The following is a 57671-nucleotide window of genomic DNA, read 5'->3' as shown; positions in this document are numbered from 1 at the left end:
AATTTATTGCTAAAGGAAATATAACTGGGAAACATTTTATGGCCCTCTTTCTTGTATTCCACAACGGTTCGATAAAGTAATCTGTCTTCAATCCTCTTACTGGTCTTACTTATTTTCCTAGTTCCCAGCAAGGCGTCATAAGTGGCGTATTCCAATTTAACGATTTCAAAATTATCCTTGGAAATATAAATCTTGCCACGTACCATTATCCTTCTATTGTGTTTATAAATATCTATTACATACAATGATACCCCATCCAATGAGGTATCGTCCTCAATTGTAAAATCATGGTTCTTAACAAAATCAGTATCCAAGTGATCTACGTATGAATAAGAGAAGGTGTTATAATTCCTAATGGCATCCATGATGCGCAATATTACAAATTCATTGCCCCCGTAACTATTCAAATAAGCCTTGGGGATGGTCTTGGTCTTATATTCGCCATAATCATATAGCCTTTCACTCAAGGAATCTATTGGAAAGTTCGTATTTCTCGAGTACTCGTATATCCTTGTATTGGAATCCTCATAATCCAATGTCCCGAAACCTTGATCAAAAACCTCAACAATGGCCTCATTTAAATTGGTATAGCCTCCGGATTTCCATTGGTAATCCCTGTAATACCCAACGTAGGACTGTGGATTAAAGGGATAATTTAGCGGGATTTTTTCTATGGCCTTGGCAATAATGTCTTCGGCCGTTACGGGCTTATCTTTGTCATTTCCCGCATTTCTGTCTCTTTTACTTTTCTTGGATGCACTTAGGGTAACCTCCTCCAATTGGACCAGCATAGGATTTAAGTATAGTTGATTTATTTCCTTGGGCCTTAAACTGCTAATCACTATTTCCCTGGAGTCATATCCCATGGAGGAAATATGCAAGGTGTCGTTCAACTCCCTAAATTTGAGAGGAACCCTAAAACTGCCATCATTGTTGGAAATAACACCCACTGCCCTATTCTTGACCCTAATACTGGCAAAAGATATGGGTTCCAAGGTTTCGGAATCGAGAAGAACGCCGCTTATATATTGATTTTCCTGACCATGTACCTTGGCCAATGCCATAATAAAGAAAGCAAAAATAAAATGACGAAACCTTCCCATAATCTAATTATATCAACTTCTTTAGCTTATTGTTAAATATACAAATAGCACGTAAACCGCTAGAAGGATTACTCCGTCCCTCCATCCCAACCTAAGCCCTTTCGGTAAAAACACTAGTGGAAGGATTAAAAAGGATGTACCCAACATCCAAAAAATATCGTTGGTCAGCAAGCCCTGGTCCAACACTTTAATAGGTGTAATCATTGATGTTATACCCAAAACAGCCAAAAGATTAAAAATATTCGACCCGATTAGATTTCCCAGTGAAATGGCCTTTTCCTTCTTAATTACGGCAATGACCGAGGCGGCCAATTCCGGAATACTAGTCCCAATTGATACAACGGTTACTGCAATTACCCGCTCACTAACACCATAAAAAGTAGCTAGCCCTACGGCACCCTTAATCAATAGCTCCGATCCTCCCCAAAGGGCAAGCCCTCCCAGCCCCAAAAATAGCACCGTCTTATATATAGGCAGCGGCACATCATCTTCAGGCAATTCATCAACAACGGCAGTTTTCTGAAAACGCAATAAATATACTAGGAAAATAAAGAGTACGACCACCATGACAAAGCCCTCGTATCTTTGCAATTCGCCATCAAAATAAATAAAAATGAAGAATAACAAGGAGGCCAACATCATAACCGGCCAATCCGTAGTATAAAAACTCTTTCTAACCTCAATGCTGCCCAAAATTATGGTTATTGCCAGCACCAAACCTAAATTGGCAATATTGGACCCCACAACATTGCCCAATGCCAAATCGGGAAATCCTTCCAAGGCAGCATTTACACTAACAATCAACTCGGGTGCGGAAGTTGCAAAGGAAACCACCGTCATACCTATAACAATTTTTGGGATATTAAGTTTTAACGACAAGGCCACTGCCGCCTTCAAAAGCCAATTCCCCCCCGCAATCAACAATACCAGTCCTAAGACAATAAGAAATATATCCAGCATCAAAATGTTTTCCCACAAATATAACCAAGAATCCGACTTCTTTTCAACATGGCAAGAAACCCCTAACTTTGATCAGCTATTGCCTAAGGCCTAAAATTTTACAAGTTATTATTTTGCGTAAATACCCGGCAATTCTTGAATGCACTTATGATATCACACATTCAATTCCCACCTCCCCATACCTCATTTGGCAGCTTTATTTTAATACATTCCATCACGGTATATGTCCAATTTAAAATTAGATTTTTCAAACAATGCCATATATTATTAAATTGTATCTTTGCGCGCATGAATTTAGAGATTATAAAGGCAATTAAGGGCTTATTGGACATCCCTCAGAAAATTGTAATTATACCGCACAAAAATCCGGACGGGGATGCTATTGGTTCTACTTTGGGGCTATGGCACTTTCTGAAGGGCAAAGATCAGGATGCTACCATCATTGTTCCCAATGATTTTCCCAAATTTTTAAAATGGATGCCGGGAAGTGAGGAGATAGTCAATTTTGAAAAAGACCCTTCAGTAGCCAAATCCCTGATTAATAATGCTTCCGTAATATTTACTTTAGACTTCAATCACTTGGGAAGGATAGGGCAACTGCAACCACTTTTGGAAAGTTCTTCAGCCGCATTTGTAATGATAGACCACCATCAGGAACCTGATGATTATGCCAAAATTATGTACTCAGACGTTGGTATGAGTTCTACATGTGAAATGGTTTTTAATGTAATTGAAGGTTTAGGCGAATTGGAAAGCATTACCCCAGACCTTGCAATTTCCTTATACACCGGAATTATGACCGATACCGGTTCCTTTAAATATTCTTCCACTACCAGCAGGACACATTTGGTTGTTGCCAAATTAATAGAGAAAGGTGCCAAAAATACGGAAGCACATAACAAGGTATATGATACCAACACCCCAAGTAGATTGCATCTTTTGGGTTGTGCTTTAAAAAACATGGTTATCCTAGAGGAATATCATACGGCATTCATCACTTTGTCACAAGACGAATTGGATACCTACAATTATAAAAAGGGAGATACGGAAGGTTTTGTAAATTACGGTCTAACCTTGGAAGGAATTGTTTTTGCCGTTATTTTCATTGAAAACCGGGAGGAAGGAATTATCAAGATCTCCTTTAGATCTGAAGGTGATTTTTCCGTAAATGAATTCGCTAGAGCCCATTTTAATGGAGGCGGACATACAAATGCGGCAGGTGGACGAAGCGATGTTTCCATAGAAGAAACCATAAGCCTATTCAAGTCCTTATTACCACAATATAAAGATGATCTAAACGCATGAAAAACCTAATATTTCTTTTGCTTATTGTCGCCGTTTTTAGCTGCAATGGACCTGAACCGCGAAAGCCGGTCAAAGTTAAAACCGGAAGCATTTTACAAAAATCGGTGGAAAGGAATAAGGACCTATTGGCAAAGGAAGAAAAACATATCATGGAAATCATTAAAAATGACTCCTTGAACACCTATTTCTCCAGCGGAATCGGCTCATGGTACCATTATATTCACAAGAGCGAACAAACCGATTACTACCCTAAAACAGATGACCTGGTTACATTGCAGTACAATGTCATGACTTTCAACAATGACACCATATACTCCAAAGAGGATATAGGCACCATAACCTATAAGGTAGATAAGCAAGACCTTTTCCCCGGTCTAAGAAATAGTGTAAAGCTTTTAAAAGAGAAGGAAAGCGCAACATTTTTGTTCCCCTCCTCCCTATCTTACGGATATCACGGGGACAATAATAAAATTGGGGTAAACGTCCCCATTAAATCCACCATTACCATTTTAAATATTGATAAACAAAAAGAAAACAATTAAAATTAATTACAATGAAGAACATTTATTTATTATTGGCAGTAGTATCCATAGCATTTTCCAGCTGTAAGTCCAGTAAGCATGCTGATTTGGGAGATGGTATTTTTGCGGATATTACCACCTCCAAAGGTGAAATCCTCCTTAAATTGGAGTACCAAAAAACCCCTTTGACCGTTGCCAATTTTATATCCCTAGCCGAAGGAAACAATCCTTTTGTTACCGACAGCCTAAAGGGCAAAAAATATTATGATGGCATCATCTTTCATAGAATTATAAAAGACTTTATGATTCAAGGTGGAGATCCGACAGGAACGGGCATGGGAAATCCTGGATATAAATTCAAGGATGAATTTAACGATTCCCTTACCCACAATAAGGCCGGTATTCTATCCATGGCCAATTCCGGACCTACTACCAACGGAAGTCAGTTTTTCATCACCCATAAGGAAACCCCCTTTTTAAACGGCAGACATACTGTTTTTGGCGAGGTTGTTAAAGGTATGGACATTGTTGATTCTATTGCCAATGTTAAAACTTCGGAAGGCGACAGACCGGTTACGGATGTGGTTATGAACACCGTTGAAATTATTAGAAACGGTAAGGAAGCCAAAAAATTTGACGCCGTAAAAGTAATGAGCGATTACTTTGCCGAGGAAGAGGAAAGACTCAAGGCGATGGAGAAAATGAAAACCGACTTCGTGATCCAAATTAATAACGAGGAAAGTAAGGCTGAAGAGCTTCCATCCGGGCTTAAAATACTTACCCTAGCAGAGGGTGATGGAGAAAAACCCAAAGTAGGACAAAAGGTTAATGTGTTGTACGCAGGATATTTATCGGACGGATCACTTTTTGACAGTAACTACGAAGAGATCGCTAAAAAATATGGCGTATATCAGGAGGCCAGAAAACAAGGTAGAGGTTATGAGGCCATTCCAATGGACTACAGCCCTGAAGCCAGGATAATTCCAGGCTTTAAGGAAGGTCTCATGCAAATGAAGGTTGGGGATAAGGTTCGTTTATTTATACCATCCCATTTAGGATATGGTGAAGCTGGCTATGGTCCAATTCCCCCGAATGCCAAATTAATTTTTGATCTGGAAATTACTGGAATAGCCCAATAATAATATTTCCAAAAGTTAAAAAATCCTAGTTGGTATCTAAATCGGAGATCAACTAGGATTTTTTTATCACTCATTTCGTTGTACGAATACTATAACCCTACAAATCGAACTAAGCAGCATTTTTCATTGGGATCAAAACTAGGCGAACATTCTATTACCAGTTTTGCGATTTAAGTTTTAAGGTAGCCTTTAAAATATCTTTCTGGGAAATTTGCCCCACCAACTTTCCATTTTCCACAATTGGAAAACGTCTGCGCTTTTGGTTCAAAAATTTGTTGGCCGCATCAAAAATATTCATATTGCCATCAATGGTTTCCACATTTTTTATCATATGCCCCTCCACGGTCAGATTGGAACTTGGCAGGTTGTGATATCTATTTTCACTTATGTGCTTAATACAATCCCCTTCAGAAATCATCCCTACCAATTCATTCCTATCATTCACCACCGGACCACCAGAAATTTTATACTTCAATAAGGCCACGATTACTTCTTCTACAGATTGTTCTGGTTTAAAAGTAATCAGTTTTCTGGTCATATAATCACATACCCTTAGTGGCGCTTCTTCACTGGGTTGTTGAACTCTAGGCCCCTGAAAACTTTTAATTCCCATTATCGATATCTTTTTCTTTCGATTCCTTTAAATATAAGAAATTTAATCATGAAATCCTAAAAAAAATCCTCCATCTTTTCTTGATGGAGGATTTTTATAACAAGCTATATAATTGTTTTACAGACCTGTACATCTTGTAACCTATGCAGCTTTCAAGCCATAGGCCAATTACTTTCTTGGAATTTCAACAAGTATTTCCAAAATGTATTTCCAAAATTTTTGCAGGGAGGATATGCTGGCTCGTTCATCGGGAGAATGGGCACCTTTTATAGTGGGCCCAAAACTTATCATATCTACTTCAGGATAATTCTTTCCCAAAATTCCACATTCCAAACCTGCGTGACAGGCAACCACTCTGGGCTGCTCCTTAAAAAGCTCCTTATATTTTTTACGTAACAGTTTCAGGATAGCCGAATTAGGATTGGGATTCCAACCAGGATATTCCCCACTTAAAACTACTTCATACCCAGCCATTTCAAAATTGCTCTGTAGGTTTTTGGCCAATTCCATTTTACCGGCCTCCACGGATGACCTGGTTAGGCATGCAATCTTTACCTGGCCATCACCGACCTCCACCCTTGCAATATTGTTGGATGTCTCCACCAAGTCTTTCATAGATTTGCTCATGGCGTAGACCCCGTTATGGGCATTCTTAAGAGCTTCCGTTAGTGCCAACTGGTCCTTGGCTTCCATAACCATTTTTGGAAGAGGGGCAGGTTCGCAAGCAATCAAAAGATTAGGCTCGGTCGCGGCAAACTCCTTATTTAAATTACTGGCCCAATCTTTAAACAAAGTTTCCAATTCCTTGGAGTCCGATACTTTTATTGCAACCAAAGCAGTGCTTTCCCTAGGAATTGCATTTCGCAGACCTCCACCATCAATTTTAGAAATCCTTAAACCAAGTTGCTTCTGCCCCAATATCAATAAAGAATTCATGATTTTATTGGCATTGCCCAGTCCTAAATGGATATCCATTCCACTATGGCCCCCAGAGAGACCTTTCACCACCATTTTATAACCAGCGTAACCCGCGTTTATAGGAACCTCCCCATATATTCCTTTGGCAGTAATATCTATACCCCCTGCGCAACCAATATCTATTTCATCGTCATCCTCTGTATCCAGATTCAACAAAATATCCCCATTCAAAAGTCCCCCTTGTAATCCCTTGGCTCCTGTCATTCCAGTTTCTTCATCGATCGTAAATAAGGCTTCCAAAGGAGGGTGGGGAATATTCTTGCTCTCCAACAGGGCCATTATAGTGGCTACCCCCAAGCCGTTATCGGCTCCCAAGGTGGTACCTTTTGCCCTTACCCAATCACCGTCTACATACATCTCTATGCCCTGGGTGTTAAAGTCGAAAACCGTATCAGCATTTTTTTGGTGTACCATGTCCAAATGTGACTGCAGAATAACGGTCTTCCTATCTTCCATACCCACTGATGCAGGCTTCTTAATGATTACATTCCCCACGTGGTCCTTGATGGTTTCAAGGCCAAGCGACTTGCCAAAGTCCATCATAAATTCTATTACCCGCTCCTCATGTTTGGATGGTCTTGGAACGGCATTTAAATCGGCAAATTTATTCCAGACACTTTTAGGCTCTAAAACTCTTATTTTCTTATTCATATTAATAAATTGTGAAGTCAAAAATACAGATAGAAAAACAACCTTGCTAGATTATTGGCTATTTTTGAACCGATGAATACTAAAATAAAAAATCTCATTGCCATTCTATTGGTACCTCAGATAATCTTGGTAAAATGGCTTGGCAGATACCCTGAATTTATAGAAACCTATTACAGTAAAGGTTTATACCCATATATTTCCGGATTTTGGCGCATCTTAATGGGATGGATCCCATTTTCCGTAGGTGACATTCTTTATGCACTTCTTATTATTTTGGGCGTGCGTTATATCATCCTGAATAGAATGTCCATAAAAATCAAATTATGGGGGTTTATACGGAATATAGCCATGGTTCTTTCCGTTGCTTACTTTACATTTCATATCTCATGGGGATTAAATTATTACCGGCAACCCCTTTCGCAATCCCTTCAACTTGGCGCAAAACACAGCCAAGAAGACCTAGTGGATTTTGTGGACCAACTGGTGCTTAAAACCAATGAAATCCAATTCAGGATAACCGCTGACACCAGTAAAATAGTTCAAGTCCCCTATACTAAAAAAGAAATTATGGGCCGCACCCTGGAAGGCTATCAATCCCTAAAAAACAAAATTCCCCTTTTTACCTACCACCATCCAAGCTTAAAAAAATCAATATTCAGCATCCCTTTGAGCTATATGGGTTATGGTGGTTATTTAAACCCTTTCACCAATGAAGCCCAGGCAAATAGTGAACTCCCCAATTTTAGATTTCCTGTTATATGTGGCCACGAGATAGGCCACCAATTGGGGTTTTCCGCTGAAAATGAAACCAATTTTATTGGTTATTTGGCAACCGTTAGCAATGAGGATATCTACTTTAAATATTCCGCATATGCCTACGCCCTAAGCTATTGCCTTAATGATCTTGCGAATCAGGACCAAGAGGAGTTTAAACGTCAGTACAACAAACTGAATCCAGGTGTAAAAAAGAATTATAAAGAAATTGCCGAATTCTGGGTGGCTCATGAAAATCCCACGGAGCCTATTTTTAAATCTATATTCAATACTTTTTTAAAGGCCAACAATCAGAAGGAAGGAATAAAAAGCTACAATGCTGTGGTGACCCTATTGGTTAATTATTATCAACAAAATCCCTTATAACAGAAAAGCATTATTTGCCAATACCCATTAGATTATAGAACAAAACCCAATAAGCAACAAACTAAACCCATTAATGAACATCAAACACTATTATTACCGATCCTTTTAGCCCGTATTTCCCGGATCGGCAACACCCAGTTTTTTTTACTCCTGTACCTTTCCTTCAACATATGTCCCGTTCTGGGGCTTCCCATAGAAGCTTAACGGTTTGGCATCTTCACTAAACTCAATTCCCTCATAAACCACCGGTTTTCGAGGCTCCTTAATCGTGCGCCCCTCCGAACTGTACCAAGTCAATACTTTGGGTACTTTAAGTCCGTTTACATCCGCCCAATCATGATACCCTATCCAACTTACTTTATCGGAGCGTTCTCCACTTCTGTAGCTGACCGTATAACCAAGCCATGCCATTTTAAAAGTTTTGGGGTCATAGTGTAAAAAGTATTCATCCTTATAGGAGGTGCCGACTCCTGATTTGAAACTTACGGCAATACCGGGATAATTGATCCCTTCAAATACCAAATCCTCCGTTTCGGCATAAACAATTCCATTATCGCCCAATACAAAAGGCATATTGAAAAAATAAGACATAAGGTTATGATAAAATACAGGATCTCCTTTAAACATCTTTTCTTCGTTCAACAGCCATACCATTTTGCCATCAAAACCAAGGGAATAAGCTGCTGCATCCACCCTATCCATTCTAGTTTGAAGATCCATGGTATGCAGCTCCTCTCCCAATTTGAAAACCAAAGTCCTCTTATCTTTCCAATCCTCCAAACCCCCATGGGCCTCAAAGACTTTTACTAATGTTTCCGGATAGCGTTGCAGCTCTACCCTTTTTTCTGTCATAGGCTTGCCCGATTCCACTACAACCTCCTTTGTTTTGTTTTCCATTTTACAGGAAAGTGCACTAGCCAATAGCACAACTACACTTACATATTTCATGTTACCTATTTTAGTTGCCCCATTGGTCGTAAAACCATAATTAAGTTAACAGAATATATTATTTTTGCACCAATGAGCCATATAAAAGAGATTAGCAGTATCCACAACCCTTTGGTAAGGAGTACAATATCTTTAAAGGAAAAATCAAGGGAACGAAAAAAAAATGGGCTTTTTGTTATTGAAGGCATCAAAGAGCTGCAACTCGCCATTAAGGGACTGTACACCTTAAAGACCATTCTTTTCTACCCAGAACTAGTGGCTGGCGATACTATTTTGGAATTAATACAGAATATTTCCCCTGCCCCCGAAGTAATTGCCATATCAAAGGATATCTTTCAGAAATTGGCACATAGGGACACCACAGAGGGCATAATGGCCATAGCTGTAGCTCGGGAGCATTCACTGGATTCCTTAAAATTCAAAAACGACAATCCCCTTATTTTAGTGGCGGAAGCCCCTGAAAAACCAGGCAATATTGGCGCCCTACTCCGTACTGCCGATGCTGCCGACCTGGACGCCGTAATCATTGCCAATCCCAAAAGCGACCTATACAACCCAAATATAATCCGTTCCAGTGTAGGATGCGTTTTCACTACCAACATAGCCATGGGGACCACACCCGAAATAATCCAATTCTTAATTGGCCATAATATTGCTATTAACTGTGCGGCATTAAGTGCCTCCAAACCATATACCAAAGTAGATTTCACCAAAGGCTCGGCAATTGTAGTGGGAACGGAGGCTACAGGTCTATCCGAGGAATGGTTGAACAAGGCAACCCAAAATATTATTATTCCCATGCATGGAGAAATAGACTCCATGAATGTTTCGGTATCCGCAGCAATACTTATCTTTGAGGCGAGGAGACAACGGGGATTTTAAGGAAGAACCGACATCCGCAAAACTGCGACTTATAATAATATTGAAATCGATTATCTTTTTAAATGAATAGTAATACCCTATTTTATTTTATAATTGCCATTTTATTGATTCAATTTTTAATTGAAGCTTTACTGGAATATTTGAACGCCCAACGCTATACGAATGTTGTTCCCAATGAGCTGAACGACGTTTTCGACAAGGAGGAATACAGAAAATCGCAGGAGTATAAAAAAACCAACTATCGCTTTGGATTGGCAAGCTCTGTCTTCTCCCTGTGCCTTACCTTAATATTTCTGATTTTCGGGGGATTTGAATGGATAGATACCATTGCCAGGAGCTACAGTGATAACCCTATTCTGATTGCTCTTATTTTTTTCGGTATAATTATGATAGGCAATGATATTGTTACAACCCCCTTTTCCTATTACCACACCTTTGTTATTGAGGAGAAATTCGGCTTTAACAAGAGTACCAAAAAGTTATTTTGGACCGATAAGATTAAAGGTTGGATTATGATGATAATTCTTGGGGGAGGAATACTTGCTTTGATTATCTGGTTTTTTCAATGGGCCGGTACCAGTTTTTGGATTTATGCCTGGGCTCTCGTAGCCTTATTTTCACTTTTCATGAACCTTTTTTACAGCAAGCTGATAGTTCCGCTTTTTAACAAACAGACCCCTTTGGAAGAAGGTAGTCTAAAAAGTAAAATTGAAGCCTATGCCAAAAAGGTCGGATTTGAATTAAAAAATATTTTTGTGATAGATGGATCAAAAAGGTCTACCAAGGCCAATGCTTATTTTTCCGGATTTGGCAAGGAAAAGAGAATAACCCTGTACGATACCCTGATCAATGACCTTGAAGAAGACGAAATTGTAGCGGTACTGGCTCATGAAGTGGGACATTACAAAAGAAAACATATCATCTTCAATTTATCGGCCTCCATTTTACTGACTGGCTTCACACTTTTTATCCTATCCATTTTTATAAACAATCCGGAGGTTTCCTTGGCTATTGGTGTTTCGCAACCCAGTTTTCACGCAGCGCTTATAGGTTTTGGAATACTATATAGCCCAATCTCCGAAATTACAGGATTGATCATGAACGCCATGTCCAGAAAATTTGAATATCAGGCAGATGATTTTGCCAAGGAAACCTTTTCCTCCAAGCCCCTGATTAGCTCCTTGAAAAAATTATCCAAGAATAGCCTAAGCAATCTTACTCCTCATCCTGCCTATGTTTTTATGCACTATTCGCACCCAACCCTAATGTCCAGAATTGAAAACTTAAAGGCATAATTTTTGTTGTCTACTATCATAGTTTGTGCTATTTTTAATTTATGATGACCGAAGCTGCAATAGAGAAAGAAAACAAGGAAATTGCGAAGCAATATAAGGAACTGCTCCGCATAAGCTATCAAAGTCTTACCGATGAGGATAAGAAATTGATACGCTCGGCCTTTGATATTGCCGTAGATGCCCACAAAAACCAAAGAAGAAAATCGGGAGAGGCATACGTATTCCATCCCATAGCGGTAGCTAAAATTGTGGCTTCCGAAATTGGTCTGGACGCAGTTTCCATAGCTTCCGCCCTACTCCATGATGTTGTTGAGGACACCGAATATACGCTAGCGGATATAGAACGCTTGTTTGGCGAGACCGTTGCACGGATCGTAGACGGACTCACTAAAATTGCCCACCTGAAAAAGGACATGAACATTTCCCAGCAGGCGGAGAATTTTAGAAAAATGCTCCTTACACTTAATGACGATGTTCGGGTTATCATTATAAAGATAGCGGACAGGTATCACAATATGCTCACTATGGATTCCATGCCAGAGCATAAACAAGTGAAGATAGCTTCGGAAACCTTATACATTTACGCTCCCTTAGCGCATAGAATAGGGCTTTACAATATTAAAACGGAACTGGAAGACCTTAGCCTTAAGTACACGGAACCAGATGTTTACGAAGACATATTAGGCAAAATAGAAGAGTCCAAAGAAGAACAGCAGGCATATATCGATGCTTTTTCCGGAGTAATCAGTGACTCATTGGATAAAGAAAACCTTAATTACTACATTAAGGGTCGTATGAAATCCATATTTTCCATTCGCCGAAAAATGAAGGTTCAGAATGTATCCTTCGATGAGATTTATGACAAATTTGCAATACGGATCATATACAAATCGGACCGGCATAACGAAAAGTTTTTGGCTTGGAAGATTTATTCCATTGTCACCGATCACTTCACCCCTAACCCTGTCCGTTTAAGGGATTGGATTTCCTCCCCCAAATCCACGGGTTATGAAGCATTGCATATCACGGTAATGGGCCCAAAGGGAAAATGGGTGGAAGTTCAGATCCGAAGCGAAAGAATGCATGAGATTGCAGAAAAAGGCTATGCCGCGCATTTTAAATACAAGCACGGCAATCAGAAAGAACAAGGTATTGAGGAGTGGTTAAACAAACTACAGGAAGCCTTGGAAAATGCAAATACCAATGCTGTAGATTTTGTAGAGGAATTTAAGCTTAATCTCTATTCCAAAGAGATATTTGTATTTACGCCCAAGGGGGAATTAAAATCCCTTCCTAAAGGGGCCACACCATTGGATTTTGCATTCAACATACACACCGAAGTGGGCATGCATACCAGGGGGGCCAAAGTAAATGGTAAACTGGTACCTTTAAATACCACATTGCAGAGTGGCGATCAAGTGGACATTCTAACTTCGGATACGGCCAAACCCACTCAAAGTTGGTTGGATTATGCTACAACGGCAAGGGCCAGATCCAAAATAAAATCCTCTTTAAGGGAAGAGAAAAAGTCTACGGCCATGGACGGTAAGGAAATCCTTAGACGTAAATTAAAATCCCAAAAAATTACCCTTAATGAGGATACCATAAATAAGTTGGTCGTCTTTTTTAAACTTAAGACCAGTCTGGACCTGTTCTATAGAGTGGGCATAGGAGCTATAGACAATCAGATGTTAAAAGATTTTGCGGCCTCCTATAGCAACGCATTTATAACCTTCTTTAAAAATAAAATAAAGCGAACCCCAGTTCCGGAGGATATCCACAAGGATGAAATAACCACAAAATACGATACCCTTGTTTTTGGTAAGGAAGAGGACAAATTGGAATATAAAATATCCCAATGTTGCAACCCCATACCCGGTGATGAAGTATTTGGGTTTGTAAGCGTAAATGATGGAATTAAGGTGCATAAAAAAAACTGTCCCAACGCCATTTCACTTCAGTCCAACTACGCCTACAGAATCATATCCGCTAAATGGATCGATTCTTCACAAGAAGAATTTACAGTGGAAATAATGCTTACGGGGATAGACAACATAGGTTTGATCAGTGAAATTACGGAGGTAATCTCTGGCAACCTACATGTGAATATGAGAAATATTAATTTCAGCACGGATGGCGGAACATTCTCGGGAAGAATTACCCTTGTTGTAAAAAACAATGCTATCCTTAAAAAAGTTATAGATAATCTAAAGCGCATTAACGGCATCGATAAAGTATCCAGAATTTAAATTTTAACTGTACATTTGTACCCTAACGCTGGGTAAATGCTATGGGCGAAAATAAGAATCAAGAAATAGTCAAAAATGTCTTCACCACTTTTCTGGAGGAAAATGGTCACAGAAAAACACCTGAGCGCTACGCAATCTTACAGGAAATCTACGATAGCGAAGAGCATTTTGATATAGAATCGCTCTATATCACCATGAAAAATAAGAATTATCGGGTAAGCAGGGCCACCCTCTACAATACTATTGAGCTTCTCTTGGAATGCAAATTGGTAAGAAAACACCAATTTGGAAAAAATCAGGCCCAATACGAAAAATCTTATTTTGACAGGCAACACGATCATGTAATCCTTACGGATACCGGTGAGGTTATGGAATTTTGCGATCCACGTATTCAAGGGATAAAAAAAACCATAGAAGAGGTTTTCAACATTAAGATCAACACCCACTCGCTCTATTTTTACGGAACACGAAATAAAGAAGAGAACACGAATAATTAATCCAATTACATAAATAATGGCAGTAGATTTACTACTAGGACTCCAATGGGGAGATGAAGGAAAAGGGAAAATAGTTGATGTTTTAACAAAAAACTATGACATAATTGCACGTTTCCAAGGTGGCCCAAATGCTGGCCACACTTTAGAATTTGATGGTATAAAACATGTATTGCATACCATTCCTTCAGGGATATTCCACGAAACCGCGGTGAACATTGTTGGCAACGGAGTGGTTATAGACCCGGTTATCTTTAAAAAGGAGCTGGATAATCTTAAAAAGTTCAATCTAGATATTAAATCAAAATTATTTATCTCTAGAAAGGCACATCTAATATTACCCACCCACCGGTTATTGGATGCCGCTTCGGAAACCTCCAAAGGCAAGGCCAAAATCGGATCTACCCTAAAAGGTATTGGCCCTACCTATATGGACAAAACCGGGAGGAACGGAATGAGAGTAGGAGATTTGGAATTCTCTGACTGGAAAGAAAAGTACAGAATATTGGCCAACAAACATGAGGCCATGATAAGCTTTTACAATGTTGAGATCCAATATGACCTGAAGGAATTGGAGGCCGACTTCTTTATGGCTGTGGAAGAACTAAAAAAATTAACCTTCATAGATAGTGAAGAGTATATTTTCAATGCACAGCGGGAAGGTAAAAAGATTTTGGCAGAAGGTGCACAGGGATCGTTATTGGATATCGATTTTGGCACCTATCCATTTGTAACCTCATCCAACACCACGGCAGCAGGAGCATGTACTGGATTGGGTGTGGCCCCCAATAAAATCGGTAATGTATTGGGTATATTTAAAGCATATACTACCCGTGTAGGCAGCGGACCTTTCCCAACAGAACTTTTTGATGAGGACGGCGCAACCATGGGCAGGGTCGGAAACGAATTTGGCGCCACCACAGGCAGACCAAGACGCTGTGGATGGCTGGACCTTGTAGCACTTAAATACGCCGTTGAAATTAATGGAGTTACGGAATTGATGATGATGAAGGCAGATGTGCTTAGCGGCTTTAAGACACTAAAAGTATGTACGGCCTATAACTATAAAGGAAACCAAATAAAGCATTTGCCCTATAGCATAGAACCGGAATACGTGACCCCTGTTTATACTGAAATGAAAGGCTGGGCAAAGGATTTGACCAAAATGAGCAATTCCGAAGAACTTCCGGATACCCTGATAGATTATATTAAGTTTCTGGAAAAGGAATTGGAAGTGCCCATCAAGATTGTCTCGGTAGGACCGGATAGGACCCAGACCATATATCGATAACCCGAAGCCATCTTTTAAGATGGCTTTTTTGTTAATGGCATTTTACTAAAACTATCCCAAACTATATTATCCTCCCCCAAAATATACTATTTTTGACCAAAATTTTAAACATTGCTCAAGTCCGTATTTTTATTCTTAACCCTATGCATTTGTTGGAGCGGCCGGTCACAGGAGCCCCAGACAGAGGTTAAACAAATCAACATTGTTTATGGAGGTACTTTCACCAAGGATGAAAAACAATATCCCGGGGCCGCCATCTTTAGCAAGGATGGTCAACAAGTGCAAATGGAGCATGCCGGCGCGGATTTATGGTGCGACATTGCCATATATTACCAAAAAGAAAATAGACTCAAGGCCATTGGGAATATTAAACTTCAACAGGGTGATTCCGTACAACTTACAAGTGGAAAAATAGATTACGATGGCAATCTAAACCTGGCAAAGGCATGGGAAAATGTAGTATTGAACCATACCAGCATGACACTTACCACGGACACCTTACGGTTCGACAGGGAAAAACAAGAGGCTTACTATGAACATAACGGCACCGTAGTTGATTCCTCCAATACCCTTACCAGTAAAATTGGGCGCTACTTTACACAACTTAAAAAATCCCAGTTCCTGCAAAGTGTAAACCTTGTGAACCCAGAATTCAATTTGGAATCCAAACAATTGGATTATTATACCGAGTCCAAAAATGCCTATTTGTACGGTGCGTCCACCATTACCGGGGAAACCTATAAAATGTATTGCGAACGTGGATTCTATGACACTAAAATTGAAAACGGATACGGAATTAAAAATACCCGTATAGACTACAATAACCGTATTATTACCGGAGACAGTCTATATTTTGACAAAAAGACCGAATTTGCATCGGCTACCAACAATATTACTATAAGGGATACCATAAACAACGGATTGATAAGGGCGCACTATGCTGAAGTATATAAGGCCAAGGATTCCGTTTTCGCCACCAAAAGGGCCGTATCTATCAATCTGGTAGAACAGGATTCCCTATATATGCACGGCGACACCCTAATGATCACTGGCAAACCGGAACAACGTATTCTAAGGGCGTTCAGGAATGCGAAATTTTATAAGACCGATTTAAGTGGCAAGTGCGATTCCATCCATTTTAACCAAAAAACCGGTATTACCGAATTAATAACCAATCCTATTATCTGGAACGGAGAAAATCAGATGACCGGAGACAGTATCCATTTATTGTCCAACTTGGAAACCGAAAAATTGGACTCCTTAAAAGTCATCAACAATGCCTTTATAATTTCTTTGGATACGGTGGGCAAAGTAGGCTACAATCAGGCCAAGGGAAAGGACCTATTCGGGAAATTCATAGACAACAAACTAAGTCTTATTGACCTCGTAAAGAATACCGAGGTCATCTATTATATGTATAATGATGACCAGGAACTAATTGGAATCGACAAGACCATATGCAGTGCTATTAGAATGACCCTAGCCAATAATGAGATAGAGGATATTACTTTTATCACCATGCCCGATGGAGATATATTCCCCGAAAAGGAACTTCCAGAAAACAGTAGGCTGCTTAAAGGTTTTATTTGGCGTGGCAAGGAAAGAATTATGACCAAGGACGATATTTTTGACGAGGACGACAACAACATTAAACTGGTCACCATAAGAGGGGTGGACAACCCTATAGATTTGGACGTGGAACCAGAGGAGGCCTTGGAGGACCAAAGGAAACGCGATTCCATAAATACTTCCAAGTTATTACCTCCCAATCCCTTGAAAAAATTAGAACCAACCAAAAAAGACCCACAGCAAAAAGAGCCCAAGCCCAGCGTTTCTGAAATAAAAACAGGCGTGCGTTATGAGGAGGGCGCTAAAGAGAACGGCTTGGATCCAGGTTACTATTTAATAGCGAACGTTTTTGAAGTAAAGGAAAATTATGAGAAATTCATGAAAAGCCTAACAAAAAAAGGTTTGGAGCCCCAACACTTTCTACGAAACTTCAATCAATACCACTACGTATATTTAGAACGCTACAACACTTGGGAAGAAGCGCTCCAATCCCGAAACAGCAATTTCAACGGTAAATATTTGGACGACACCTGGATTTTTAGGGTCCTTGACAAATAGAACAAATGAAAGACGATTATTATAAGTACCAGGCACAAACTTCCGCATATCCTTTGGCTTTGGAAATTTCACATGCCAAGGGAAGCTATATTTACGACATTACAGGAAAGGCACATCTCGATTTTGTTGCGGGAGTATCCGCTTGCAGTTTGGGACATTGTCACCCAAGAGTAGTCGCTGCCATTCAGGATCAAGTGCAAAAATATATGCATGTCATGGTATACGGCGAGTATATCCAGGAGCCAGCCGTTGTCTATACCAAGCTGCTAGCAAGCTTACTTCCAGTAACTTTGGAAACCACTTATTTGGTAAATTCAGGTACAGAGGCTATAGAAGGCGCATTGAAATTGGCTAGAAGGTTCACGGGAAGAAGCCAAATTTTATCTGCAAGGAATGCCTACCATGGAAATACCATGGGAAGTTTAAGTATTATGGGATATGAAGAGCGCAAAAGAGCTTTTAGGCCACTAATCCCAGATGTTGATTTTATTCAATTTAATTCCGAAGAAGATCTATTAAAAATTACGGAAAGAACCGCCGCAGTTGTGTTGGAAACAATACAAGGAGGTGCGGGTTTTATATTACCGGAGAACGGTTATTTAAAAAAAGTAAGGGAGCGTTGTACAGCCGTGGGTGCGATGTTAATATTGGATGAGATCCAGCCGGGCTTTGGACGAACGGGAAAATTATTTGCTTTTGAACATTTCGATTGTACTCCAGATATTTTGGTGATCGGAAAGGGAATGGCCGGCGGCATGCCGGTAGGTGCATTTGTGGCTTCCCACGAGATGATGCAAACTCTAACAGAAAACCCCAAGCTTGGTCATATTACCACCTTTGGAGGCAATCCTGTAATTGCTGCGGCCTGTCTTGCCACTTTACAGGAAATAACGGAAAGCAGCCTAATAGAGGAATCCTTGGAAAAGGAAGCCCTTTTTAGAAAACTTTTGCAACATCCATCCATAAAGGAAATTCGAGGTAAAGGATTAATGTTGGCATTGATAATGGAAAAACCCGAAGTGGCCAATGAGGCCATCCTTAAATGTGCCGAGGAAGGCCTCATATTATTTTGGCTCCTTTTTGAACCGAATGCAATTCGTATATCACCACCATTGACCATTAGCAATCAAGAAATTAGACTGGGATGTGCGCTGATTTTGGAGGTGTTGGACGGCCTTAAACAATAAATTGTTAACTAATTTGTTAATATAATAGACCAAATCTGTCGGAATTAAGGGTTTCAAAAGATTACTTTAGTTCCAATGAATAATTAGAAGTTCCTATGGCGTTAGAACCAAACGAGAGACCAGGGCAACCCATTGCTAAGTTTGAATCCATGCTCAAGACCGACGATGTCTACTTCTTTGACGCGGAGGATTTTCAAGATATTATTCACCACTACCTGAATAACGGTAAAATCGCATTGGCCAAAAAAGCCATTAAAATTGGGCTGCAACAGCATCCAGACAGCATAGAATTAAAGTTATTGTCCATTGAAGTACTTGTTTTCGAAAACAATCTGGAATTGGCCGAGAAGATGTTGGATGAGTTACAGGTCATAGACGGCAATAACGAGGAAATATACATCCAAAGAGCCAATATTTATTCCAAAAAAGACAATCACGAAGCCGCGGTCTCTCTTTTGACCCATGCTTTAAATTTAACCGAAGACAGTTTTGACATCCATTCCTTACTTGGAATGGAATATCTGTTCATGGATAATTTTGAGGATGCCAAACAAAATTTCATGATGTGTGTATCCTTTGACGAGGAAGATTATTCATCACTTTACAATGTTATCTATTGTTTTGAATTTCTTGAGGATTACGACGGAGCCATCGTTTACCTAAATGATTACCTTGAACGTAACCCGTACAGTGAGGTGGCTTGGCACCAATTGGGCAAAATGTATTTTACGAAAAAGATGCACAAGGAGGCCCTTACCGCTTTTGACTTTGCCATTATTTCCGATGACACTTTTATTGGGGCTTATTTTGAAAAAGGGAAAGTTTTGGAAAAAATGGGCAAATTCAACGAGGCCATCGAAAATTATGAGACCACCATTGCCATTGAAGACCCTACCTCCCATGCTTATTTAAGGATTGGAAGATGTCATGAAAAACTAAAGAACGATGAATTGGCCAAATCCTATTATTATAGGACGGTACATGAAGATCCATTATTGGATAAGGGATGGTTGGCAATTACAGATTATTACATTAGGCAGGAAGATTATAAAAAAGCACTCTACTATATCAATAAAGCTATAAACATTGATGGGGAAAATTCCAAGTACTGGAAAAAATGCGGAAAGATCCATGCCGCTTTAAAAAATAATGACGAGGCCTACTACGCTTATCAACAAGCGGTAGACCTAGGAAATTATGAATTTGACACTTGGTTTCATTGGGCGGATGTAGCAGTACAGAACCTGGACGTTCATGCGGCCATAGAAATATTGCTTCAAGGACATGAATTTTATCCACAGCGATGTGAAATGCAATATAAAATGGCAGGATTTTACCTGCTGATCAGCGATTTCCCCAGAGCCCAATACAGATTGATCAATGCCCTTAAAATAGATCTTGACCAACTACACTTATTTGAGGACGAATTTCCCCAATTCTTCAATACGGAATGGGCTCAAAACTTAATTGAGGATGTGAAAAAAGCTTCCAGATAAATAAACTATTTTTGTTTTTTTATCTTATATGGAAAATCGCAATCTTTTATCTTACATTGTTATTTTATTAAAAGGCATGGCAATGGGTGCTGCCGATGTTGTGCCAGGTGTTTCTGGAGGCACCATAGCATTTATCTCCGGGATATACGAAGAACTTATCACCAGCATTAACAACGTCAACGTTTCGCTTTTAAATACATTAAGAAAAGAAGGAATAAAGGCCTTTTGGACCAAACTTAACGGCAACTTTTTACTTGCGCTTCTTCTTGGCATCGGTATAAGTGTCCTTTCCCTGGCCAAACTCATTAGCTGGTTAATGGAGAACAAACCCGTACCCCTATGGTCCTTTTTCTTTGGCCTGGTGGTGGCCAGTATTATTTTGGTGGGCAAGGAAATAAAAAAATGGAATTTGGCAGCTATAATTATATTGATCCTGGGCGCCACCATAGCCTTTTATATTACAAAGTTGCCCCCTTCAGAAAATTCGGCATCACTCCCCTATTTATTTTTATCCGGGGCTCTGGCCATATGTGCCATGATTTTACCCGGGATATCCGGAGCGTTTATTCTAGTGCTACTGGGATCGTATAAAACGGTACTGGATGCAGTTCACGAAAGAGATCTTAAAATTGTAATTACCGTTGGCCTCGGTGCCATTTTTGGCCTGCTGAGCTTCGCAAAACTTCTAAAATGGATGTTTACACATTACAAAAACCTTACCTTGGCACTCTTGACAGGATTTATTTTAGGTTCATTAAATAAGATATGGCCTTGGAAAGAAGTCCTGGAGACCAAAATGTTCGGGGAAAAAATAATTGCCATCAAAGAGCAGAATATCTCTCCATTTTCCTTTGACGGCGATCCGCAATTAATAAGTGCGATCATTCTCGCTTTACTCGGTTTTTCCCTTATTTTTATACTGGAAAAATTGGCCGCTAAAAAATAAACTCCCAACCCCAAATGAAAAACCCCAGAACGTTCACGGATAAATTTTTCCTTGTAATCAAGGGCTTATTTATGGGAGCGGCCAACAAAGTTCCTGGTGTTTCAGGGGGTATAGTGGCTTTTGTAGGCGGATTTTATGAAGAGTTTATCTATTCCCTTCAAAAGGTAAACGGAAAAGCCTTTAAACTCTTGCTTAGTGGAAGGCTAAAAAGTTTCTATCGCTACACCAACGGCCAGTTCTTAACCCTCCTTATTTTTGGCATGTTGGTGAGTTATTTCAGTGTCTCCAAAATTTTGGATTATTTTTTGGAAAGAAATGAACTCTATGTTTGGTCTGCCTTTTTTGGAATGATATTGGGCTCCATTTACTATATAGGAAAAGACTTTGGGCATTGGGGAAAAAAGACCATTCCAGCAGGAATAATAGGATTAATCATAGGTATATCCATAAGCTTCCTTAATCCCGCTACGCAGAACGACAATCTGGTCTTTATCTTTTTCTGTGGTATTATCAGTGTCTCCGGCATGACCTTGCCAGGATTATCAGGTTCTTTTATATTGATTCTCCTAGGCAATTATGTACTCCTGTTGGTAGATTCCGTAAACGCACTATACGATACCTTTTCAGAAATCTTAACGGGCGACTTCAGTTTTATTAAAAACACGACACGTCTCAATACCTTAAAAATCCTAGCGGTATTCACTGTAGGATCTGCTGCGGGATTGGTGACCCTTTCCCACCTATTGACCTACGTACTAAAACATTACAGGAATTTAACAACAGCCGTGATCATAGGATTTATCACGGGCTCATTGGGAGTGGTATGGCCCTGGAAACGCACTTTATTCAAAACGGATATCAACGGCAATTTGCTCTTGGACACCAACCATAACCCGATAATTAAAAACTATGAGCGATTCTTACCAAATTTGGGATCTTCAGAAACTTGGTGGGCCATATTTTTTATTTTTTTTGGTATATTAATTTTATTAGGATTAGACTGGTATGGAAAAAACAGAAAGCGATAAAATTAGATTTGGATTAATAGGAAAAAATATTTCCTATTCATTTTCAAGAGGTTATTTTACCAAGAAATTCTCTGAAATGGGACTGGAAAGGCATTCGTACGAGAATTTTGATTTCGATCATATTGACCAGTTTAAGGGCCTATTGGAACAAAACAGCAATATCAAAGGCTTTAACGTAACTATCCCCTACAAAGAACAGGTTATGCCCTTCTTATCGAAAATAGACCCGGAAGCCCAGGCTATTGGGGCCGTGAACACTATAAAAATAATTGGGCAACAAACAATAGGTTTCAATACGGACGCCTATGGTTTTCAAAAATCTATTGAACCCCATCTACGGGTACACCACAAAAAAGCGCTTATCCTGGGTACCGGTGGTGCTTCCAAAGCAGTGGCATTTGTGCTTAACAAATTGGGAATATCCTATAAATTTGTCTCAAGAAGTCCAAAAGAGGGGCAGCTCAATTACACGGAACTTAACAAGGAGGTGTTAACGGACCATACGGTAATTGTAAATTGTACCCCATTAGGCACTTACCCTAATATAAGTGACAAACCCGACCTTCCTTACAACTTTATTACTGATCAACATTTGCTTTTCGATCTTATCTACAACCCGGAAAAAACAGCATTTTTGCTGGCAGGTGAGCAGCAAGGCGGAAAAATAAGCAACGGCTCCAACATGCTCAAATTCCAGGCAGAAAAATCTTGGGAGATATGGAATTCCTAGCATAAGAAGCTATTAGGCCCCTTAAAACCATGAAAATACAGGAATCCCTTCTATAAAAAGTCCTTAAAAAGAAGTTTCATTACCTTTGATATATAGACGGATGTAATTATATTTCCGTACATTACATTTAGAAAGCTATAAACATTAATAAAATGTTAGAAGATAAAGAAGACAACCAACAGAATAATGTAGGTACAGAGGAAACTTCAGGAAATACCGAAGCAATAAATAATTCGGAGACTGAGACAGGAACAAAATCCGGTCCAATTTCCCATGACATTGAAAGCGATACCGAAAACAGCCCCAAGGAAGTAGCCGAAGACAAAAGGGCATCCAACGATTCTGAAACCAAGGACAAAGAGAAGTCGGAAGAAATTTCATCCAAAGAAACCTCGGAAAAAGTATCATCCAATGAAGAAAAAACATCTTCCGAAGAGATTGCGGAAAATGTTGTGAACAATGAAAATGCCACAGAAACAACGGAGGGCAAGGAGGAAGATGTCTTGGAAGAAATAGATGAATCCAACGCTGAGGATGCCGAAGATTCGGACAACCATCAGCGGCACCATATCCCCATGCCGGATTACCACGCTATGTCTATGGAGAACTTGGTAGGTGAACTTCAGCGACTGGTAAGGAACGAAAAGGTACAGGCCATTAAAAAGCATGTTGATGGCATTAAATATGAGTTTGACCAGAAGTTTCAGGAGTTCATAGACGAAAAAAAGGAGGATTTTGTAAATAGTGGTGGAAACGAAATAGATTTCCGTTACAATTCGGTTACCAAAAGACAGTTCAATGAAGTGTATTCGGATTACCGGGAAAAAAGAAACAGCTACTATAAAAACCTGGAACAGGGACTTAAATCCAATCTTGCACAAAGGCTGGAAATCATCAATGAACTTAAGGCCTTGGTCAACGTTGAAGAGGATATAAATACCACCTATAAAAACTTTAAAGATCTTCAGGAACGCTGGAAAAATGCCGGCCCAATTCCACGTGCAAATTACAATGATGTGTGGCGTACCTACCACCATCATATTGAAATATTTTACGACTTCCTCCATCTCAATAGAGAGCTAAGGGATCTGGATTTTAAGCACAACTATGAGGAAAAACTAAAGATAGTCCAGAGGGCGGAAGAGTTGGTCCAAATGGAGGATTTAAACAAGGCATTTCAAGAACTTCAGACCCTGCATAAAATCTGGAAGGAAGATATTGGCCCCGTTGGCAAAGAGCACAGGGAGGAGATTTGGGACCGTTTTAGCAATGCCACCAAATTGCTGCACCAAAGACGACAGGATTACTATAAAGATCTGGAAAAGGTCTATGAACAAAACCTGGAAAAGAAAAATGGGATTATCCAGGCCATAAGTTCAATAGCCACCCATATTGCATCGAGTCACAAAGAATTGCAACAGCAAATAAAGGAAGTGGAAAAATTGCGCGATTCTTTCTTTAAAGCGGGAAAAGTACCTCAAAAAGTAAATGAGAAGACTTGGGCAAGTTTTAAGGAGGCTGTACGCGATTTTAACAGAAACAAAAACAACTATTACAAGAATCTAAAAAAAGACCAACAAGCCAATCTCGATAAAAAAAGGGCACTGTTGGAGCTTGCCATTTCATTAAAGGATAGTGAAGAGTGGGATACCACTACCCAGGAAATGAAAAGAATACAGAACGAATGGAAAAAGATTGGACACGTTCCCAGAAAATACTCGGACAAAATATGGAAGGAATTCAAAACTGCCTGCAACCATTATTTTGACCGTTTACACGCCTTAAAAAATGAAGCCCACAAAGAGGAAATAGATAATTTTGAGAAGAAAAATGCCTGCCTGGAAAATTTAAAGAGTTTTCAGTTAAGTGGTGACAAGAGTAAAGATTTAGCGGATATTAAGGAGTTCATTTCTGAATGGAAAGAGGCTGGCAGGGTACCTTTCAACAAAAAGAGTATAAACTCCAAGTTCAACAAAATACTCGATGCACTTTTCAAAAAACTGGATGTCAATAGACAGGAAGCGGAACTGTTGAAATACGGCAATAAGATTCAACAGTTGGCCAACAATGACAATGACTACGCCATCTCCAATGAACGTACTTTTATCAGAAGAAAAATAGACGAAAGCAAGAGTGAAATTCGACAATTGGAAAATAATCTTCAGTTCTTTTCCAACGCTTCCGAGGATAATCCCCTGGTAAAAGAAGTAATTAAAAACATAAATAACCACAAGGAGTCGTTGGCCACTTGGAAAGCCAAACTCAAGAAGCTCAACATTCTGGAAAATAATTTGATAAAAGAGGCAGAAGAAGCGGAAAACGAGGAAGAATCCTCCGATGACGAAGAATAGACCTCAATAATCTTAACAATTAAAACATAAGCACATTAATAGAAATAAGGTTAGTGCAATGATGGCTTTATGGTTTGTTATTTCACTAACAAGCTGTGGCACCCCTAGAATAATTGTTAAAGAAAATTCCATTACCCCAACCCTAGGGTTACCGCAACCCAATTCAATATTTATTATCACCAAGAAAAACCCCAACCTGAACGACTCTTTCCTAATCGGTACCATAACCACCAAACACAATGACTATAACGGGGACTGCAATCTACAACAAGTTAAAAGGGCGGCAGAAAAAGAAGCTAAGGACATTGGTGGTAATTTAATATTTGTAACAAAACACAAGCTCCCGAACGCCCTCTTCAATCCTTGCCATAGAATTAAGGGTAGAATCTATTCCGTTCCCAATCCCGAGGCTTTTGAAAATGAAATTCTTTGGAGCCCAAATAGAAAATTAAAGGTGAGTGATTTTAAGGGATCAACCTTGGGCAAGCTCTATGTTGCCGCCACTAACACCTATTTTGGCTATAGTACCAGCGTAAAATCGGAAGAAAACCTCGTAATGGTGGAAGTGGACACCTATTTCGATTGTGAACTATCCTATTTTAAAAATATCAAGAACCAATCTTTGGTATTAAACCACGAACAGTTGCATTTTGACATAACGGAACTATATGCCAGGAAATTTATTCAACGATTGCACCAGGAAATCAAGAGTTTTGAGGACCTGATAAAGAATGTGGAGCGCATAGGGAACGAGGTAAACAAAGAACTTCTATTAAAGCAGGAGGCTTATGATAAGGCTGTATACAGTGATTTATCCCAACAGACCAACTGGGATGAATGGACCGAAGTAGGCCTAAGAGCACTGGACATTTATAAAAACAAGACCATAAGCAAACCTTATAAGGAGGACTAGAAAAAGAACGCCCAAGCTACCCGCACTACTCCATCATATCATTTAATCCGGACTAGTGCAACAAAAAAACTGCCCAATAAACGTATGGACCATTTATCGGGCAGGCTATTATAAAATAAGTACTATATTACTTGGCTACATTTACCGCTCTAGTTTCCCGAATAACAGTAACTTTTACCTGACCAGGATAGGTCATATCTGTTTGGATTTTTTGGGAAATTTCAAAAGATAGTTCAGCCGCCTTGTCATCGCTAACTTTTTCACTTTCCACAATAACCCTTAATTCCCTTCCCGCCTGAATAGCGTAAGCTTTTTGAACACCTCCAAATCCGAATGCGATATCTTCCAAATCCTTCAATCGCTGAATATATGAATCCAACACCTGTCTTCTTGCCCCTGGTCTTGCACCGCTAATAGCATCACAGACCTGCACAATTGGTGCAATAAGCGTTTTCATTTCTATCTCATCATGGTGGGCGCCAATGGCGTTACAGACATCTGGTTTTTCTCCAAATTTCTCCGCCCATTGCATACCAAGAATGGCATGTGGTGTTTCCACTTCCGCCTCGGTGTTTGGAACCTTTCCAATATCATGCAATAGTCCGGCACGCTTGGCCAATTTTGGATTTATTCCCAATTCGGCCGCCATAACACCACATAGTTTGGCAACTTCCCTGGAGTGTTGAAGAAGGTTCTGACCATAGGAAGAACGATATTTCATTCTACCCACCGCCTTGATCAATTCTGGATGCAGACCATGTATTCCCAAATCGATTACAGTACGCTTACCAATTTCAACAATTTCCTCCTCTATCTGCTTTTCTGTCTTTTTTACGATTTCCTCAATTCGGGCAGGGTGGATTCTTCCATCCGTTACCAGCTTGTGCAACGACAAACGTGCAACCTCTCTACGAACAGAATCGAAACAGGAAAGGATGATTGCCTCTGGAGTATCGTCAACGATGATCTCTACCCCCGTAGCTGCTTCCAACGCCCTAATATTTCGGCCTTCTCGCCCAATTATCCTACCTTTTACATCATCGGATTCCAAATTAAAGACGGAAACACAATTTTCCACTGCCTCTTCGGTACCAATTCGCTGAATGGTATTGATAATAATTTTCTTGGCTTCTTGCTGGGCCGTAAGCTTTGCTTCTTCCACGGTAGTCTGAATGTAAGCCATGGCATCAGATTTTGCCGTATCCTTAAGGGACTCCAACAATTGCGATTTGGCTTCTTCGGCCGATAGTCCCGAAATTACCTCCAACTGTTGTACCTGGCTTTTGTGAAGTTTTTCAAGTTCAGATTGTTTCTTTTCCAGAAATTCACTCTTATAATCCACCTCTTTCAGCTTAACTTCCAGCTGTTCTCCTAATTTCTTGCTTTTTGCCAGTTCACTACTGACCTGGGATTCTTTATCCCTTGTCCTTTTTTCAGCCTCTGAAATCTTTTTGTCCTTGTTGATTATTACCTTTTCGTGCTCTGCTTTTAGTTCCAAAAACTTTTCCTTGGCCTGAAATATTTTATCCTTCTTAATATTCTCCCCTTCTATATTGGCTTCCTTAATGATATTAGCCGCCTCCTTTTTTGCACTGGCTATGGTTTTGGAGGCCTTCCCCTTTTCCATAAACTTAGCGACGGCAAATCCAATTGCCAATCCAACCAATCCTATAATTATTGCTATACTATCCATATATATATTTGAAAATTATTTAAAAAAAAAGCCCACATTGATGGAAGATTTGTACAAACCCCGATAAACAGGTTTAGGGCTACCAGACTGCTCAAGGATCCTTATACAAGTAAGGCCTGCTTTTACAATCTAAACTCACCCTTTTCAAACAAATTAGTGTTGAGTTTGTCAAAAATTAATTACCAATGTGGGCAGTAACTATATTTATTTTAAAGAACGTTATTTCATCCCTAGCTTGGAACTAACCAACACATTTAGTGCTTTTAATCGCTCTGCGGCTTCTTTTACACCTTCTGAGTGGTCTATTCCTTTTTGCTCAATTTTAGAGGCAAACTGAAGTGCGCACATGGCCAGCACATCTTGCTTATCCCTAACGGCATAGTTTTGCTCAAATTTCTTTGCCAGCTGTTCTATATTCTTAGCGGCCTTTCTTAAGCCCTCCTCCTGAAGAGGATCAATTGTTAAGGGATATACCCTATCTGCTATAGAAAGCTTAATTTTGAGCTTCTCTGCCATATTGTTTATTTACACTATTCCGAAAGTTGGGCAATACAATGGTCCAACTCCCTAATCAATGTGTTTATTTTAAGCTTAGCTTCGGTCTTATTCGTATCACTGCCCAGCATAGAACTCGCCAATTTTAGTGAATTGTATTTTTCCTGCCATTCATTCACTGAAACCTTTGTAGCCTCATGATCATTTTTTACAGCAATCAATTCTTCTTCCAATTTTATATTGGTATGGTGCAACAGCTCTAGCTTATGCAACAATTTACTAATTTTATTTTCTAAAGAATCAACAATATCTACCAATTCACTCATTTGCAAATATCAATGCATTTTACACAAAGTTAACACACCTCTTTATACTTAGCAATTCTTTTTTCATTTATTCTTAAAGTAATATTTCCAACTTCAATTTAGTAAAAGGTATCAAACCTCAGGGCAAGCCCCGAACCCAATAATTGGAATCGACCCAAGGGTAGAGGTATTGAACCCAGATTCCGCCGATAAAGGCGGTATTAGTTTAACTTGCCATTTTCAATGCGTCTTACTGACTACTCAATATTGAGTTTCACTTATAAAACTAATTGACCCTTTTTATAATTTATATAACACAGACTTTTTTTTGAATTAGAATGGTATTAATTACTTTCGTATCAATTATCACTAATATGAAAGGCTTTTTCTTAGGATTATTTCTATTTACCTCAATCTTTTATGGGCAAGCTCCCTATCCTACGGATTTTTTCCGGTCTCCCTTGGATATTCCACTAGTACTTTCGGGAACATTTGGAGAATTGCGCTCCAACCATTTTCACGCAGGCATAGACATAAAAACGCAACAGCGACAGGGATTACCTGTATATGCTATTGGCGAGGGTACGGTTACCAGAATAAAAGTATCGGAATGGGGTTATGGAAAAGGACTTTATATAGCCCACCCCAATGGCTACACTTCGGTCTACGGTCATCTTCAAAAGTTTTCGCCCGAAATAGAAGCATACGTTAAGAAAATTCAATACCAAAAAAAATCTTTTGAAGTGGAAATTTTTCCAGAATTTTCGGAGCTTAAGTTGCAGAAAGGCGATCTTATTGCCTTCACCGGAAATACAGGCGGATCTGCCGGACCCCATCTACATTTCGAAATTAGAAACAGCGCCACTGAAATGCCTACGAATCCTCTTCTCCATGGATTGGAAGTAAGGGACGCTACAGACCCAACTTTGTTGAATGCTTATGTATATCCCCTTTCTGAGAACGCCCAGGTTAATCAGAGTCAGGAAAAAATAAAATTAAAATATCATAGACAAAGTGATGGTACCTATCTGGCAGACAAAGTAACTGCCCTTGGCACCATTGGATTCGGAATTAATGCATTTGATCGACAAGACCTAGCGGCAAATCAAAATGGCGTTTACTCCGTAAAGCAAATGGTAAATGGAAAATTATACACCGAATTTAATTTTGAAACATTCTCATTTACGGAAAGCAGATATATAAACACTTTGATAGATTACAACCATTACAGTACTTACCGGGAAAGGATACAAAAGTGCTTTAAGGACGACAGCAATCTTTTGGGTATCTACAAGACCATTTACAATAATGGAAAAATAGAGGTAAGTGAGGGTTTATCCTATAATGTTGAAATCCATATTCAGGATCTTGCCGGAAATCTTACCAAATTGTTCATACCTGTGGAAGGAAAGCTTGAGGAAATTAAAATTCCAAAAAAAGAAGAGCAAACGGACCACTATATTATTGCCAAAAAACCTAACAATTTTGATTTGGGCGCAGCAAAAGTATACTTCCCGGCCAATACGTTTTACGACAACTTTTATATAGATTTAAAAAAAGGACAGGATACCATTACGATCCACAACAGCAAAGTACCCGCGCATAGAAACTTCACCATAACCTTTGATGTTTCAAAATATTCGGAAGAGGACAGGCAACAAATGTACATTGGAAGACTGGACAACAATAAAACAGCAAATTACTCCTCTACCTATAAGCGGGGCAGCACCTTTACAACAAGAACCAGAGACCTGGGCACCTATACCTTGGCAAAAGACACGGTGGCTCCACAAATTAGACCTCAGAATTTCAAAGACAAACAGTGGCTTACCAACTACAGCTATTTAAGCTTAAAAATTACGGACGACCTAAGTGGAATAGACACCTACAATGCAACCCTTAATGGGGAATGGATACTTCTGGAATATGAACCCAAAACTAGTACCATAACCTATAATTTTGATGATCTTATATTGGATAAAAAACAATGTGATTTAAAAGTGGTGGTTACCGATAATGTTGGTAATAGCAGTACTTTCACCAGTACATTTTACAGAAAATGAAACATTGAGACTTTTTAAGCTATATTTTTTTGTCGTTTTAAATTTTTCGGCAACTCTTCTAGAGGCACAAACGGCTACGATAACCGGAGTGGTTTTTGACGAGAATGAAAAGCCCTTGCCCAATGTTCATATTGAATCCAAAAAACAAGGAACTTTCTCCGATATAAATGGGTTTTATATATTGGAAATTATAGCGGACCAAGAAACAACTATAACTTTTTCACATTTAGGTAACCAAAAACTAGTACTGAAAGATCTCATTCTCAATACCAATGAGAATTATGAATTTTACCCGATTTTAAAAAATGAGGCAATACGTATAGCAGAAGTTGTTGTAACACCTGTGGGCAGTAGGCACGCCGAGGGTATTACAACTATTTCATCAGATATTGTGCGAAATATTCCAGGACCTAATTCGGGGGTGGAGAACATCTTAAAGCTTTTGCCCGGTGTATCCTCCAACAATGAGCTCAGTACCCAGTACATGGTAAGGGGGGGCAATTTTGATGAAAACTTAGTGTATGTCAATGACATAGAGATTTATAGGCCCTTTCTAATACGCTCCGGACAACAGGAAGGCCTAAGTTTTGTTAATAGCGATATGGTGGGAAACCTGCAATTTTCCGCAGGAGGTTTTCAAGCCAAATATGGGGACAAACTTGCCTCTGTTTTGGATATCACCTATAAAACACCTGTTTCCTTTGGACTTAAAATAAATGCGACCCGTCTAGGTACTTCGACAACCTTGGAAAGTGTATCCAAAAACAAGAAATTATCTTCCTTAAGCAGCATCAGGTCCAGGGACAACAGCCTCCTTGTAAATAGCCAGAACACCAGCGGCAATTACGACCCCTCCTTTTTTGATATTCAACAATATACCACCTACCTATTTTCCAACAAATTTCGAATTAGCTATCTGGGAAATATTTCGATCAACAATTACAGGAATCAGCCTTTTACCAGACAGACCAATTTTGGAACACTGAACGATATAAAAACTTTGACGGTCTATTATTCAGGAAGTGAAAAAAACCAGTATAGGACCAACCTAAACGCCCTTAAAGCAGAATATCAAGTAAATGACAAAATCACTTTAAAATTCATTTCCTCCCTATATTTTAATAGGGAACAAGAATATTCCGATGTAATATCACAATACCGGCTTAGTGAGTTAAACGCTGATCTTGATAACGATCTTTTAGGTGAACCTACCTCGTTTAATGGATTGGCCACACAATATAATAGAGCCAGGAACGATCTGGATGCAAAAATCTTTAACTTAGAACATAAAGGCATTCATAGCAAGGATGGGAAGGCCATTTCATGGGGACTTAAATATGAACATACCGATATTAGGGACCAAATTAGGGAATCGGAATTCTTGGATTCTTTAGGATACATGGTACGCCCTCCCAATTCTGGTTATAATCGCAATGAACCCGAAATACCCTTTGAAGCGCCCCTGCTGCCGTATGAGGGTATTTTTGCCAGAAATACCGTAAGCTCCCATAAAGTCTCCGGATTTGCACAATACAGCCAAAGAAGAATTTGGAAGCAGCATAGCATTTATTATAACATAGGAGCCAGGGTCAGCCATTGGGCCGTAAAGGGCAATGACCTGAAAAACAGTGCACATACTATATTTAGTCCCAGGGCCCAATTTTCAATTAAACCAAATTGGAGCAAAGATATGTTGTTCAGACTCTCTGGGGGAGTCTACCAACAACCCCCACTATACAGGGAATTAAGGGATAACAATGGCACTGTTCATCCTGAAGTGGAAGCCCAAAAATCCTATCATATTGTATTTGGAAACCAGTACAGCTTTAAAATGTGGCAACGGCCCTTTACATTGATCGGTGAAGCCTATTGGAAAAAAATGACCCACGTTAATCCCTATACCTTGGAGGATGTCCGTATAAGATATGCGGCCCAAAACAATGCAAAAGCCTACGCATACGGGGCTGAATTAAGGCTAACCGGCGCCTTTGTTCCCGGTACGGAGTCATGGTTTAGTTTAGGCTACCTTAAAACAGAAGAGAACATTAATGAAAGGGGATATATTTCGAGGCCAACGGATCAGCGTTTACAAGTAGGCATTCTCTTTCAGGACTACATGCCAGAGGTACCGGACCTTAAAATGTACTTAAACCTGGTTTACAACACAGGCCTGCCCGGAGGTTCCCCTAGCTATACCGATCCCTACCTGTATCAAAATAGATTAAGGGATTATAAGCGTGCAGATTTAGGAATTTCCTATATTTTTGTGGGAGCCAATAAATCCAATGACAAAAATGCCTTTTTACGGATTTTTAAGGATCTGAGTGGCGGCTTTGAAATATTTAATTTATTTAACAATCAAAATTCCATAACCAACACATGGGTGAGGGATTTAGTAAACGCACAACAATTTGCCGTACCCAATTTTATGACCGGCCGTATCCTTAATATTAAAATTGAGATGCGTTTTTAGAAATGACCTTAGTTAACCTTAAAATGGGCAAGCGCACGGGGCAATAACATATTTGATTTTCCCTGGATGTATCAACAGCCAATGTGCCGTACAAAAAGAACAAAAAGCAGTAAATGAAAAATATTCTTATTATTATATTCACCCTTAGTTTCCTTGGTGCATCCGCCCAAAAGAACATTTATGAAAGTGAAAAGTTTGATGATTTGAGCCAAGATCACAGTAATTTGGCCATTATCCCATTTTTGACCAATTTGGAACTTGAGGATGAAATATCCGGCGAAGAATTAAAAGATCTTGAAAAGAAGGAAGGCTACGCAGTACAGGACGCCCTAGAAACTTATTTTTCCAAAAGAAAAAAGAAAAAGAAATTTTCCGTTGAGTTTCAGAATATAAAAAACACCAATGCTATCCTGAAACAAAATGGTATATCGTACGATAACATTGATGTTTATAGTGTAAAGGAACTAGCTCAAATTTTGGAAGTTGATGGCATAATTAGTGGTACTTTAGACTTAAACGTGCTGCTATCCAAGGGTGTCCCAACAGAATTTAGCCTTCTGGATTACATCAACGGCGATGCCGATTATGGCCGAATAGGAGTTAAAATAAGTGACGGTAAAACCGGTAAATTACTCTGGAAATACGAAAAGCAAATCAATAAGAAATCGGGCAAGAATACCACAGACCTCATCGATCTGATGATGAAATTGGCTTCCAGGAAATTTCCTTACGACAGGGAGCGCCCAAGGGACCGAAAAAAGGACTAATCGCAACCAAATTCACGTAGCACCTCAACAACGTAATCCAATTCCTCTTTGGTATTATATTTTGAGAACGAAAATCGCAAAGAAGGTTTTTCCATGTCTTCATTGGAAAGTATTTCCGTAAGCACATGCGATCCAATATCGCTACCGGACTGACATGCACTACCTTTGGAACAGGCTATACCTTTTAGATCCAAATGAAACAACAACATCAGCGCTTTTTCCGGATCAAAAGGGAGGCGCACATTCACAAGTGTATAGGTACCTCCCTCCATATCCCCGGAAAGGCCATTAAAAGCCACATCAGGAATGGCCTTGGATACTTTTTCTATAAAATATCTTTTTAGTTCCGTCACATAATTCCGTTCCTCCTCCAAGTTATCATAGGCGGCCTTAAAAGCCTCTTCCAAACCCACAATATTGTGATACGGCTCAGTTCCTGCCCTAAATCCGCGTTCTTGGGACCCTCCAAAGATTAAGGGTTTTAACCCTGCGTTTCTTTTAATATAGGCAAACCCAACCCCTTTGGGACCATGAAATTTATGGGCCGCAGCAGTCAGGAAATGGGCATTGGTTTTCTGTACATCCCATGGGAAATGTCCAATGGACTGTACCGTATCCGAATGAAATAAGGCATCATTTTCCATACAAAGTTTTCCAACGGCCGATATGTCCGTAATATTCCCTATTTCATTGTTTACGTGCATTAAACTCACTAATTTCTTACTTCCATCCTTCTTCAGTAGCGACTCCAAGTGGTCAAGATCTGGATTACCGTCGCTATCCAAATCCACAAACCAAAGTTGAATATCATATTCCTTGGCAAGCGCCTCGGCCGTATGCAATACGGCATGATGTTCTATCTTGGATGTAATGAGGGTTTCCACTCCAAGATCACGTACACTACTCCTAAGGATCATATTGTCCGCTTCGGTCCCTCCCGAAGTAAAGATTATCTCCGCTGGGTGGGCATTTAAGTACTTAGCTATGGTTTTTCTTGCTTTTTCAATAGCTGTTTTAGCTGTCCTTCCAAAACCATGGGAAGAAGATGGATTACCGTAGCAACCTGCCAAGGCATCTTGCATTTTTGCTATAACCTCCGGTCTTACCTGAGTGGTTGCGGCACTATCCAAATAAACCTTTTTCATTAAAAATTAAATCAAATTAAAGACCTTCCCAACTCCCGGGAAGATTGCCAAAATTACTTGAAATAAAGTTAATTTCCTGTAAAATGCTTATAAACCTCTAGGATTATAACTTATATTTCGATTAAATTTGAGGCATGAAAAATCTCTTGACTTTCCTTTTGTGCTTAACCCTTTACTCATGTGATGATGGGGATTTAACCATAGAGACTATCGACTTTGACGATATTGCAATTGATTACTGTGACACTTCAGTTACGACCAGCACCACTTTATTCTTCAAAATTAACGGTAATGAAGCTCTAATTCTCACCTTGGCAAGTGGAACACTTAAGAATGAAGCATCGGACGGAGAGGTTGAATATCCTATTTCTAATAGCACTACCCTCACCTATCGGGATTTTTCCGATGATGTTTCCAGTGATTATTTTTGTGATCTTATCCCTACAACCGAACCTACGGTTGTGGAGGAAATTGAAGCCGAGAGCGGTTTAGTACTCATAACCTCCACAGCGGTTGTTGATGGTGACACCACCACTTATGAACACACCATAAGGCTAAGTGAGATTACATTTATCAATGCCTCCAACAATCAGCGGATAACCGATTTGAGCATCAACGATTTTGGAACGGTGACCACCAATTAATTATGGAGTGTTCTGAAAAAAATAAACTTCAGTAGCCCCCATACCGTATTTCTGATAGTCGGCATCATAAAACTTTGCGTTTTCGTACCGTTTAAAAAGATAATGTAGTTCTTCTTTTAAAATACCTTCACCAACACCGTGAATAAATACAACCTTTTGTATTTTTTTTCGAATAGCAAAATCCAATTGACGTTTGGCCGTATCAAGTTGAAGGTTCAATATTTCAAAATTGGTCATTCCTTTTGATGAAGGCGTTAACTTATCTATATGTAGGTCAACTTCCATCTGCGGGGCATATCGCTCCTTGCCCCTTAATTTACTCCTATGCCTATTCTTTGGCACTTCTTTTTCCGCCTTTATTTTGGCTACCTCATAATTGGATACTTTTATAGCATTGGAACCGCTAACTTTCAACAATTCAGCTGCCGTATATTTCAATAGGAACCCATCATTACTTTCCACTGTAATTTGCCCATCACTTATTTTTACAATAACCCCTTGAACAATATCATCGATGGCTTCAACTTGATCTCCTACCTTAAAATCCATTAGTTCCTTTCTTTGTCGTTATCCTGATCCCCTTGTTGATCTATACTCCACAATTGTGTGGTCTTGTACAGCCCGAACATTAAAATTACAATCCCAATACTCAAAGCATATTCCTCGTGCATAATACGGTCTCCCAACCCCGCAATTGCGGCTCCCACAATAATCAATACCAAATAAAAAGTCCGTTTTGTTTTCATTGCCCAAAAATAATAGTAATTTTCGGTAAAGAATTATATTGGTCCTTTAAAAAATCCTGATGGCAATTCTCTTGGAACTGGAAAATTATATGCTGCCTTGTATGAACAAGCAGATATTTGGAATTGAGTGTCCCGGATGTGGAATTCAACGGTCTATTTCCTATTTGCTGGATGGCAATTTTATAGAAGCCCTGAAGATATATCCGGCCATCTACACCATAATACTTCTTATAGGCTTCATTGGAGCCACACTGGTATTCGATATCAAAAATTCTTTCAAAATCAAAATTTACCTTTTATATCTAAACGCTGGAATCATCATTGTAAGTTATATTTACAAAATGATTCATCTAATACATTAATAAAGAATTATGGAACAACAAAAACTACCTAACGCAACATTAATATTAGTATTCGGGATTATTTCAATAGTTACGTGCTGCTGTTATGGAATCATTGGATTGATATTTGGTATTATTGGCCTTGTTTTAGCAAAAAAGGCCACTATTTTATATGCAGTAAACCCCAGTATGTATGAAGGATACAACAACGTTAAATTGGGAAAAACCTTATCGATTATAGGAATTGTTTTGAATATTCTAGTAATTTTCTTCTTTGTATGGATCATCTCGATCATTGGTTGGGATGCCCTACAAAACGAAGAACTTATGAGGGAAAGAATGGAAGATTATTTCCAAAACCTTGAATAAGCATTAGTACAATCAATAATAATTTATATTTTATGGAAAACAACCAAACCCGTCCCAAACCTAGCAACTATTTGGTTTTAGCAATTATCAGCACTGTCTTTTGTTGCCTTATCCCAGGTATAGTAAGTATTGTAAATGCGGCCAAAGTGAATGAAGCTTATGCCCTTGGCAATTTTGAACAGGCAGAGAGAGCTTCTAAAAATGCCAAGACATGGGCCATTGTTGGTATAGCCATAGCCGGCTTGTTTTGGCTTTTATATATTGCATTTTTTGGCCTAGCCATTTTTGGAGGATTAATGAGCAGTAGTGATTTCTAATCGAAAGAAAATATTGGGAGTTATAGTTTTTGGAGTGGTATTCTTTGGAATACTACTCCTTTATTTTTTTTATAACCCCAGTAATTCTTACTATTTTCCCCAATGTCCATTTTTTACCGCTACAGGCTATTACTGTACTGGATGTGGAAGTCAAAGGGCATTACACGACTTACTCCACTTGGATATCATGGGTGTGGCCAAACACAACCTACTCTTTATTCCTGCATTCTTATTGATTGCCTATCATTGGATACGTAGCTATACTCCGTTAAAAAACAAAAAGAGCTTCCCGGATATCATCTATCACCCTAAAACACCCATAGTGTTATTTATATTAATATCGCTGTTTACAATTTTAAGGAATATCAATCTTTATCCCTTTACCCTTTTGGCTCCAGAGTAAAAAACCCGTTATTGCATCAATAACGGGTCATCTCTTTCATGAGGGGAGTATTACTTTTCAAACATCCTAAGTGTTTTAATTATAATGCCAACACATTCCAAAAGTTGTTCCTTGGTCATTACCAATGGAGGGGCGAACCTGATTATATTTCCGTGGGTTGGTTTCGCCAAAAGACCGTTATCCCTTAATGCCAAGCAAATATTCCAAGCAGTTGAACTATCTTCGGTGTCGTTTATCAAGATGGCATTTAACAATCCTTTACCCCTAACGGACTTTACAATATTACAATTAGGTATAAACTTATTGAGTTCTTCCCTAAAGAGCTCACCCAATATATAGGCATTTTCGGCGAGCCCTTCCTCTTTTACCACCTCAAGGGCAGCTATGCCCACTGCAGCTGCCACGGGATTGCCTCCAAATGTACTACCATGGCTACCAGGTTTTATAACCTCCATGATTTCGTCATTGGCCAATACTCCGGATACTGGATAAGCCCCTCCTGAAAGCGCCTTTCCCAGAATTAAAATATCCGGTTTCACCTCTGGCGTCCCACTACAGTGCCTGTCCGGACAGCTACAATTACCACATGTAGCCAATAATTTACCTGTACGGGCTATACCGGTCTGCACTTCATCTGCTATAAAAAGTATATTATGCTTTTTACACAACTCCTTCGCCTTGGCTAGATAGTCTTCAGAAGGCACATATACTCCAGCTTCTCCTTGTATGGGCTCTACCAGGAATCCAGCAATATTTTTATTATTTTCCAATACCTCTTCCAAGGCCTTTAGGTTATTATATTCAATCTTTATAAATCCTTCGGTAAAAGGTCCATAATTTTTACGAGCCACAGGATCGTTGGAAAACGAGATGATAGTGGTGGTACGGCCGTGAAAATTATTTTCACAAACAATAATTTGAGCTTGATTTTCAGGAAGCCCTTTTTTCTCATACGCCCATTTTCTACAAATTTTAAGCGCTGTTTCTACCGCTTCCGCCCCCGTATTCATGGGTAACAACTTGTTGTACCCAAATGTTTCGGCAGCCAACTTCTCAAATCTTCCTAGCATATTATTGTAAAACGCCCTGGAAGTCAAGGTTAGTGTTTGCGCCTGTTGTATCATGGCGCCAACGATTTTAGGGTGACAATGGCCTTGATTTACCGCTGAATAGGCCGACAAAAAATCATAATATTTCCTTTTCTCAACATCCCAAACAAAAACACCTTCACCCCTACTTAAAACTACTGGTAAGGGATGATAGTTGTGCGCTCCGAACTTTTCCTCCAATGCAATTGCATCTTTAGAAGATAATTTTTCCAAAACAGACATGATTTAATAAATTTAAATAAAACTTTAGCAATTCCTTCTTGGGGAGAGAAATCATCCATCTTTTGCAGAGAACGCAAATTACGAATTGTAACTTGCATCCTAAAATTTTTGGGTATTGATTTTTACTTGGAAAAACCTACCAATCAATCGTTTAGGTCAAAAGTGGCACTAACTGGATAGTGATCGGACAAAAACCAATTTTCTTGTCCGTTATGGACTTGGGCCCCAAGAGATTTTTTGGAGAGCTCAGGTGAAGCCATAATATAATCTATCCGTTCCATACGAGATATTAATTGTTCCGTGCTTTCTTGGTTTACCTCTCCCAAAACCCGACCTGGAAAACTGCCTCTTTCCCCTATTCCGTTGGTATATCCTTGAACTATATCATATGAGGGCAGTGAAATAAATTTAGACATCACGGCATAATCAAAGTTGCCATTGACCAAATTGCCATCCAAGCCCTTTCCTGCATTGGATTCACGCAATCTCTGCAATAATTTACCATTGGAATCGTATAGATCGGCATCAAAGGGGGAATGGGCATTAAAATCCCCCAAAACCACATATTTGGAACTGGTTTTGATGATTTCTTCCAATTTCCCTGATAGTATATCGGCCTCTTCGCGCCTTCGTGCAATGCTTCCCGGATGAAGGTGAATTACAAAAAAATCAATTCCATTGGTGGTGCAATGTAAAGCCCCATGATGCATACCTTCCATTATTTTTTCTTTTACCACAATAGGGTATCGCGAGGTAAAACCAACCGAGTAGCCCGTTGTTTTCAGTAAAATGGAATATTCATGTCCCCAGGCAGTGGCATCCCCCCGCAATTTTTCAGAGGTATAGGCGCATAGTTCCTGAAGGGCCACAACATCTGGGGCTTGGGCATTCATCCAATTTTGAACTTTTTCCCTTCTTTCTTGATCTTTCCCCCAGTCATAACCATTCCAAATATTATAGGTGATGATTTTAAAATCGTCTTTATTTTCCTGCGACGCCTATAATAAGGGCAGTAAAGCCAGAATCAAAAAAATATTTCGCAATTTCATTCGTTTAGATTTATTTTAAAAACATGGCCAACAGTTCTGTCCCCGCCAAAAATATTCCAACCAGATGGACCGTACAAATATGACGGTTTATTATTTGTCATTAAGATTTTAGGACGTTCCAGCTTGGGGGCGATACCGTATATCTTCACTGCTTTTTTGGGATCGTAATCCGTATAATACGTCGGCAATAAATCATAGCCAACAGTGGCTTCCTCCAAATTAAAATTAATTCCGTCCTTTGACTTCCAAAGTGTTCCACCACCAACTATACCTGTGTTTTGACCATGATTGTCCGTAGTCAACAAGAAAATGTGATCCTGATAGGCAAAAACGGTTCCATCTTCCAAGGTACCTTTATTGGAGGTAACCGGTTTATCCTGAATAGTATATGGGCCTTTTAATTTGGTAGCTGTAGCCAAACCATACTTTAGAACCCCATCCGTGGTTTTGGTTTTAAAATATAGATAGTACTTCCCATTTACTTCCAAAAAGGCGGGATTGGCTACTCCAATATTGGATTTATAATTCCATTTTTGAGGATTATTTGCCTGTAGGACCAAACCGTCCTTACCCACTTTTTTCCATGGGCCGTAAGGAGATTTTGCAATGGCCATTCCAATACGTTGATTATCTGGATGTGGTGGTTGATGATAATTATTGTTGGCAATATACAACAGCACAAAGTACTTGCCCACCTTTTTAATTTCCGGATTGTGCGGTGCATATTTATCCCAGGTATCCTTTCCCGTACCTTTGAGGGCAATATCAGAGAAAACAAAAGGCCCTTCTGGTAAATCGGAAACATAGTGAGCTATTTCGGAAGATTTTCTCCAAGCAGGATTAACATTCTTTTCTTGCCATCTTGCAACGAATAAGTGCGTTTTTCCATCCTCATCCTGTATGGGTGCACAGCCCCAAATGGTATAATTTTCATCTTTAACTGCCACGCCCTTGTATTCCAAATTTTCGGCAATAAAAGATAAGGGCATCTGCAAAGACTTGTCTTGGGCATATCCAGAATCAATGACCATGAGTATGAAAATAACAAACAATTTTACTACGTACTTCATTTTACAATATTCAATATATTTTTAAATCCCATCATTTGGCGACCTGTTTGGTTTTAATAACTAACTAATTGGATTAATACTTCTTATATTATTCCATAACAACTTCCATTGGAATCTGTACATTAAAAGAACTGCCATCGTTTTTAGGGTTTACATTTTCTACAGCACAGGCAGCGTACAAATATTTGGGAAAACCTTCTTCATTTAACAACAGTTGCGGGCGTTCCAATCTATCCACCTCTAGAATCGACCCATCCATTAAATGCAACTTCCGCTCCAAAAATAGCGGTTTTTCCGTTAAATCCCAAACAATACCATCTGTCGATGATAATAAGGCCAGTGTCTTTTTATGGCCTGTTAGTCTTCCTGTAAAATCCTTCACAATAGCCATAAATTTTTGGATTTTATTGGAGTACCAAACATAGGGGTCTTCAGTACTTGCCAAAGTACCATCAGGCATTTTTACATCAAAAACAAAATTATCCAAAGGTATAAATGGACCTTTTGGGGTATCGCCAATAGCCACCCCATGGACGCCTTTCCAGTGTGGCTCATAGACGTTGCCCTTAAAGAACAGCATATATTTCTGAATCTTTGGGTTATAAACCACTGAGGGGTTCACCACTATTATATTGTCTGGTTTTATCTTGGTCCCAAAGGGGGATGCATTAAGAATATTATCGGTCTTTACCCTAGTTCGTGGTGTTAACAGAGGCTGTTTTGGACGTATAAAGTTTCCCAAAAGCAAATCCTCAAAACTATCAAATTCCAACACCCCTATACAGAGGGATTGTTGAACCCTTGCGCGTTTGTCCAAATTTTCACCTGAAGAACCCATGACCTGTTCCGCTGGATCTTTGGATCCTATATAATACAGATAATACTTTCCGTTAATTTTTTTGATATGTGGATTGTGCACCATTTGGGCGTCCCAGGACATATTGTCCCCGTGATAGCGGGTACCTTTCAATACTATTTTTTGAAACTTAAAGCCCTTGTCCGGATAATCTGAAACGGCATATCCAATTTTGGACTGCAACACCCAGTCCTTGACAAAACTACCTCCTTCCGCTCCGCTTTCCCAAAGTGAAAAAAGCATATGATACTTACCATCGTCTCCCTTAACCACGCTGGCTCCCCAAACAAAATAATTCGGGATTTGAAATATAGAGGCGCCAATTATTTTATTGGGAGATTCCTTTAACCCTACTGCTCTGGCATCAATTTTCCCTGGCGTAATCGTGATATTTTGGGCCCAGCATAAAAAGGTGTTAATAAAGCATCCTAACAGAATGCCCCTTTTAAAACAAGTGAATATTCCTTTCATTAATAGTTGGTAATTTCTCCAATTACAGTCCTTATTTTTTCCATAAAGACTTTTCAATTTTGTTACTCCGAACCATATGATATGGCCAAGTCATTTGTTCTTATTTCCAGTAATTTTTCCTTTAAAATCTTTTGCATTTCCTGAACCACATCACCATAGGCAGGGTTATGCGCCAAATTATTGTATTGTTTGGCATCGTGTTCCATGTCGAAAAGCTCCATCCCTGATCCGGCATCTTCGTCATACTGAATATATGCCCATTTATGGCTTCGCACAAGAAAGGACTTGCCTCCTTGGCTTACGGAAAATGCATATTCCCTAATATCCGACTTTGGATTATCCAAAGTTTTCACAAGGCTTTTACCCTGTAAATGTTTGGATGCCTTTAACCCTGTCAATTCGGTCAAAGTAGGATACAGGTCCAACAGTTCGGAAAAGGAATTACAGACTGCCGGTGCTTTTCCAGGCACTTTGATAATCAAAGGTACCCTAACCGATTCCTCATGCAGGCTTACCTTCATCCAAAAACGGTGTTCCCCCAAATGAAACCCGTGGTCCGAAGTAAAAACAACAATGGTATTATCCTCCAGGCCTTCTTCCTTCAAAGTCTTAAGTATCTTACCTACCTGTGCATCCATATAAGCTACAGAAGCATAATACCCAGCCACCGCCTTTTTTTCCTGTTCTTCGGACATTTCCCCATTAACACTGGTCACATAGTTAATTCCTCGCGCAGGAATATCATCCCAATCGTTTTCAACTTTAGGGGGCAATACCATTTGTTGATGTGGATAAGGTTCAAAATATTTCCTTGGAGCTACAAAAGGCACATGGGGCCTTACCAACCCCACTGCCAAAAAGAAGGGATTATTTTTATGCTGTTTAATAAGTTCGATAGCTTTAACAGCGGTCTTACCATCGGAATGTACCAAATCGTCCCCATCCGCCTTTACAATGGTCATAACATTACCTCCTTTTCTTGGCTTAAGTCCGTAGGGATTATTTTGCACCAATTCTGCCTCCCCTTCTGCAGTCCATTCCGGTCCCTGACTATTAAACCTTTCGGTCCAGGAGGCCTCATCGTCCTGTCCGTTGGAACCTGTTTCAATATCTATGGGAACTCCCATATGATAAATCTTGCTTACCCGTGCCGTATAATAACCGTTATCCTTAAACAATTGTGAAAGTGATTTGCGTGAAGGTCCAACATTCTCCCTCCCGCTTACATATCCATAGGTGGTAGTAGCATTGGGGTAATAGCCAAACATTAAAGAAGCCCTTGAGGGCCCACAGACCGGATATTGGGTATAAGCTCTGGTATATTTAACACCTTGTGCCGCCAATTGATCAATATTGGGTGTATGTGCCGCCTGATTTTCATAGGATGAAATAGCAGTGGCCGTTAAATCATCCGCAATTATGAATAATACATTAGGCTTGTTGTTCTTTATTTTTTTTGCAGTTTTGCCTTGCTGCGCATGTCCAGCAAAAAAGCCGATCATTAACAGAGCTAAAAGCAGTTTTCCCATTTTAACCAATTTATTTGAATTTAAAGATTGATAATTGTTCCTACTTTCCAAAAATAACACTTAGTTCCCCAATATTTAATAAAGGCCAACTTTTCGTTTTACGAATTCATTCCTATTTCATTTTTCTATTGCCAAAACGAATCTAACAAATACAAATAAGACTCTGTTAAAAAGCTACATAAATCCTAAAAAATTCTCCTATTTTTGCGGCATGGGCAGAAAGAATACAAGACAAGTTTTTGAAAACGTAGAAGTAGTAGATGCAGGAGCCAAAGGCAAGACAATCGGCAAAGCACCGGACGGACGGGTAATTTTCCTGACCAACACTGTCCCAGGGGATGTTGTGGACGTTATGACCACCAAAAAAAGAAAGGCCTACTTTGAGGGGATTGCCACCAAATTCCATACTTTTTCAGATAAAAGAACTACTCCAGTTTGCGAGCATTTTGGGGTATGTGGCGGGTGTAAATGGCAGGACATGGGCTATGGGCACCAGCTGTTCTATAAACAAAAGGAGGTAGAGAACAACCTTCGTAGAATTGGTCATTTGGAATTGCCAAAAACAAGCACTATACTAGGCTCTAAAAAACAGTATTTCTATAGGAACAAGATGGAATTTTCTTTTTCCGATAGCCGATGGCTAACCTTGGAGGAAATAAACTCCGGCAAGGAAATTGACGACAAAAATGCGTTAGGGTTTCATATTCCCGGTATGTGGGACAAAATATTGGACATCAAAAAATGTCATTTACAGGAAGATCCTTCCAATGCGATAAGGTTGGAAATTAAGGATTTCGCCATTAAGAACAATTTATCTTTCTTTAATCCCAGGAATCAGTGGGGCATGCTGCGTACGGTAATGATACGTACCTCCTCTACCGGTGAAATCATGGTCATGGTCCAGTTTTTTGAGGATGATTTGGAAAAGAGGGAGTTATTGATGAACCATTTGTCAGCAAGCTTTCCGGAAATTACTTCCTTGCTATATGTCATCAATCAAAAACAAAATGATACCATATATGACCAAGAAATTATATGTTATTCTGGACGGGATCATATCTTTGAGGAAATGGAAGGCCTTCAATTTAAAATAAATGCCAAATCCTTTTATCAAACCAACTCGGATCAAGCATATGAACTATACAAGGTAACCCGGGATTTTGCCGAACTTACTGGAAACGAATTGGTTTACGACCTTTACACAGGCACTGGAACAATTGCCCAATTTGTAGCCAAAAAAGCCAAAAAGGTAATAGGGATAGAAGCTGTTCCCGAGGCTATTGCCGATGCCAAGGCCAATGCAAAAAGAAACAACATAGATAATGTAGATTTCTTTGTTGGGGATATGAAGAATGTCTTTAATCCCAGTTTTATTAAGGAACATGGTAAGCCCAACCTAATTATTACAGATCCTCCCAGGGATGGTATGCATGCGGCAGTTGTTGAACAAATATTATCCATTGCTCCTGATAAGGTTGTATATGTTAGCTGTAATAGCGCTACACAGGCCAGGGATTTGGAAATGATGAAGGAGGAATATGAGATATTGAAAGTGCAGCCGGTGGATATGTTTCCACAAACCCATCATGTAGAAAATGTTGTACTTTTGAAAAAACGGACCCAATAGTCCAACATAATATGAAAAAAAACCATATCCTTATACTATTAACAATCGTATTGATCGGTTTTGGAGCCTGTGAAAAAGATGATATCTGTATAGATGGGGACACCCCACTATTAGTCATAAGATTTTATGATATAGACAACCCCACAGTTTTAAAAAAGGCACCAAAATTCAGGATTGTTGGGGTTGGCCAGAATACTACGGTTACGACCGTATCCGATAGAGTCGATACGGATTCCATAGCCATTCCCCTAAAAGTCGCAGAAAGCAGCACTGGTTTTTATTTTATAAGAAATTCTTCAGATGTTGAAACTACCAACACTAGCGGAGAGACTATAACGGTGGAAGGAGGGGATTTAGATACCTTATACCTAAATTACACTAGAATAGACAAGTTTATTTCCCGGGCATGTGGATACATTGCCAATTATGAGGATTTAAACAGCGATCTAAAAACAGAAACAGATAATTGGATAAAGGATATAGAAATTATAACCCCATTGGTAGAAAATTCAACAGCGGCCCATGTTAAAATATTTCATTAGTAGTTTTATATTTTTTGCCTTTCTCCTGGGATTTTCCCAAAGCAAGCCTATTGACCTACAGCCCAAAGATACAGTTGCCCACACCGATCCTTATGGCATTAGAGTAGGAATAGACCTTAGTCGACCTTTAATTTCATTTTTGAACGAAGATTACCAAGGACTTGAAATAGTCGGGGATTATAGGGTAACGAACAAACTTTACGTAGCCGCAGAACTAGGCAATGAAAAGAAAACCAAACAAGAGGACCTATATAATTTTACCACTTCTGGAAGCTATTTAAAACTGGGTGTGGATTATAACACTTATGGCAATTGGTATGGTATGAACAACTCCATACATGTGGGGGGGCGATACGCCTACAGTACTTTTAGCCAAACTTTGAATAATTATCAAATTTTTGGCACCAACCGGTATTGGAGCAATCCTGATTTTCAAATAAATCCAGACCCCGCAGCCGTTAATGATTTTCCATGGGGATCAGATGTTGCCCAAGAATTTAGCGGATTAAATGCCAGCTGGCTAGAGGCTGTGTTGGGTGTAAAAGCGGAACTTTTTGCCAACATTTTTTTAGGGGCAAGTGTTCGAATTGGATTCTTGGTAAGCAATAAGGAACCGGATAACTTTAGCAATCTATGGATTCCTGGATTCAATAAAGTTACCGACGGGAGTAAATTCGGTGTTGGCTACAATTACTCCATCACCTATTTTTTACCACTTTATAAAAAAGCCAAAAAGAATCAGGAAAAGGAAGAAAAGAAACCACCGATCCAAGAAAAACCTACAGCTCCCGGAAACCCTTAATAAAAATCCATTTCATCATCAGTTTCTCACCGGATTTTGTTTTCACAGCACTAAATTTAGGTGCCATTACACTTGCAGCCACAGCCGCTATAAAAGCAAGGACCAGGGTGTTGATTGACAAGAACATACCCAGCAATAATCTGCCTGCAACAAATAAAATGGCGAAGCCTAGAAAATTATAGATAAGGGCTTTGTATTTTGGTTTCAAATTTCCTATTCTTTTAAATCATTGTTTACGGGCTATTCCGCTTTGTTAAATTTGGCTTTCTTACTCCCCTCGTACATTACGTATTTAACAAGGCGCGACTCCAAATGGCTATTAAAAACCTTGATCTTCCTTGAAGGACGTAGCCCCACAAACTTTAAAGCCTCCAAATTGGATGTAATGAACCAGGCATCGGTCCCAGGATAATTTCGTTTTAAAGTGTTGCCAATATCCGTGTAAAAATCCTCCATTTCTATATCCAATCGTTCGCCATAGGGCGGATTGAACACCATATGCAAATGATTGTCCGTGAATTTCTCAGTATCAAAAAAGTTTTTCCTTTCCACGGTTATATAATCCGACAAATTGGCATTGACAATATTATCCTGAGCTTTCCTAACAGCAGACGGTGCCTTGTCATATCCAATAATCCTATGATTAAACTCCCGTGTCCTGTTGAGACTGCTGTCCACAATTTTTTCAAAAAGATCGGCATCAAAATCGTGCCATTTCTCAAAGGCAAATTCCTTCCTATTTATGTTGGCTGGAATATTACAGGCAATCATGGCTGCTTCTGTTAATAAAGTGCCACTTCCACACATGGGATCCAGAAAGTCACATTGTCCATCCCATCCACTTAATAACAAAAGGCCGGCGGCCAAAACCTCATTTATAGGTGCTATATTGGTTGCCGTTCTATATCCCCTTTGGTGCAAAGATCTACCGGAGGAGTCCAAAGCCACGTTGCATTGATCATTTTGAATATGAATATTGATCCTAACATCCGGGAATTTTATGTCTACGTCCGGCCTACTACCATCCGTGTCCCTAAACTTATCCACTATGGCATCTTTGGTTTTTTGGGAAACATATAAGGAGTGGGTGAAATTTTCGCTGTTCACCGTGGCGTCTATGGCAAAAGTCGTGGAAGTACAAAGATAATCGAACCAATCCATGGCGTAGATTTTTTTGTAAAGATCGTTCTCATCCCGTACCCGAAAGGAATGTATGGGCTTAACTATTTTAATTGCAGTCCTTAAACAAAGGTTTGCCTTATACATAAAACCGGTATCCCCCTCAAAAAAAACACTCCTAACTCCTTCTTCAACATTTCCTGCACCCAAGTTACGCAGTTCCTTGGCCAAAATTTCTTCAAAACCAAACATGGTCTTGGCCACCATTTTAAAATTATTGTTCATATCTACCTTTAAGATTACCGCAAAAATACATTAATTTTAGCCCTTATTAGCGAATATGGTTATTTTGTAGAATACCAGAACCAATCCTAAATGAAATATTTATTACCTATTCTCGGCGTTTTGCTGAGTTTTATTTTTGTATTCTTTACAAAACCAAAAAACAAGGAAGTGTTTAAGTTGCTCCTAGCTTTCAGTGGAGCCTTTTTGTTGGCACTTACCGTATTTGAATTGTTCCCTGAAGTTTATGGTAGTGCAGAACCAAAAACGGTCGGGGTGTTTATTATGTTGGGGATCTTACTCCAGATATTTCTGGAATTTTTTTCCAAGGGGGCTGAACACGGACACGTTCATCTAGATCCCGAAAAATCCGATTTTCCATGGATGCTCTTTATAAGCTTATGTATCCATTCCCTACTAGAAGGATTACCCATAGAAAATCATGGCACCATCCTATACGGAATTTTAATCCATAAAATTCCCATTGCCATTATCCTTAGCATATTTTTGTTAAGCTCTAAGATAAAGTTACAATCCGCAATATTTTTTATTGTGCTGTTTTCTTTGATGACGCCCATAGGCACTTACATTGCAGCCAATTATGAGTTTATTCATAGGTATGCCGTTTTACTGAACGCATTGGTAATTGGAGTCTTCCTGCATATATCCACGGTAATTTTGTTTGAAAGTTCGGAAGCGCACAAATTCAACTTACGTAAATTGGTGGTCATTATTTTGGGTATTGTAATTGCTTATTCCTTATAGATGTTCAGTAAGGAAGAATCAAAAAAGTTAAGGCAGGATTTCTGGATTTCCTTTGGAAAGTCATTTCCCAGAAAATGGATTCTATACAACACTGGAATAAAGGATTTCTCATTTAAGTTCCACTTTGATCTGTCAACAGCCATGGTCTCTATGGATATTGAGAACCAGGATTTGGAGAAGCGTCTGGAATTATGGGAGAAATTAATATCACTTCAATCGCTTTTTAAAGAAGAATATCTACCTAATGCCCTGTTCGAGGATACGGTTTTCCTAAATAACGGCAAGGAAATATCGAGGATCTCCGTCAGTTTGGAAAATGTTTCCATACACAACAAAAATACCTGGCAGGAGACCATGGTTTTTTTGAAAGATAACATGGTCAAATTTGAAGATTTTTTCAACGAATATGAAGATATTATTCGTCCTTAAACCACATCGATCAATATAAAGAACCAATGACTAATGGCGCCTCCCAATACAAACAAATGCCAGATAAAGTGATTATATGGGATTCTTTCAATAGCGTAAAAAATAATACCAAAGGTATAAAAAGCACCCCCTAAAAAAAGGGTTCGCAGCCCAATGGTCGTAGTATTATTTAGTAAATTATCCAAATCCAATACGATTAACCAACCCATTACCAAATAAAGCAAAAGCGATATAAATTCGTATTTACCTGTGTAAAACAACTTCATTAACGTACCAAGGGCCGCAATGCCCCAAACGGTATAAAACAGTAGCCACCCATTACCTTTTTCCAACATTAGTAACGCCACGGGTGTATAGGTCCCGGCAATTAAAAAATAAATGCTGATGTGATCCAATATTCTTAACCTGTTTTTCATATTGGGATCCCTCACAAGATGGTATAAGGTTGAGGCCGTAAATAACAATACAAAGGTAAAGCTGTAAACAACAATGGAAAAAAGTCCATAAGAATTATGCCCATCATTTATCTGATAAAGCACAATAAAGCCTATCAGCCCTAAAATGATACCCAGGGCATGGGAAATGGTGTTCAGTTTCTCCTCTTTTTCCAGCATTGAACGGATGTTGATAGCACAAAATTAACCAAAGTTAATTTTACACAATTGTCTTACTTAAGGAAATAAATAATTCTATCCCTCTTACCAAAACACTGCATTAACCAGGGAAACAGCCCTATAAGCCAATAAATCCGGAATAATTAAAAGCTCCCTTGGCTACCATCAGTCTACCTCAAAAACAGCTTCGGAAACCAGAGGAAAACCATCGTTCGTAATTCCCTGTAATACCACTTTGTAGAAGGAAGATTTTGTGCCTGCAGGAAAAATAACTTTACTCCTTCCACTATTATCCAATTTTACAATAGGCTCCCAATGGAGGGTGGAACTAAATTTTTTCCTACTAGCTCCCAAATCTTCATTTCCATACGCTGGTTCGTAAAACTTTCTGGACTGATAAAATCCTTGGTAACTAAACACATTACCCGCAACTTTAATTTTCTGATCCTTGAGCTCCTTACCCGTTAAAGTGTATACCGCAATTACCCCATTTCCTCCTTCTGAACCAAATATAGAGGCCTTAGTTCCCTTTAAAACATCTATAAAATCGACCTCCCACACAGGAACATTTTCAATTGCTTCTTGATCTACAGGTACTCCATTTAAAAGAAAAAGGGGGGTAGTCCCTCGTTCCGAACTTATGGAATTAATTCCTCTAATTGTTACAATGCCCTCATATATGTCAACCCCCGGGACACGAGCACGTAAAGCAGCCAGAATATTTGGATAGGGCTGATTTCTTATTTCGGAAAAATCCACTGAATTGGATACACTGCTATAAATAGAATTATCACTTCTTTTAACATCCATTTCCCTCTTCTTGGACTTACCTTCCGTTAAAATCAGTACTTCATCCAACTGTATCAATTTCATCATTTCATTTTCAAAAGCGGTATCATAACCTTCCCTTTCGTTAGTGTTTTCCAAAAATTGTTCAAAGCTGGTAATTTCCGGAAGACTGTATTTCTTCATTGTGGCACTGATTGGTGCAGGTTTGATAGAATCCAAATGTATAGCGAATTCCTTCATCGGGCGCTGATAATCCACCATTTCAAAAGCCAATTTATTATCTTCCATAATATTTAGCCCCAAAAACTTAAAACGGCCATCTTCGTTTGATTTTACGCTTAAGCGACCCATCAAATTATTATCTTGAAAAGTCAATTTCACAGTAGCCACATCTGGCTTATCGGGATTATGAAATTTACGCACCTCTCCTTCTACAGAGATCCCCATTTCTTTTACAAACTCAAAAGCATTTCCCTTGGTAGTAGGCCTATCGTCTATAATAAATTGCCTCCACCCTTGGGTCATCATCAACAAGTCCAAAAACTGTCTTCTTTTAGGGTCTTCCGAATAAAAATAATACCCTGGGTTTTCTATTCTCCCTTTTAGTTCTGAATTCAACAACAAATAGGTTCGTATGTCAGCCTGATGCTCCCGAGGTGATGAAGCCGCTAAATCCGTTACGGAAATAGACAAATTTGCTCCAAATTTAGATATTTCCTCTGCCTCGGAATCCAGTTCAACATTTAATTGTATTGTGCCATTTTTGGTATTGATTTGGGATGATGGAATAATTTTGATTTCGGGAGTTGAACTGCCATCATTGTAAAACACCAATCTCTCACATACAGCCATACCCTTTTCATCCACTAGTGTAAATTGGGCAATTCCCGTGATCAGGAGCTTTTTATCGACTTTAAATACAGCTATCGATTTATCCTGGTCTATTGTTGCATTATATATTGGGCCCATACGCTGGATTCCAAGTAAACCAAATCCTTTAAGTCCATTGGCTCTTGATGTTTGAATATTTATCTGATAATAATCCCTTAATTCCTGAACCCGCATCACAATTCCGTCGGTGACCCCTTGGGGTAGATTATAGGAATATTTTTTGCCATGATAAACAATATTGGCCGTGTATTTTTTTCCCTCTAAAGGCTTAATATCAAAGATTCCCATCCCTAAATGCACAGATGCAAATTCAGTGATTTTAGTACCGGTTTCATCCAAAATTACACCTTCAATATCCATGGATCGACCATCGACCCCCAATATCTTGAACCCAACACGGTTAAAATAATCATTGACCATGTGACCGCCCTCAGGAAAAAATTGTAAATCGGGCATTTTTTCCTTCAATACCGCATCCGATTTTTCCTGACCCTTCCCAACCAAAGCATTCCCTAATTCTTTGGTTATAAATTTTAATGGATTAATGTATATCTGCTGTCTAAAGAAATAGGACTCATCAAAATTGCGCATATAGTTTGTATAAGCCCTTACCGTATACCCGCCTCCATATAAATTGGAAGGTAATGCGAAATCCCCATTTCCTACACCATCTTCTATCCTAATAATTTTGAAGTCTATAATTTTGTCGTCAGGGCCCACAATATCCACATATACCACATTCCTTATAGCATCCCATTGGTGGGATGCCGCGTTTAAAAGATATACTTTAAACCAGATATCCTCCCCGGCATTGTAATATGATTTGTCCAAATGTAGGAATACCTTTTCCCGATAATTAGTGGAATCGTTGGCCAGAAAATATTTTGAATTGTCCTTTCCTTGGGCATAAGTACAATTAGTAATTACTACCCAAAGAATTAATACTAAAGATGTTATTTTCAAAATGCTCAATACTTAGTTAGATTGTAGAATTAAATCTACAATTTTTTCTTTAAGACAAAGCATAATTTAACAGTGTTAAAGGGAAATATTCCCCAGCGATTTGGACATTAAAAAATAATCTCAAACTTTCTCAACAAGGACCTATGGATCCCTGTTGATAGTTAACTTACCCAATAAATAGTAGAAAATACAACAAAGTATTATTGAACAATAAGCTTGGCCCTCATAACCGATGAATGACCTGGAAAAGTACATACTATCCAATATTCACCTGGTTCCTCCGGCATTTTGACATAAATTTTTTCAGCAGTTTCCGGTTGCATAATAGCCGTGTGATAAAGCACTAAATCGGTGTCCGGCACATAGTTATAATCCGGACCGTCCAGTCCGAGCATCAAAGCCATTTGACCTACCTTATCAACAGACTCCTTGCCCTTTTTTGTAATGACCAGATTATGCATCATATCGTCGTTATTATTAAATGTGAGCTCTACCTTTGCCCCGCTTTGAACCTTCACTTCCTCTACATCAAATTTCAATCCCGGCTTGGTTCCTATCATTAATTGCTGATCGGATGTATTATTCCAATCCGCAGGCATTTTTGTTATTCTTTTTGGTTGAACAATAGTTTTCCCAGACTTTGCCATCCCTGTCATTTGGGGCGACTTCAATTCTCCACCGGGTACCTCGTTCAAAGTGTAATAGCCTGTATCATGCAATAGTTTCCTACCCTTAACAGAGCTCAGGTTAGGCACTTTTATTTCATGAATAAACCCCAAACGCATACCGTGCAAAGTTAATTTCACCGATAATCCATCAGCAGAGACCTCGGCTTTGTGTACCATCACCGGTTGTTCTTCCGTTATTGGGCTTCCGTAGATGTTGTGATATTTATAGGTGAAGCTTTTCATATGATAGCTGGCCACATCATTCGCCAACTTTTTATTCACGGGTTCAGTAAATTCCAATAGAAATCCATCATTCAACGCTTTCATGGTTTTAATTTCAAAGGGTACTTTCCCCGTCCATTCCAGTCTCTGCAGACCATATGGGGCTTTTCCTGTGGAGGACCATCCCCTGCTGGTCATACCCACAAACATGCTAGAATCGCTTCCCCAGATCATTCGAAGTATTCCTGAGGAAAATCCCTCGCGAAATAAAAAGGATGCTCCTTGGTACACTCCATTTACCTTTTCCATAAATACACGCATAATCTTACTATGTCCCTGGTCGCCAATAAACATCTGACCTTCAAAGGGCCCGAATTTTCCATTGGTAGTATCATAAAGGATATCTGATGTTGAAATCCCTTGTATAGTATGAGGAAACCATATAGCTGGAGCCTTTAGGGCTGGTTCCTTTTTGGCGTATTCATAAAGACTTAAACCCGATTGCTTTTCAATTTCCTCCTGTTTCAATTTTAAGGGCGATTTAGGGTCATCTGTCCACCGTAATCCTTCTGGATTACCTGCAAAATCACCTACTTCCAAATGCGTCATCCTTCCGGAACCTACCCAATCCCCCTGATTTTCGGTATAAAAATAGTCCCCTTCAGAATTTACATTAAAACCCGCTGGAGACCTTAGGCCGGTTGCAATAGGGGTCATTTCCCCTTCTGGGGTAATCTTTAACATCCATCCCCTCCATTTTACCAAACTAGCCCCATGACCGATCCATGATAAATTTAAGGTGACCAACATATCCCCATTGGGTAAAATTACCGGTCCATAGGAATAATCATGGTAATTCCCGGACAAAGGCCATGAATATATGGTCTTATAACTATCTGCCTTGCCATCGCCGTTCCTATCGTCCAACCTTGTAAGTTCCCCTCTTTGGGAAAGATAAAAACCATTGTCCTTATAGGCCAGGCCCAAGGTCTCATGCATCCCATGTGCATATCTCTTATACAATGGATTTAGGCTATATGGGTTTTCTATTAACCATACCTCACCCCTTCTGGTAGAAACCCCTAATTTATCGTCATCCGTTAGCGCCAATCCTCCAACTTCCAAAACAACATCCTTTGGAATGGGCACATCCACTATTTTATAATATTCCGCTTCCTTTTTGGCCATTTCCGAACTCTCTTGTCCAAGAATACCTTGTACCGTTCCTACTAGGAATACAAAGAAAACTACCTGTTTTATAATCTGCATAATTGGTTGTTTTGGGTTACCAAATAATATTGTATGTAATGTTCCCACTACCTGCGGGTATTTTTAGAAGTAATTCATCTTTTCCATTGGATTGACGGATTATAGGAACCAAGTCGCTATTTCCCGAGAAATCGATAAAATAACTTTCATCGTTGACAATGTAGGTACCGTCCTCCAATTGTTTAATGGATTCCCCTTCGGCAATTTTATGCCAGATGTCCATATTGCCCTCAATGCTAATGGTACGTTCAAGTCCACGCCCATTCTCAGAGCTTTTAAAAGAATTGCTAATGGACGCCCCTTCTTCCTGTTGTAAAAAAACAGGTCGTCCATTGTTCCTCATTTCATAGCCCAATGGTTTAAACTTTATGTTGGATGGAATGCTATCTGGCCAAACCATGTCCTTATTCCCCAACGTCATAAAATCTGGATCCCCATGAAAGGATACTGAAAATCCCTTTGGTTCCGCCAGCTGATTCGTACCCCTCAGATGCCACATCTGGGTAACATCCAGGAAATCGCCCTCCCATACCTGTAATATAGTTCCTCTACTTAAATCGTATGAATAATTAATATGGTCCGGACTCCCTACCGCAATACAGTGCGTCCTTTTTTCTTCACCATGCATCATATATCCACGTTGGGTAATCGTCTCATCTTCCACGGTAATAAGTATATCATTATCCGAACCATTATTAGCCGAACCTAAAGAATTCCTTGCACTTAAGGGCATCTTTTGCATTTCAGGACCCTCTACCGTTATACCAAAACCTGTATGCCAAGGATAATTCTTGTTATAAATGAAGACAAAGGGTATTTTCCCCTTTTCCAACATAATTTCACCAATCCCAGGAGTATCCAAACCGAACTTTCCATTTAGATCAACAACAGTATCATTTCCGATCAATAATAAGGCACCGCCGTGATTTAAACCTACATTAAAGAGATAGTTACCAGAGTTTGGTACATGCATTTGCCCCTTGTAACTTAAAATTCTTGTAACCCTATTTCCGGTAACCATATTGGCAGAAATACTGTCTACATTACTCTCTCCAATAACTTTAAGCGTATCCAAACCGGCAATTGTATCAGAATTACTTTCGTATTCCGTCATATACATATCGGACAAGGTCAGCTTTTTATCTTCATACTTCTTATATATGATGTTTCTTAGGGCAACAGGACCATGATCTCCTTGAATCATCAATGGACCTTTTGCATTTTCATCTTCAAAAGCGGCCGAACGTGTTGGAGCGGTGACCTCTACATTTTCCTGGACCAATACTCCGTTAAGCCATACCTCCTGAAAAATAGCGTTCTTAATTTTCTCACCTTCATTATTAAACCTAGGTGCATGGAAAAGAATTTTAAAATGTTGCCAAAGTCCTGGAGATTTTGAAGCGTTTGTTCTTGGGGGGTTACCTTGGTAACCACCATCTTCCTTATAATTTGAACTTTGATAAATACCACCAATATCCGCATAAGTAGGCTCCTTTTCTCCCCAACTATCCAATAATTGAACTTCATATCTACCTTGAAAATAAATACCGGAATTTGAGTTGAGTGGCATCATAACATCAACTTCAATCTCCAGGTCCCCATGTTCAAAATTTGTGAAGATGTGACCATTGTTGGTATCTTCCTCCGGAATGTTAGCTAAAATTCCTTTTCCTGGAGAAGATGATAAAACCTTTTCCTTTGATCTATCCACATACACATCCCCTACAATTTTCCAGTTAGGAGTTTCTACATTGAACATCGATAGATCATCTAATGACAATTCGGAGAATGGCAAATAATCCTTTATTCTAGGGATTTCTTCTGTGGTCGTTGCAGTTTCTTTCGATGGATGATCGCCGCATGAATTAAAAATTAGCAATAATCCACTTAAAAACAATGGAATTTTCATAAAATTGAAGCTTAGGTTACTTGGAACAGTAGTTCCAAACCCTAAAGATATAAATATAAGTTATAAAACTCCAATGTTTGCTCGGTCCAACAATAATATACGTTAGTTATATCCCCACAGCTATGGACATATACGCTACGAAAAGGTTTTCGTAACTTAATGAAGTCATTTGCAAAAGTAGAAACCTATAATGAGAAATAATACAACCCAGATACCATCACTCATTATATTGGCGGTAATTACAGTTGATCAATTTGAAAATGGGATAATTTGATGATTTGGAAATGTAACAATGAATTAATGCAACAATGTACCAACTTGTAAATGTAACAATTTGATGATTAGAAAATGTAGGAAATGAACAAT

52 protein-coding genes and 1 other RNA gene (1 of these 53 running past the window's edge) are annotated in these 57671 nt (G+C 39.2%); 30 read left to right on the top strand and 23 right to left on the bottom strand.

Annotated elements, in window-relative coordinates:
- Together B9Y87_RS20045 and B9Y87_RS20040 are read right to left on the bottom strand one after the other, a co-directional pair.
- A protein-coding gene (locus B9Y87_RS20045) for a carboxypeptidase-like regulatory domain-containing protein (protein WP_085500747.1) crosses the window boundary here: on the bottom strand, positions 1 to 1103 show its 5' portion. 523 nt of this gene lie to the left of the window's left edge; the window shows 1103 of its 1626 coding nt (coding positions 1-1103); its start codon is at positions 1101 to 1103; the stop codon falls past the left edge of the window.
- A 21-nt stretch (positions 1104 to 1124) separates the two neighbouring features.
- Positions 1125 to 2063 carry a calcium/sodium antiporter gene (locus B9Y87_RS20040; protein WP_085500746.1) on the bottom strand — a complete coding sequence of 313 codons (939 nt, stop codon included), beginning with the start codon at positions 2061 to 2063 and terminating at the stop codon, positions 1125 to 1127.
- 288 nt (positions 2064 to 2351) lie between these two features.
- On the opposite strand from B9Y87_RS20040, the gene B9Y87_RS20035 reads away from it, so the two are divergent.
- Genes B9Y87_RS20035 through B9Y87_RS20025 form a run of 3 tightly spaced genes read left to right on the top strand, consistent with a single transcriptional unit; the run spans position 2352 to position 5028 of the window.
- A complete protein-coding gene (locus B9Y87_RS20035; protein WP_085500745.1) occupies positions 2352 to 3368 on the top strand; it encodes a DHH family phosphoesterase in 1017 nt (338 codons plus the stop codon).
- Positions 3365 to 3910: a gliding motility-associated peptidyl-prolyl isomerase GldI gene (gene gldI / locus B9Y87_RS20030; RefSeq protein ID WP_085500744.1), complete on the top strand. Its 546-nt coding sequence runs from the start codon at positions 3365 to 3367 to the stop codon at positions 3908 to 3910. Before B9Y87_RS20035 ends, gldI begins: the two co-directional genes overlap by 4 nt.
- A gap of 11 nt (positions 3911 to 3921) precedes the next feature.
- Positions 3922 to 5028 carry a peptidylprolyl isomerase gene (locus B9Y87_RS20025; RefSeq protein WP_085500743.1) on the top strand — a complete coding sequence of 369 codons (1107 nt, stop codon included), beginning with the start codon at positions 3922 to 3924 and terminating at the stop codon, positions 5026 to 5028.
- A gap of 154 nt (positions 5029 to 5182) precedes the next feature.
- Here B9Y87_RS20025 and B9Y87_RS20020 read toward each other — a convergent pair whose 3' ends face one another.
- Both B9Y87_RS20020 and B9Y87_RS20015 read right to left on the bottom strand, forming a co-directional pair.
- Complete coding sequence (locus B9Y87_RS20020; RefSeq protein ID WP_085500742.1) at positions 5183 to 5641, bottom strand: CBS domain-containing protein; 459 nt, start codon at positions 5639 to 5641, stop codon at positions 5183 to 5185.
- Positions 5642 to 5809: 168 nt separating this feature from the next.
- Positions 5810 to 7270: an aminoacyl-histidine dipeptidase gene (locus B9Y87_RS20015; RefSeq protein ID WP_085500741.1), complete on the bottom strand. Its 1461-nt coding sequence runs from the start codon at positions 7268 to 7270 to the stop codon at positions 5810 to 5812.
- 72 nt (positions 7271 to 7342) lie between these two features.
- On the opposite strand from B9Y87_RS20015, the gene B9Y87_RS20010 reads away from it, so the two are divergent.
- Positions 7343 to 8410 carry a DUF3810 domain-containing protein gene (locus B9Y87_RS20010; protein ID WP_085500740.1) on the top strand — a complete coding sequence of 356 codons (1068 nt, stop codon included), beginning with the start codon at positions 7343 to 7345 and terminating at the stop codon, positions 8408 to 8410.
- A 144-nt stretch (positions 8411 to 8554) separates the two neighbouring features.
- Here the strand turns inward: B9Y87_RS20010 and B9Y87_RS20005 are convergent, their stop codons facing one another.
- Entirely contained in the window at positions 8555 to 9358 is an 804-nt protein-coding gene (locus tag B9Y87_RS20005) for a DUF6503 family protein (RefSeq protein WP_085500739.1), read from the bottom strand.
- A 72-nt stretch (positions 9359 to 9430) separates the two neighbouring features.
- Between B9Y87_RS20005 and B9Y87_RS20000 the strand changes: the two genes are divergently transcribed.
- The 13 genes from B9Y87_RS20000 (at position 9431) to B9Y87_RS19940 (ending at position 26347) form a co-directional block, all read left to right on the top strand.
- On the top strand, positions 9431 to 10240 hold the full coding sequence (locus B9Y87_RS20000) for a TrmH family RNA methyltransferase (RefSeq protein ID WP_085500738.1): 810 nt from the start codon (positions 9431 to 9433) through the stop codon (positions 10238 to 10240).
- A gap of 62 nt (positions 10241 to 10302) precedes the next feature.
- Complete coding sequence (locus B9Y87_RS19995; protein WP_085500737.1) at positions 10303 to 11535, top strand: M48 family metallopeptidase; 1233 nt, start codon at positions 10303 to 10305, stop codon at positions 11533 to 11535.
- Positions 11536 to 11579: 44 nt separating this feature from the next.
- Complete coding sequence (locus B9Y87_RS19990) at positions 11580 to 13784, top strand: RelA/SpoT family protein (protein ID WP_085500795.1); 2205 nt, start codon at positions 11580 to 11582, stop codon at positions 13782 to 13784.
- A gap of 41 nt (positions 13785 to 13825) precedes the next feature.
- Positions 13826 to 14281 carry a Fur family transcriptional regulator gene (locus B9Y87_RS19985; protein WP_085500736.1) on the top strand — a complete coding sequence of 152 codons (456 nt, stop codon included), beginning with the start codon at positions 13826 to 13828 and terminating at the stop codon, positions 14279 to 14281.
- Between the two features lie 16 nt (positions 14282 to 14297).
- Complete coding sequence (locus B9Y87_RS19980) at positions 14298 to 15569, top strand: adenylosuccinate synthase (protein WP_085500735.1); 1272 nt, start codon at positions 14298 to 14300, stop codon at positions 15567 to 15569.
- 111 nt (positions 15570 to 15680) lie between these two features.
- Complete coding sequence (locus tag B9Y87_RS19975) at positions 15681 to 17696, top strand: OstA-like protein (protein WP_085500734.1); 2016 nt, start codon at positions 15681 to 15683, stop codon at positions 17694 to 17696.
- Positions 17697 to 17701: 5 nt separating this feature from the next.
- On the top strand, positions 17702 to 18883 hold the full coding sequence (locus tag B9Y87_RS19970) for an aspartate aminotransferase family protein (protein WP_085500733.1): 1182 nt from the start codon (positions 17702 to 17704) through the stop codon (positions 18881 to 18883).
- Between the two features lie 95 nt (positions 18884 to 18978).
- Complete coding sequence (locus B9Y87_RS19965; RefSeq protein WP_085500732.1) at positions 18979 to 20379, top strand: tetratricopeptide repeat protein; 1401 nt, start codon at positions 18979 to 18981, stop codon at positions 20377 to 20379.
- A gap of 28 nt (positions 20380 to 20407) precedes the next feature.
- Entirely contained in the window at positions 20408 to 21325 is a 918-nt protein-coding gene (locus B9Y87_RS19960) for a polyprenyl-phosphate transporter (protein ID WP_085500731.1), read from the top strand.
- A gap of 14 nt (positions 21326 to 21339) precedes the next feature.
- Positions 21340 to 22353, top strand: coding sequence for a DUF368 domain-containing protein (locus B9Y87_RS19955; RefSeq protein ID WP_085500730.1), 1014 nt, complete (start codon positions 21340 to 21342; stop codon positions 22351 to 22353).
- Positions 22331 to 23083 carry a shikimate dehydrogenase family protein gene (locus B9Y87_RS19950; protein ID WP_085500729.1) on the top strand — a complete coding sequence of 251 codons (753 nt, stop codon included), beginning with the start codon at positions 22331 to 22333 and terminating at the stop codon, positions 23081 to 23083. The genes B9Y87_RS19955 and B9Y87_RS19950 overlap by 23 nt, the downstream gene beginning before the upstream one ends.
- Before the next feature lie 152 nt (positions 23084 to 23235).
- On the top strand, positions 23236 to 25434 hold the full coding sequence (locus B9Y87_RS19945) for a DUF349 domain-containing protein (RefSeq protein WP_085500728.1): 2199 nt from the start codon (positions 23236 to 23238) through the stop codon (positions 25432 to 25434).
- 58 nt (positions 25435 to 25492) lie between these two features.
- Positions 25493 to 26347: a hypothetical protein gene (locus tag B9Y87_RS19940; protein WP_085500727.1), complete on the top strand. Its 855-nt coding sequence runs from the start codon at positions 25493 to 25495 to the stop codon at positions 26345 to 26347.
- Between the two features lie 127 nt (positions 26348 to 26474).
- Here the strand turns inward: B9Y87_RS19940 and rny are convergent, their stop codons facing one another.
- The 4 genes from rny to B9Y87_RS19920 form a co-directional block, all read right to left on the bottom strand.
- Positions 26475 to 28040, bottom strand: a complete 1566-nt coding sequence (gene rny / locus B9Y87_RS19935) for a ribonuclease Y (protein WP_085500726.1) — start codon at positions 28038 to 28040, stop codon at positions 26475 to 26477.
- Between the two features lie 55 nt (positions 28041 to 28095).
- Positions 28096 to 28205, bottom strand: a non-coding RNA gene (ssrS, locus tag B9Y87_RS19930) — 6S RNA.
- A gap of 54 nt (positions 28206 to 28259) precedes the next feature.
- Entirely contained in the window at positions 28260 to 28556 is a 297-nt protein-coding gene (locus B9Y87_RS19925) for a cell division protein ZapA (protein ID WP_085500725.1), read from the bottom strand.
- 14 nt (positions 28557 to 28570) lie between these two features.
- Complete coding sequence (locus B9Y87_RS19920; RefSeq protein ID WP_085500724.1) at positions 28571 to 28861, bottom strand: hypothetical protein; 291 nt, start codon at positions 28859 to 28861, stop codon at positions 28571 to 28573.
- A 353-nt stretch (positions 28862 to 29214) separates the two neighbouring features.
- Here B9Y87_RS19920 and B9Y87_RS19915 point away from each other — a divergent pair, with 353 nt between their 5' ends.
- The 3 genes from B9Y87_RS19915 (at position 29215) to B9Y87_RS19905 (ending at position 34143) form a co-directional block, all read left to right on the top strand.
- Complete coding sequence (locus B9Y87_RS19915; RefSeq protein ID WP_085500723.1) at positions 29215 to 30903, top strand: M23 family metallopeptidase; 1689 nt, start codon at positions 29215 to 29217, stop codon at positions 30901 to 30903.
- A complete protein-coding gene (locus tag B9Y87_RS19910) occupies positions 30857 to 33376 on the top strand; it encodes a TonB-dependent receptor (protein ID WP_085500722.1) in 2520 nt (839 codons plus the stop codon). The genes B9Y87_RS19915 and B9Y87_RS19910 overlap by 47 nt, the downstream gene beginning before the upstream one ends.
- A gap of 113 nt (positions 33377 to 33489) precedes the next feature.
- A complete protein-coding gene (locus B9Y87_RS19905; protein WP_085500721.1) occupies positions 33490 to 34143 on the top strand; it encodes a hypothetical protein in 654 nt (217 codons plus the stop codon).
- On the opposite strand, the gene B9Y87_RS19900 is transcribed toward B9Y87_RS19905, so the two are convergent.
- Positions 34140 to 35288: a cysteine desulfurase family protein gene (locus tag B9Y87_RS19900; protein WP_085500720.1), complete on the bottom strand. Its 1149-nt coding sequence runs from the start codon at positions 35286 to 35288 to the stop codon at positions 34140 to 34142. The two genes, B9Y87_RS19905 and B9Y87_RS19900, sit on opposite strands and share 4 nt — an antisense overlap.
- Positions 35289 to 35422: 134 nt before the next feature.
- Here B9Y87_RS19900 and B9Y87_RS19895 point away from each other — a divergent pair, with 134 nt between their 5' ends.
- Complete coding sequence (locus B9Y87_RS19895) at positions 35423 to 35932, top strand: hypothetical protein (RefSeq protein WP_085500719.1); 510 nt, start codon at positions 35423 to 35425, stop codon at positions 35930 to 35932.
- On the opposite strand, the gene B9Y87_RS19890 is transcribed toward B9Y87_RS19895, so the two are convergent.
- Both B9Y87_RS19890 and B9Y87_RS19885 read right to left on the bottom strand, forming a co-directional pair.
- Positions 35933 to 36481, bottom strand: a complete 549-nt coding sequence (locus B9Y87_RS19890) for a Smr/MutS family protein (protein ID WP_085500718.1) — start codon at positions 36479 to 36481, stop codon at positions 35933 to 35935. It lies immediately after the preceding gene.
- Positions 36481 to 36678, bottom strand: a complete 198-nt coding sequence (locus B9Y87_RS19885) for a hypothetical protein (protein WP_085500717.1) — start codon at positions 36676 to 36678, stop codon at positions 36481 to 36483. The genes B9Y87_RS19890 and B9Y87_RS19885 overlap by 1 nt, the downstream gene beginning before the upstream one ends.
- Before the next feature lie 59 nt (positions 36679 to 36737).
- On the opposite strand from B9Y87_RS19885, the gene B9Y87_RS19880 reads away from it, so the two are divergent.
- The 4 genes from B9Y87_RS19880 to B9Y87_RS19865 are packed head-to-tail and all read left to right on the top strand — an operon-like array spanning position 36738 to position 38108.
- The gene (locus B9Y87_RS19880; RefSeq protein ID WP_245808763.1) at positions 36738 to 37040 is read left to right on the top strand and encodes a DUF2752 domain-containing protein; all 303 of its coding nucleotides are present in this window, start codon (positions 36738 to 36740) and stop codon (positions 37038 to 37040) included.
- 9 nt (positions 37041 to 37049) lie between these two features.
- A complete protein-coding gene (locus B9Y87_RS19875; protein WP_085500716.1) occupies positions 37050 to 37388 on the top strand; it encodes a CCC motif membrane protein in 339 nt (112 codons plus the stop codon).
- 32 nt (positions 37389 to 37420) lie between these two features.
- Positions 37421 to 37705 carry a CD225/dispanin family protein gene (locus tag B9Y87_RS19870; protein ID WP_085500715.1) on the top strand — a complete coding sequence of 95 codons (285 nt, stop codon included), beginning with the start codon at positions 37421 to 37423 and terminating at the stop codon, positions 37703 to 37705.
- Positions 37695 to 38108, top strand: coding sequence for a DUF2752 domain-containing protein (locus tag B9Y87_RS19865; RefSeq protein ID WP_085500714.1), 414 nt, complete (start codon positions 37695 to 37697; stop codon positions 38106 to 38108). Before B9Y87_RS19870 ends, B9Y87_RS19865 begins: the two co-directional genes overlap by 11 nt.
- 50 nt (positions 38109 to 38158) lie before the next feature.
- Here B9Y87_RS19865 and rocD read toward each other — a convergent pair whose 3' ends face one another.
- The 5 genes from rocD to B9Y87_RS19840 all read right to left on the bottom strand — a co-directional run bounded on the left by rocD (position 38159) and on the right by B9Y87_RS19840 (position 44414).
- Positions 38159 to 39439 carry an ornithine--oxo-acid transaminase gene (rocD, locus tag B9Y87_RS19860; RefSeq protein ID WP_085500713.1) on the bottom strand — a complete coding sequence of 427 codons (1281 nt, stop codon included), beginning with the start codon at positions 39437 to 39439 and terminating at the stop codon, positions 38159 to 38161.
- Positions 39440 to 39582: 143 nt separating this feature from the next.
- The gene (locus tag B9Y87_RS19855) at positions 39583 to 40392 is read right to left on the bottom strand and encodes an endonuclease/exonuclease/phosphatase family protein (protein ID WP_245808765.1); all 810 of its coding nucleotides are present in this window, start codon (positions 40390 to 40392) and stop codon (positions 39583 to 39585) included.
- 92 nt (positions 40393 to 40484) lie between these two features.
- Positions 40485 to 41558: a glycoside hydrolase family protein gene (locus B9Y87_RS19850; protein ID WP_085500711.1), complete on the bottom strand. Its 1074-nt coding sequence runs from the start codon at positions 41556 to 41558 to the stop codon at positions 40485 to 40487.
- 88 nt (positions 41559 to 41646) lie between these two features.
- Positions 41647 to 42885 (bottom strand): glycoside hydrolase family protein, encoded by a 1239-nt coding sequence (locus tag B9Y87_RS19845; RefSeq protein ID WP_085500710.1) that lies wholly within the window; start codon positions 42883 to 42885, stop codon positions 41647 to 41649.
- Positions 42886 to 42947: 62 nt separating this feature from the next.
- A complete protein-coding gene (locus B9Y87_RS19840; RefSeq protein ID WP_085500793.1) occupies positions 42948 to 44414 on the bottom strand; it encodes a sulfatase in 1467 nt (488 codons plus the stop codon).
- A gap of 211 nt (positions 44415 to 44625) precedes the next feature.
- On the opposite strand from B9Y87_RS19840, the gene rlmD reads away from it, so the two are divergent.
- Genes rlmD through B9Y87_RS19825 form a run of 3 tightly spaced genes read left to right on the top strand, consistent with a single transcriptional unit; the run spans position 44626 to position 47385 of the window.
- Positions 44626 to 46041 carry a 23S rRNA (uracil(1939)-C(5))-methyltransferase RlmD gene (gene rlmD, locus B9Y87_RS19835; RefSeq protein WP_085500709.1) on the top strand — a complete coding sequence of 472 codons (1416 nt, stop codon included), beginning with the start codon at positions 44626 to 44628 and terminating at the stop codon, positions 46039 to 46041.
- Between the two features lie 11 nt (positions 46042 to 46052).
- Complete coding sequence (locus tag B9Y87_RS19830) at positions 46053 to 46583, top strand: DUF6452 family protein (RefSeq protein WP_085500708.1); 531 nt, start codon at positions 46053 to 46055, stop codon at positions 46581 to 46583.
- Positions 46564 to 47385, top strand: a complete 822-nt coding sequence (locus B9Y87_RS19825) for a DUF6048 family protein (RefSeq protein WP_085500707.1) — start codon at positions 46564 to 46566, stop codon at positions 47383 to 47385. The genes B9Y87_RS19830 and B9Y87_RS19825 overlap by 20 nt, the downstream gene beginning before the upstream one ends.
- Here B9Y87_RS19825 and B9Y87_RS19820 read toward each other — a convergent pair.
- Together B9Y87_RS19820 and B9Y87_RS19815 are read right to left on the bottom strand one after the other, a co-directional pair.
- Positions 47363 to 47593, bottom strand: a complete 231-nt coding sequence (locus B9Y87_RS19820; protein ID WP_085500706.1) for a hypothetical protein — start codon at positions 47591 to 47593, stop codon at positions 47363 to 47365. The two genes, B9Y87_RS19825 and B9Y87_RS19820, sit on opposite strands and share 23 nt — an antisense overlap.
- Positions 47594 to 47625: 32 nt before the next feature.
- The gene (locus B9Y87_RS19815) at positions 47626 to 48789 is read right to left on the bottom strand and encodes a THUMP domain-containing class I SAM-dependent RNA methyltransferase (RefSeq protein WP_085500705.1); all 1164 of its coding nucleotides are present in this window, start codon (positions 48787 to 48789) and stop codon (positions 47626 to 47628) included.
- 90 nt (positions 48790 to 48879) lie between these two features.
- On the opposite strand from B9Y87_RS19815, the gene B9Y87_RS19810 reads away from it, so the two are divergent.
- A complete protein-coding gene (locus B9Y87_RS19810; protein ID WP_085500704.1) occupies positions 48880 to 49551 on the top strand; it encodes a ZIP family metal transporter in 672 nt (223 codons plus the stop codon).
- Positions 49552 to 49980, top strand: coding sequence for a DUF4268 domain-containing protein (locus tag B9Y87_RS19805; RefSeq protein WP_085500703.1), 429 nt, complete (start codon positions 49552 to 49554; stop codon positions 49978 to 49980). It begins immediately after the preceding gene.
- On the opposite strand, the gene trhA is transcribed toward B9Y87_RS19805, so the two are convergent.
- The 4 genes from trhA to B9Y87_RS19785 form a co-directional block, all read right to left on the bottom strand.
- Positions 49977 to 50594 (bottom strand): PAQR family membrane homeostasis protein TrhA, encoded by a 618-nt coding sequence (trhA, locus tag B9Y87_RS19800; protein ID WP_085500702.1) that lies wholly within the window; start codon positions 50592 to 50594, stop codon positions 49977 to 49979. The two genes, B9Y87_RS19805 and trhA, sit on opposite strands and share 4 nt — an antisense overlap.
- A 165-nt stretch (positions 50595 to 50759) precedes the next feature.
- Positions 50760 to 53237: a TonB-dependent receptor plug domain-containing protein gene (locus B9Y87_RS19795; RefSeq protein WP_085500701.1), complete on the bottom strand. Its 2478-nt coding sequence runs from the start codon at positions 53235 to 53237 to the stop codon at positions 50760 to 50762.
- Between the two features lie 200 nt (positions 53238 to 53437).
- Positions 53438 to 55396, bottom strand: coding sequence for a plastocyanin/azurin family copper-binding protein (locus B9Y87_RS19790; RefSeq protein WP_085500700.1), 1959 nt, complete (start codon positions 55394 to 55396; stop codon positions 53438 to 53440).
- A 16-nt stretch (positions 55397 to 55412) separates the two neighbouring features.
- Positions 55413 to 57305 (bottom strand): 3-keto-disaccharide hydrolase, encoded by a 1893-nt coding sequence (locus tag B9Y87_RS19785; RefSeq protein WP_085500699.1) that lies wholly within the window; start codon positions 57303 to 57305, stop codon positions 55413 to 55415.
- Positions 57306 to 57671 lie beyond the last annotated feature (366 nt).

The organism is Arenibacter troitsensis (genome assembly GCF_900177645.1).
Taxonomy (GTDB): Bacteria; Bacteroidota; Bacteroidia; order Flavobacteriales; family Flavobacteriaceae; genus Arenibacter; species Arenibacter troitsensis.
The sequence above is the reverse complement of the archived record's forward strand: the minus strand, read 5'-3'. Positions and strand labels throughout refer to the sequence as shown.

Coding starts and splice junctions, on each gene's coding strand:
- B9Y87_RS20040 (WP_085500746.1), bottom strand. CDS start 2,063: ATGCTGGATATATTTCTTATTGTCTTAGGACTGGTATTGTTGATTGCG.
- B9Y87_RS20035 (WP_085500745.1), top strand. CDS start 2,352: ATGAATTTAGAGATTATAAAGGCAATTAAGGGCTTATTGGACATCCCT.
- gldI (WP_085500744.1), top strand. CDS start 3,365: ATGAAAAACCTAATATTTCTTTTGCTTATTGTCGCCGTTTTTAGCTGC.
- B9Y87_RS20025 (WP_085500743.1), top strand. CDS start 3,922: ATGAAGAACATTTATTTATTATTGGCAGTAGTATCCATAGCATTTTCC.
- B9Y87_RS20020 (WP_085500742.1), bottom strand. CDS start 5,641: ATGGGAATTAAAAGTTTTCAGGGGCCTAGAGTTCAACAACCCAGTGAA.
- B9Y87_RS20015 (WP_085500741.1), bottom strand. CDS start 7,270: ATGAATAAGAAAATAAGAGTTTTAGAGCCTAAAAGTGTCTGGAATAAA.
- B9Y87_RS20010 (WP_085500740.1), top strand. CDS start 7,343: ATGAATACTAAAATAAAAAATCTCATTGCCATTCTATTGGTACCTCAG.
- B9Y87_RS20005 (WP_085500739.1), bottom strand. CDS start 9,358: ATGAAATATGTAAGTGTAGTTGTGCTATTGGCTAGTGCACTTTCCTGT.
- B9Y87_RS20000 (WP_085500738.1), top strand. CDS start 9,431: ATGAGCCATATAAAAGAGATTAGCAGTATCCACAACCCTTTGGTAAGG.
- B9Y87_RS19995 (WP_085500737.1), top strand. CDS start 10,303: ATGAATAGTAATACCCTATTTTATTTTATAATTGCCATTTTATTGATT.
- B9Y87_RS19990 (WP_085500795.1), top strand. CDS start 11,580: ATGACCGAAGCTGCAATAGAGAAAGAAAACAAGGAAATTGCGAAGCAA.
- B9Y87_RS19985 (WP_085500736.1), top strand. CDS start 13,826: ATGGGCGAAAATAAGAATCAAGAAATAGTCAAAAATGTCTTCACCACT.
- B9Y87_RS19980 (WP_085500735.1), top strand. CDS start 14,298: ATGGCAGTAGATTTACTACTAGGACTCCAATGGGGAGATGAAGGAAAA.
- B9Y87_RS19970 (WP_085500733.1), top strand. CDS start 17,702: ATGAAAGACGATTATTATAAGTACCAGGCACAAACTTCCGCATATCCT.
- B9Y87_RS19965 (WP_085500732.1), top strand. CDS start 18,979: ATGGCGTTAGAACCAAACGAGAGACCAGGGCAACCCATTGCTAAGTTT.
- B9Y87_RS19960 (WP_085500731.1), top strand. CDS start 20,408: ATGGAAAATCGCAATCTTTTATCTTACATTGTTATTTTATTAAAAGGC.
- B9Y87_RS19955 (WP_085500730.1), top strand. CDS start 21,340: ATGAAAAACCCCAGAACGTTCACGGATAAATTTTTCCTTGTAATCAAG.
- B9Y87_RS19950 (WP_085500729.1), top strand. CDS start 22,331: ATGGAAAAAACAGAAAGCGATAAAATTAGATTTGGATTAATAGGAAAA.
- B9Y87_RS19945 (WP_085500728.1), top strand. CDS start 23,236: ATGTTAGAAGATAAAGAAGACAACCAACAGAATAATGTAGGTACAGAG.
- B9Y87_RS19940 (WP_085500727.1), top strand. CDS start 25,493: ATGATGGCTTTATGGTTTGTTATTTCACTAACAAGCTGTGGCACCCCT.
- rny (WP_085500726.1), bottom strand. CDS start 28,040: ATGGATAGTATAGCAATAATTATAGGATTGGTTGGATTGGCAATTGGA.
- B9Y87_RS19925 (WP_085500725.1), bottom strand. CDS start 28,556: ATGGCAGAGAAGCTCAAAATTAAGCTTTCTATAGCAGATAGGGTATAT.
- B9Y87_RS19920 (WP_085500724.1), bottom strand. CDS start 28,861: ATGAGTGAATTGGTAGATATTGTTGATTCTTTAGAAAATAAAATTAGT.
- B9Y87_RS19915 (WP_085500723.1), top strand. CDS start 29,215: ATGAAAGGCTTTTTCTTAGGATTATTTCTATTTACCTCAATCTTTTAT.
- B9Y87_RS19910 (WP_085500722.1), top strand. CDS start 30,857: ATGTTGGTAATAGCAGTACTTTCACCAGTACATTTTACAGAAAATGAA.
- B9Y87_RS19905 (WP_085500721.1), top strand. CDS start 33,490: ATGAAAAATATTCTTATTATTATATTCACCCTTAGTTTCCTTGGTGCA.
- B9Y87_RS19900 (WP_085500720.1), bottom strand. CDS start 35,288: ATGAAAAAGGTTTATTTGGATAGTGCCGCAACCACTCAGGTAAGACCG.
- B9Y87_RS19895 (WP_085500719.1), top strand. CDS start 35,423: ATGAAAAATCTCTTGACTTTCCTTTTGTGCTTAACCCTTTACTCATGT.
- B9Y87_RS19890 (WP_085500718.1), bottom strand. CDS start 36,481: ATGGATTTTAAGGTAGGAGATCAAGTTGAAGCCATCGATGATATTGTT.
- B9Y87_RS19885 (WP_085500717.1), bottom strand. CDS start 36,678: ATGAAAACAAAACGGACTTTTTATTTGGTATTGATTATTGTGGGAGCC.
- B9Y87_RS19880 (WP_245808763.1), top strand. CDS start 36,738: ATGGCAATTCTCTTGGAACTGGAAAATTATATGCTGCCTTGTATGAAC.
- B9Y87_RS19875 (WP_085500716.1), top strand. CDS start 37,050: ATGGAACAACAAAAACTACCTAACGCAACATTAATATTAGTATTCGGG.
- B9Y87_RS19870 (WP_085500715.1), top strand. CDS start 37,421: ATGGAAAACAACCAAACCCGTCCCAAACCTAGCAACTATTTGGTTTTA.
- rocD (WP_085500713.1), bottom strand. CDS start 39,439: ATGTCTGTTTTGGAAAAATTATCTTCTAAAGATGCAATTGCATTGGAG.
- B9Y87_RS19850 (WP_085500711.1), bottom strand. CDS start 41,558: ATGAAGTACGTAGTAAAATTGTTTGTTATTTTCATACTCATGGTCATT.
- B9Y87_RS19845 (WP_085500710.1), bottom strand. CDS start 42,885: ATGAAAGGAATATTCACTTGTTTTAAAAGGGGCATTCTGTTAGGATGC.
- B9Y87_RS19840 (WP_085500793.1), bottom strand. CDS start 44,414: ATGGGAAAACTGCTTTTAGCTCTGTTAATGATCGGCTTTTTTGCTGGA.
- rlmD (WP_085500709.1), top strand. CDS start 44,626: ATGGGCAGAAAGAATACAAGACAAGTTTTTGAAAACGTAGAAGTAGTA.
- B9Y87_RS19830 (WP_085500708.1), top strand. CDS start 46,053: ATGAAAAAAAACCATATCCTTATACTATTAACAATCGTATTGATCGGT.
- B9Y87_RS19825 (WP_085500707.1), top strand. CDS start 46,564: ATGTTAAAATATTTCATTAGTAGTTTTATATTTTTTGCCTTTCTCCTG.
- B9Y87_RS19815 (WP_085500705.1), bottom strand. CDS start 48,789: ATGAACAATAATTTTAAAATGGTGGCCAAGACCATGTTTGGTTTTGAA.
- B9Y87_RS19810 (WP_085500704.1), top strand. CDS start 48,880: ATGAAATATTTATTACCTATTCTCGGCGTTTTGCTGAGTTTTATTTTT.
- B9Y87_RS19805 (WP_085500703.1), top strand. CDS start 49,552: ATGTTCAGTAAGGAAGAATCAAAAAAGTTAAGGCAGGATTTCTGGATT.
- trhA (WP_085500702.1), bottom strand. CDS start 50,594: ATGCTGGAAAAAGAGGAGAAACTGAACACCATTTCCCATGCCCTGGGT.
- B9Y87_RS19790 (WP_085500700.1), bottom strand. CDS start 55,396: ATGCAGATTATAAAACAGGTAGTTTTCTTTGTATTCCTAGTAGGAACG.
- B9Y87_RS19785 (WP_085500699.1), bottom strand. CDS start 57,305: ATGAAAATTCCATTGTTTTTAAGTGGATTATTGCTAATTTTTAATTCA.